The organism is Paraburkholderia sp. BCC1884 (assembly GCF_900996225.1).
Lineage (GTDB): Bacteria > Pseudomonadota > Gammaproteobacteria > Burkholderiales > Burkholderiaceae > Paraburkholderia.
This window is the reverse complement of the sequence record NZ_CAAJGL010000145.1, coordinates 170,417-228,087: the sequence shown is the minus strand read 5'-3', so window position 1 is coordinate 228,087 and position 57,671 is coordinate 170,417. Positions and strand designations below refer to the sequence as shown.

At 61.8% G+C, this 57,671-nt stretch carries 49 protein-coding genes (2 of these 49 running past the window's edge); 22 read left to right on the top strand and 27 right to left on the bottom strand.

Annotation, left to right across the window (positions count from 1 at the left end; all coding sequences use genetic code 11):
- Positions 1–3,367, top strand: the 3' portion of a protein-coding gene (locus tag FQ705_RS32010) for a cellulose synthase subunit BcsC-related outer membrane protein (protein WP_144148709.1). 1,346 nt of this gene lie to the left of the window's left edge; 3,367 of the gene's 4,713 nt are visible here — the last part of the coding sequence; its start codon lies off the left edge, out of view; its stop codon occupies positions 3,365–3,367.
- Between the two features lie 68 nt (positions 3,368–3,435).
- Here the strand turns inward: FQ705_RS32010 and FQ705_RS32005 are convergent, their stop codons facing one another.
- Entirely contained in the window at positions 3,436–4,668 is a 1,233-nt protein-coding gene (locus FQ705_RS32005) for a DUF2252 domain-containing protein (RefSeq protein WP_144148707.1), read from the bottom strand.
- 204 nt (positions 4,669–4,872) lie between these two features.
- On the opposite strand from FQ705_RS32005, the gene FQ705_RS32000 reads away from it, so the two are divergent.
- Entirely contained in the window at positions 4,873–5,793 is a 921-nt protein-coding gene (locus tag FQ705_RS32000) for a DUF72 domain-containing protein (protein ID WP_144148705.1), read from the top strand.
- A gap of 62 nt (positions 5,794–5,855) precedes the next feature.
- Complete coding sequence (locus tag FQ705_RS31995) at positions 5,856–6,257, top strand: hypothetical protein (RefSeq protein ID WP_144148703.1); 402 nt, start codon at positions 5,856–5,858, stop codon at positions 6,255–6,257.
- Positions 6,258–6,374: 117 nt separating this feature from the next.
- Here FQ705_RS31995 and FQ705_RS31990 read toward each other — a convergent pair whose 3' ends face one another.
- Complete coding sequence (locus FQ705_RS31990; protein ID WP_144148701.1) at positions 6,375–7,685, bottom strand: MFS transporter; 1,311 nt, start codon at positions 7,683–7,685, stop codon at positions 6,375–6,377.
- 329 nt (positions 7,686–8,014) lie between these two features.
- Here FQ705_RS31990 and FQ705_RS31985 point away from each other — a divergent pair, with 329 nt between their 5' ends.
- From FQ705_RS31985 to FQ705_RS31975, 3 genes are all read left to right on the top strand, one after another.
- Positions 8,015–8,395, top strand: a complete 381-nt coding sequence (locus FQ705_RS31985; protein WP_144148699.1) for a DUF1090 domain-containing protein — start codon at positions 8,015–8,017, stop codon at positions 8,393–8,395.
- Positions 8,392–8,919 (top strand): SRPBCC domain-containing protein, encoded by a 528-nt coding sequence (locus FQ705_RS31980; RefSeq protein WP_144148698.1) that lies wholly within the window; start codon positions 8,392–8,394, stop codon positions 8,917–8,919. Before FQ705_RS31985 ends, FQ705_RS31980 begins: the two co-directional genes overlap by 4 nt.
- Before the next feature lie 399 nt (positions 8,920–9,318).
- Complete coding sequence (locus tag FQ705_RS31975) at positions 9,319–10,860, top strand: FAD-dependent monooxygenase (protein WP_144148696.1); 1,542 nt, start codon at positions 9,319–9,321, stop codon at positions 10,858–10,860.
- A 533-nt stretch (positions 10,861–11,393) separates the two neighbouring features.
- Here the strand turns inward: FQ705_RS31975 and FQ705_RS31970 are convergent.
- Positions 11,394–12,128 (bottom strand): hypothetical protein, encoded by a 735-nt coding sequence (locus tag FQ705_RS31970; protein WP_144148695.1) that lies wholly within the window; start codon positions 12,126–12,128, stop codon positions 11,394–11,396.
- A gap of 691 nt (positions 12,129–12,819) precedes the next feature.
- On the opposite strand from FQ705_RS31970, the gene FQ705_RS31965 reads away from it, so the two are divergent.
- Together FQ705_RS31965 and FQ705_RS31960 are read left to right on the top strand one after the other, a co-directional pair.
- Positions 12,820–13,290, top strand: a complete 471-nt coding sequence (locus FQ705_RS31965; protein WP_144148693.1) for a hypothetical protein — start codon at positions 12,820–12,822, stop codon at positions 13,288–13,290.
- A gap of 437 nt (positions 13,291–13,727) precedes the next feature.
- Positions 13,728–15,221, top strand: a complete 1,494-nt coding sequence (locus FQ705_RS31960) for a DUF1254 domain-containing protein (protein WP_222105686.1) — start codon at positions 13,728–13,730, stop codon at positions 15,219–15,221.
- Between the two features lie 707 nt (positions 15,222–15,928).
- Here FQ705_RS31960 and FQ705_RS31955 read toward each other — a convergent pair.
- From FQ705_RS31955 to FQ705_RS31940, 4 genes are all read right to left on the bottom strand, one after another.
- The gene (locus tag FQ705_RS31955; RefSeq protein ID WP_144148691.1) at positions 15,929–17,023 is read right to left on the bottom strand and encodes a DUF3471 domain-containing protein; all 1,095 of its coding nucleotides are present in this window, start codon (positions 17,021–17,023) and stop codon (positions 15,929–15,931) included.
- Positions 17,024–17,028: 5 nt separating this feature from the next.
- On the bottom strand, positions 17,029–17,607 hold the full coding sequence (locus tag FQ705_RS31950) for a DUF308 domain-containing protein (protein ID WP_144148689.1): 579 nt from the start codon (positions 17,605–17,607) through the stop codon (positions 17,029–17,031).
- Between the two features lie 184 nt (positions 17,608–17,791).
- Positions 17,792–19,234, bottom strand: coding sequence for a cytochrome-c peroxidase (locus FQ705_RS31945; protein ID WP_144148687.1), 1,443 nt, complete (start codon positions 19,232–19,234; stop codon positions 17,792–17,794).
- A 168-nt stretch (positions 19,235–19,402) separates the two neighbouring features.
- Positions 19,403–21,244, bottom strand: coding sequence for a phospholipase C (locus tag FQ705_RS31940; RefSeq protein WP_144148685.1), 1,842 nt, complete (start codon positions 21,242–21,244; stop codon positions 19,403–19,405).
- A 439-nt stretch (positions 21,245–21,683) separates the two neighbouring features.
- On the opposite strand from FQ705_RS31940, the gene FQ705_RS31935 reads away from it, so the two are divergent.
- On the top strand, positions 21,684–22,106 hold the full coding sequence (locus FQ705_RS31935) for a VOC family protein (protein WP_260854682.1): 423 nt from the start codon (positions 21,684–21,686) through the stop codon (positions 22,104–22,106).
- Between the two features lie 116 nt (positions 22,107–22,222).
- Here the strand turns inward: FQ705_RS31935 and FQ705_RS31930 are convergent, their stop codons facing one another.
- Positions 22,223–24,031, bottom strand: a complete 1,809-nt coding sequence (locus tag FQ705_RS31930) for an NAD(P)/FAD-dependent oxidoreductase (protein ID WP_144148683.1) — start codon at positions 24,029–24,031, stop codon at positions 22,223–22,225.
- A gap of 85 nt (positions 24,032–24,116) precedes the next feature.
- A complete protein-coding gene (locus FQ705_RS31925) occupies positions 24,117–25,271 on the bottom strand; it encodes a sigma-54-dependent Fis family transcriptional regulator (RefSeq protein ID WP_144148682.1) in 1,155 nt (384 codons plus the stop codon).
- A 234-nt stretch (positions 25,272–25,505) separates the two neighbouring features.
- Here FQ705_RS31925 and FQ705_RS31920 point away from each other — a divergent pair, with 234 nt between their 5' ends.
- From FQ705_RS31920 to FQ705_RS31905, 4 genes are all read left to right on the top strand, one after another.
- Entirely contained in the window at positions 25,506–26,252 is a 747-nt protein-coding gene (locus FQ705_RS31920; RefSeq protein ID WP_144148680.1) for a GntR family transcriptional regulator, read from the top strand.
- 80 nt (positions 26,253–26,332) lie between these two features.
- Positions 26,333–27,163 (top strand): sulfite exporter TauE/SafE family protein, encoded by an 831-nt coding sequence (locus tag FQ705_RS31915; protein ID WP_409934755.1) that lies wholly within the window; start codon positions 26,333–26,335, stop codon positions 27,161–27,163.
- Entirely contained in the window at positions 27,160–27,504 is a 345-nt protein-coding gene (locus FQ705_RS31910; protein WP_260854680.1) for a DUF1634 domain-containing protein, read from the top strand. Before FQ705_RS31915 ends, FQ705_RS31910 begins: the two co-directional genes overlap by 4 nt.
- A gap of 108 nt (positions 27,505–27,612) precedes the next feature.
- A complete protein-coding gene (locus FQ705_RS31905; protein ID WP_144148674.1) occupies positions 27,613–27,879 on the top strand; it encodes a hypothetical protein in 267 nt (88 codons plus the stop codon).
- 52 nt (positions 27,880–27,931) lie between these two features.
- On the opposite strand, the gene FQ705_RS31900 is transcribed toward FQ705_RS31905, so the two are convergent.
- Together FQ705_RS31900 and FQ705_RS31895 are read right to left on the bottom strand one after the other, a co-directional pair.
- Positions 27,932–29,182, bottom strand: coding sequence for an arsenic transporter (locus FQ705_RS31900; protein WP_144148672.1), 1,251 nt, complete (start codon positions 29,180–29,182; stop codon positions 27,932–27,934).
- A gap of 34 nt (positions 29,183–29,216) precedes the next feature.
- On the bottom strand, positions 29,217–30,233 hold the full coding sequence (locus tag FQ705_RS31895; RefSeq protein WP_144148670.1) for a sensor domain-containing diguanylate cyclase: 1,017 nt from the start codon (positions 30,231–30,233) through the stop codon (positions 29,217–29,219).
- A gap of 210 nt (positions 30,234–30,443) precedes the next feature.
- Between FQ705_RS31895 and FQ705_RS31890 the strand changes: the two genes are divergently transcribed.
- The 3 genes from FQ705_RS31890 to FQ705_RS31880 all read left to right on the top strand — a co-directional run bounded on the left by FQ705_RS31890 (position 30,444) and on the right by FQ705_RS31880 (position 32,286).
- Positions 30,444–30,998, top strand: coding sequence for a cytochrome b (locus FQ705_RS31890; RefSeq protein WP_144148668.1), 555 nt, complete (start codon positions 30,444–30,446; stop codon positions 30,996–30,998).
- Between the two features lie 85 nt (positions 30,999–31,083).
- Positions 31,084–31,659, top strand: coding sequence for a YceI family protein (locus tag FQ705_RS31885; protein ID WP_144148666.1), 576 nt, complete (start codon positions 31,084–31,086; stop codon positions 31,657–31,659).
- Between the two features lie 48 nt (positions 31,660–31,707).
- Positions 31,708–32,286, top strand: coding sequence for a YceI family protein (locus tag FQ705_RS31880; protein ID WP_144148664.1), 579 nt, complete (start codon positions 31,708–31,710; stop codon positions 32,284–32,286).
- A gap of 128 nt (positions 32,287–32,414) precedes the next feature.
- Here FQ705_RS31880 and FQ705_RS31875 read toward each other — a convergent pair whose 3' ends face one another.
- The gene (locus FQ705_RS31875; RefSeq protein WP_144148663.1) at positions 32,415–33,398 is read right to left on the bottom strand and encodes a hypothetical protein; all 984 of its coding nucleotides are present in this window, start codon (positions 33,396–33,398) and stop codon (positions 32,415–32,417) included.
- A gap of 430 nt (positions 33,399–33,828) precedes the next feature.
- Here FQ705_RS31875 and FQ705_RS31870 point away from each other — a divergent pair, with 430 nt between their 5' ends.
- A complete protein-coding gene (locus FQ705_RS31870) occupies positions 33,829–34,443 on the top strand; it encodes a hypothetical protein (protein ID WP_260854693.1) in 615 nt (204 codons plus the stop codon).
- A 226-nt stretch (positions 34,444–34,669) separates the two neighbouring features.
- Here FQ705_RS31870 and FQ705_RS31865 read toward each other — a convergent pair whose 3' ends face one another.
- Complete coding sequence (locus tag FQ705_RS31865; RefSeq protein WP_144148659.1) at positions 34,670–35,548, bottom strand: alpha/beta fold hydrolase; 879 nt, start codon at positions 35,546–35,548, stop codon at positions 34,670–34,672.
- A gap of 48 nt (positions 35,549–35,596) precedes the next feature.
- On the bottom strand, positions 35,597–35,950 hold the full coding sequence (locus FQ705_RS31860; RefSeq protein WP_144148657.1) for a BON domain-containing protein: 354 nt from the start codon (positions 35,948–35,950) through the stop codon (positions 35,597–35,599).
- Between the two features lie 411 nt (positions 35,951–36,361).
- Between FQ705_RS31860 and dinB the strand changes: the two genes are divergently transcribed.
- Positions 36,362–37,528 (top strand): DNA polymerase IV, encoded by a 1,167-nt coding sequence (gene dinB / locus FQ705_RS31855; RefSeq protein WP_144148654.1) that lies wholly within the window; start codon positions 36,362–36,364, stop codon positions 37,526–37,528.
- Here dinB and FQ705_RS31850 read toward each other — a convergent pair.
- The 6 genes from FQ705_RS31850 to FQ705_RS31825 all read right to left on the bottom strand — a co-directional run bounded on the left by FQ705_RS31850 (position 37,495) and on the right by FQ705_RS31825 (position 46,502).
- The gene (locus FQ705_RS31850) at positions 37,495–38,952 is read right to left on the bottom strand and encodes a heavy metal sensor histidine kinase (protein ID WP_144148652.1); all 1,458 of its coding nucleotides are present in this window, start codon (positions 38,950–38,952) and stop codon (positions 37,495–37,497) included. The two genes, dinB and FQ705_RS31850, sit on opposite strands and share 34 nt — an antisense overlap.
- On the bottom strand, positions 38,949–39,635 hold the full coding sequence (locus FQ705_RS31845) for a heavy metal response regulator transcription factor (protein WP_144148650.1): 687 nt from the start codon (positions 39,633–39,635) through the stop codon (positions 38,949–38,951). The genes FQ705_RS31850 and FQ705_RS31845 overlap by 4 nt, the downstream gene beginning before the upstream one ends.
- 88 nt (positions 39,636–39,723) lie before the next feature.
- On the bottom strand, positions 39,724–41,229 hold the full coding sequence (locus tag FQ705_RS31840; RefSeq protein ID WP_144148648.1) for an efflux transporter outer membrane subunit: 1,506 nt from the start codon (positions 41,227–41,229) through the stop codon (positions 39,724–39,726).
- A complete protein-coding gene (locus FQ705_RS31835) occupies positions 41,226–42,449 on the bottom strand; it encodes an efflux RND transporter periplasmic adaptor subunit (RefSeq protein WP_144148646.1) in 1,224 nt (407 codons plus the stop codon). The genes FQ705_RS31840 and FQ705_RS31835 overlap by 4 nt, the downstream gene beginning before the upstream one ends.
- A gap of 23 nt (positions 42,450–42,472) precedes the next feature.
- Positions 42,473–45,721: an efflux RND transporter permease subunit gene (locus FQ705_RS31830; RefSeq protein WP_144148644.1), complete on the bottom strand. Its 3,249-nt coding sequence runs from the start codon at positions 45,719–45,721 to the stop codon at positions 42,473–42,475.
- Between the two features lie 346 nt (positions 45,722–46,067).
- A complete protein-coding gene (locus FQ705_RS31825) occupies positions 46,068–46,502 on the bottom strand; it encodes a VOC family protein (protein ID WP_144148642.1) in 435 nt (144 codons plus the stop codon).
- 169 nt (positions 46,503–46,671) lie between these two features.
- On the opposite strand from FQ705_RS31825, the gene FQ705_RS31820 reads away from it, so the two are divergent.
- From FQ705_RS31820 to FQ705_RS31810, 3 genes are all read left to right on the top strand, one after another.
- Positions 46,672–47,547, top strand: a complete 876-nt coding sequence (locus FQ705_RS31820) for a LysR family transcriptional regulator (RefSeq protein WP_144148640.1) — start codon at positions 46,672–46,674, stop codon at positions 47,545–47,547.
- Positions 47,548–47,729: 182 nt separating this feature from the next.
- The gene (locus FQ705_RS31815) at positions 47,730–48,368 is read left to right on the top strand and encodes a LysE family translocator (RefSeq protein WP_144148638.1); all 639 of its coding nucleotides are present in this window, start codon (positions 47,730–47,732) and stop codon (positions 48,366–48,368) included.
- A 67-nt stretch (positions 48,369–48,435) separates the two neighbouring features.
- Positions 48,436–48,795: a hypothetical protein gene (locus FQ705_RS31810; RefSeq protein WP_144148636.1), complete on the top strand. Its 360-nt coding sequence runs from the start codon at positions 48,436–48,438 to the stop codon at positions 48,793–48,795.
- Between the two features lie 31 nt (positions 48,796–48,826).
- Here the strand turns inward: FQ705_RS31810 and FQ705_RS31805 are convergent, their stop codons facing one another.
- Entirely contained in the window at positions 48,827–50,539 is a 1,713-nt protein-coding gene (locus tag FQ705_RS31805; protein WP_144148634.1) for a SulP family inorganic anion transporter, read from the bottom strand.
- A gap of 543 nt (positions 50,540–51,082) precedes the next feature.
- Between FQ705_RS31805 and FQ705_RS31800 the strand changes: the two genes are divergently transcribed.
- Positions 51,083–51,940: a PA4780 family RIO1-like protein kinase gene (locus FQ705_RS31800; RefSeq protein WP_144148632.1), complete on the top strand. Its 858-nt coding sequence runs from the start codon at positions 51,083–51,085 to the stop codon at positions 51,938–51,940.
- Here FQ705_RS31800 and FQ705_RS31795 read toward each other — a convergent pair.
- The 6 genes in view from FQ705_RS31795 to FQ705_RS31770 are tightly spaced (at most 56 nt apart) and all read right to left on the bottom strand, a layout consistent with a single transcriptional unit that may run on beyond the window.
- Positions 51,937–52,989 (bottom strand): substrate-binding domain-containing protein, encoded by a 1,053-nt coding sequence (locus FQ705_RS31795; RefSeq protein WP_144148630.1) that lies wholly within the window; start codon positions 52,987–52,989, stop codon positions 51,937–51,939. The two genes, FQ705_RS31800 and FQ705_RS31795, sit on opposite strands and share 4 nt — an antisense overlap.
- Positions 52,990–53,045: 56 nt before the next feature.
- Positions 53,046–54,230, bottom strand: a complete 1,185-nt coding sequence (locus tag FQ705_RS31790; RefSeq protein ID WP_186308094.1) for an ABC transporter ATP-binding protein — start codon at positions 54,228–54,230, stop codon at positions 53,046–53,048.
- A 4-nt stretch (positions 54,231–54,234) separates the two neighbouring features.
- Entirely contained in the window at positions 54,235–55,152 is a 918-nt protein-coding gene (locus FQ705_RS31785) for a carbohydrate ABC transporter permease (RefSeq protein WP_144148628.1), read from the bottom strand.
- Positions 55,152–56,093 carry a carbohydrate ABC transporter permease gene (locus FQ705_RS31780; RefSeq protein ID WP_144148626.1) on the bottom strand — a complete coding sequence of 314 codons (942 nt, stop codon included), beginning with the start codon at positions 56,091–56,093 and terminating at the stop codon, positions 55,152–55,154. The genes FQ705_RS31785 and FQ705_RS31780 overlap by 1 nt, the downstream gene beginning before the upstream one ends.
- Before the next feature lie 9 nt (positions 56,094–56,102).
- The gene (locus FQ705_RS31775; RefSeq protein ID WP_144148624.1) at positions 56,103–57,341 is read right to left on the bottom strand and encodes an ABC transporter substrate-binding protein; all 1,239 of its coding nucleotides are present in this window, start codon (positions 57,339–57,341) and stop codon (positions 56,103–56,105) included.
- Positions 57,342–57,385: 44 nt separating this feature from the next.
- Positions 57,386–57,671, bottom strand: partial view of a GH1 family beta-glucosidase gene (locus FQ705_RS31770; RefSeq protein ID WP_144148622.1) — the 3' portion only. The gene runs 1,118 nt beyond the window's last position; 286 of the gene's 1,404 nt are visible here — the last part of the coding sequence; its start codon lies off the right edge, out of view — the gene reads right to left on this strand; its stop codon occupies positions 57,386–57,388.

The window sequence follows — 57,671 nt, the reverse complement described above, 5'->3', positions numbered from 1 at the left end:
TGGCGACGAAGCCCTGCAGTTCGCCAATCAGCTGAACGCGGAACAGCAGTCGAAGGCCGGCGGCATCAACCGTCTGCGTGGCGAAGCACAAGCGGCCCAGGCACGCGCGGCGGAAGCGCGCGGCGACCTCGGCAGCGCGCGCAGCCTGTTCGAAGATGCGTTGCTCAACACACCTGACGATCCCTGGCTACGGCTCGACCTCGCGCGCATCTACGTGCGCCAAGGCGCGGTCGCCAACGCGCGCAGCATGATGGACGGCTTGCTCGCGGCACACCCCGACATGACCGACGCGTTGTATGCGAGCGCGCTGTTGTCGGCGGAAACGCAGGATTGGTCCGCGGGCCTCGCGCAACTCGAACGCATTCCCGTCGCGCAACGCACCGACGCGATGACCACGCTTCAGCATCGTTTGTGGGTGCATCAGCAGGCCGACCTTGCAGCACGCATGGCGCACAACGGCCAGTCGCAACAGGCCCTTGCCACGCTGCATGCCGCCGAACCGGTAGCCGGCAACAGCCCGGAACTGATCGGCGTGATCGCCGGCGCCTACCAGCAAGCAGGCGACCCGAATCGCGCGCTCAGTCTCGTGCGTGCCGCGATGAACGCGGCGCCCGGCAATACCGACCTGCTGCTCCAATACGCGGGCATTCTGTCCGCCACGCAGCAGGAAAACGAACTCGGCATGGTAATGCGCCGGCTCGCGTCGATGCAGTTGACGCCGCAGCAGCGCACGGACTTCGGCAACCTGAATCTTGGCATCGTGATCAAGCAGTGCGACGCGGTGCGTCAGCGCGGCGATCTCGCGAGCGCCTACGACGTGATCGCGCCGTGGCTCGCCGCAATGCCCGACAACCCCGACTTGCAAGCGGCGCTCGGCCGTCTCTATTCGACCGCCGGCGACGACCGCAGTGCGCTGACCAGTTACCGCGTCGCGCTGCAACGCCGGCCCGACGATCTGAATCTGGTGCAGGCGGCGATTCCCGCGGCCGTCGGCGCGAAACAGTTCAGCTATGCCGAAACGCTCGCGAATCAGGCCTTGAAAGCGGCGCCGGGCGACCCCGCCGTGCTGGCCACGGTAGGCCGCATGTATCGCGCCGAGGGCAAGCTCTCGCTCGCGTCCACTTATCTGCAACGCTCGCTGGTCGCCGCCAACACGCCGCTGATGGCCAACGGCCCACGCACCGGCACCGCGAGCAACGTGCCGCGCGGCTGGGAAGTGGCGATGCGCCGGATCGGCGCGACGCCGCTGCCGGGCACCAATCCTTTCGAGGGCAAAACCGCCACGGTCAGCGCGACCGATGCCGACAACGCCGCGTTGAACGGCGGCGCTTTCAACGCCGCACGCTCATCCCTTCCGTACACGCAGTCTTCCCTACCGACACAGACCGTGCCGAACTATCCGCCGCCCGCGCAGCCCGCGCCTTATGTCGCGCCGTATACGGCGCCCGCGCAGCCTTATACGCCTAACGCCGCGCCTGCCGCCATGCCGTACAACGCGCCGCGTCAGGGCGGCGACTCGGGTGGCTATGGCCAGGAAAGCTACGGGTCGAGCCAGTCGGGCGCGCCGTTGCAGCCTTATCCGGGCCAAGGCCAGTTACAGCAGCCGATGCAACCCATGCAACAGCAGCCGTATAACCCGGCGTACCAGCAACAGCCTGCGTATCCGCAGCAGCAACAGCAGCCCTACGGTGCGCAGGACGGCTACGCCGCCACGCCCTGGCCGATGTCGCCCGCCGCGCGCGAGGCGCAACAGCAGCCTTACGCGGCCTACCCCGCGCAGAACACGAAGCGGACCACCACGAAGAAGCCGGCTACCTCGAAGAGCACCCACACTGCGCCGCGCTATGCGCAGGCACCGTATGGACAGCAGCAAGGCTATGCGCAACAACAACAGCCTTACTACGGTCAGCCGGCCTATCCGCAGCAACAGCAGGGTTACGCGCAACAGCCGTATCAACCCTATCCGCCGCAGCAACAGCAGCCCTACCGGCCGTATCCGCCGCAACAGCAGGCATATCCGAATCAGGGTTACTACGCGCAACAGCAGCAGCCGTACATTCCGCAACCGCCGACCGGTTACGCGCAACCGTACTACCCGCAGAACGGGGACGGCAGCGGCACGCCCGCGAATACGGCCAATACGCAAACGCTCGGCGTGGCGGAAGAACTCGCCCAGGTCAATCGCGAGCAGTCCAGTACCGTGTCGGGTGGGATCGTGTTCCGCGACCGCGTGGGGGAAGACGGCCTGTCTTCGCTGACCGATATCGAAGCGCCGATTCAAGGCCGCATCAAGGCGGGCAACGGTCACATCGTCATCACCGCGACGCCCGTCACGCTCGATGCCGGCACCGCCGCCGGCAACGTGGCGACGCTCGCGCGCTTCGGCGCCGGCATCTCGAACACCCGATCGGAAACCGCAGCGGTCGCCGGCAACAATATCTATGGCAACCAGACTGCGAGCGGTGTGGGTCTGTCGCTCGGCTACGAAGGCCGCAGCCTCAGCGGCGATATCGGCGTGACGCCGCTCGGTTTTCGCGAGACCAACATCGTAGGCGGCGCGCAGTACAACGGCGGCATCACCGACAAGGTCTCGTATTCGCTCGCGGTCGCACGCCGCGCGGTGACCGACAGCCTGCTCTCCTATGCCGGTGCGCGCGATGCGGGCTCCGGCCTCGAATGGGGCGGCGTGACGTCGCTCGGCGGCGTTGGCAGCCTCGCGTGGGACGACGGCACGAGCGGCCTGTACGTGAACGCGGGCTACCAGTACTACGACGGGCACAACGTCGTCAGCAACAACGCCGTCAAGGGCGGCGGCGGCATCTATACGCGTCTGCTGAAAGACGCCGACCAGACGCTCACCGTCGGCGTGAATACGACCTTGATGCGCTACGACAAGAACCTGTCGTATTTCACGTACGGCCAAGGCGGCTATTTCAGCCCGCAACAGTATGTGATCCTGAATCTGCCAGTCGAGTGGACCGGGCGCAACGGTGCTTTCACGTATGACGTGAAGGGATCGATCGGGGTGCAGCATTACCGCGAGGACCAGTCGAATTACTTCCCGAATTCCCCCGGTATGCAACAAACCGCTCTGAACAACATCGGCGTGGTTGGCAGCGAGGTGAACAGCAATCAGGTTTATGCCGGCCAGAGCAAGACCGGTGTGTCGTATTCGCTCAGCGCAGTGGGCGAATATCAACTGGCGCCGCAACTCGCGTTCGGTGCAACCGCGTCGCTCGGCAATGCGTATGAATATCGCGAGTGGCTGGCGGCGGTGTATCTGCGGTATAGCTTCAGCAAACAGACGGGCCTGCAGCCGTTCCCGCCTACGCCGCTCAGTTCGCCTTACGTGTCGTTGTCGAACTAGTCGTGACATAACGGTGGCGAGGGAAGCGGCATGAACGCCGCTATGCTCGCCACCGACGGTTCAACGCTTCAACTCCCCTCGCGCTCGGTCGCATAGCGCCGGCAATGCTCCAGATAGCCGGCCGCATGACTGCTCACCAGTTCCACGATGCTCGTCCATAGCCAGCCCGGCGCGTTTAGCGTTTTCGAACGGTTGCGGCGCAGTTCGGTCAGCCACGCCTTGCGTTGGGCGCTGTCCATCTGACGCGCGTGAGCGTTGCCCACCACCAGCGCGAGAAAGCGCGCCGCCTTCATGGCTTCGTCGCGAGTCAGTTGCTCGATGGTCAGCTTCATGTCCTGCGGCAGCAATTCACGAATCACCACGCCCCGATCGGACAGACGCGCAGCGCGCATGCGCTCGCCTAGCGACGGCGACAGATGGCGCGCGCCCTCCACCACCCGCTCCGCGTTATCGCGCGGCATGCGTACGCCGCTATAACGCGGCGCGGCAGCCGGCGCGGCTTCCTTGATGTCCATCAGGCAGAGATCGTCGCCGTCGAGCGCGGCACCGTCGATGTCGAGCAGCACCGCATAACGCAAGCGCCCCAGCGAGCTGCAGCCCTTCACCCAGTAGGCGGCGTCGAGCACATCCACGTCGGCTTCGTCGCCGGCGCCACGCAGCATGGTTGCCAGCCGGGCAAGCGAGCCCTTCTCGAAGAGCGCCTCGATTTCGCGTCGCTCGGTCTTTGCAAGCGGCCAGAAACGCGGCCCGAGCGGGATCGTCGGTTCGAGATCCTCGATCCGCTCTTCCGCCAGATGACGCCACGAACGGCGTACTGCTTCCTTCATCACCACTCGCACGGCTTCGGGCTTTTCAGCGTGGATATCGGCGTCGCCGGCCGCTTCGTCGAAGGCGCGTTCGTAGCCGTCCGCCAGCGCTTCCATCATGCGCACGGTCGTCACGCCCGGCAGATCGGAGCCGCGCGCGGCGGTGGCAAGCGAGAGGCCGAGGCGGATCAGATCATGGGCCGGATTGCCGATCACGGTCTGGTCGAGATCGCGGATCTGAATTTCGACGCGCCCTTGCGCATCGGCGACCGGTCCGAGGTTGCCCGTGTGGCAGTCGCCACAAATCCAGATAGCCGGACCCTCGGGCAGCTTATGGCCTTCGATGCCGTCCAGCCACTCGTAGAACTTGCTGGTGTTGCCACGTACATAGGCATGGGCCGAGCGCGCCATCCTGGCATTGCGGCGCGTGTTAAGGAGCGCCTGGCGCGCTTCGGGCTTGGGCAGCTTGTTTCGTGTGAGGTTCTTCTTCGGCATTGTATGGTCCGCTTTTTTAGACGTTCGAATGCGGTGTGAGGCCGCCCCGCCGCCGTGCGCCAACTGGCGCATGGCGCGCACGGGACGACAGCACGAATCGCGCCTGAGTCATGGTCGCGACAGCTAAACCGTCACTGGCCTCACAAGGTATCCTACAACTTCTGCACCTGAGCAAACTCGTGCGCCAATCACACGCCATCGCCCATGGACATCCGATGCGGTACGGCCGGCTGGACCGATAAAACACTGATTGCCTGCAAGCGTTTCTACCCGCGCGGCAGCAGCAGCGCCGAAGCGCGTCTGCGCTTTTACGCTTCGCAATTCCCGCTGGTCGAAGTCGATTCCGCTTACTACGCGATGCCGTCGGCAAGCAACGCGCAGTTGTGGACCGAGCGCACGCCGGAGGGCTTTACGTTCAATTTCAAGGCTTTTCGCCTTTTCACGGGCCATCAGACTGCACCGGAAGTCCTGCCGCCGGACATTGCGCTGGCGCTGCCGCCGGGCATCACCGGCCCGCGCAAGAAGCACGTTTACTACAAGGACATGCCCGATGATATCCGCGACGAACTATGGCGGCGCTATCTGGACGCGCTCGAGCCGCTGCGCGCGACCGGGCGCCTCGGCGCGGTGCTGTTCCAGTTTGCGCCGTGGATCACGCGGGCAACCGACGGCCTCGCGCTAGTCGAAGAATGCCGGGCCCGCATGGCGGGCTATCTGATGGCCGCGGAGTTCCGCAATCAGACCTGGTTCGCCGAACAGCATGCGGCGTGGACGCTCGAATTTTTACGCGAACGTGGCCTCGTCCATGTGATCGTCGACGCGCCACCCGATGTGAGCAATCGCGTGCATACCGTGTGGGAAGCAACCCATCCCGACCTCGCCATGGTGCGACTGCATGGCCGCAACACGCAGACCTGGGGCGCGACGGGCGCGGCCAGTGCCGCGGATCGTTTCGACTACGACTACAACGAGATCGAACTGACTGAACTGGCCGCGCCGATCCGGGCCATCGCGACGCGAGCCGGGCGCACGCATGTCATTTTCAACAACTGCTTCGAAGATCAGGGGCAGCGGAATGCGCGGACCCTGATGGGGATTCTGGGTGGGGTTGCAACGGCGGTGTAATATCGCGCCATGTCCACTATTTGCTCGCCCCTGGCGGGGTATGGATGGACGGGAAACACATCATGGCAAGCGAGTGGAATCGTCGTCTGAAACTGTTTATCCAGCGCTTCTGGCAGCCGACCAGCGCGTGCATGACCTGCATGCCGGGAAGCTGGATCAACATCATGAGCCTCACGCACTGGGGGATCGCACTGCATACGGGTCTGCTCACCGGACTCCTCGCTGTGCTGCTGACCTTCACACCCGCGGCGAAGCTTTACACCAATCGATACGGTAACGCGGTGGTGGTCGGCATTCTGACTACGATCGGCGACGCGTATTCGCACGCGAGTCACTACCGCATCCCGTACATCGAGCATATCGTGACGGGCATCATCTCCGGCTTGTTGGCGCTGGCTGCATCGTATTTTCTCGAAGACCGCGGGCGGCGCATCCGCGCGGCGTGGTCGCGAGTCTTCGGATAGCGTGGCCGCTGCGCTGACCGTGGCGTATCGAGCGTGATGTGCTTGAAGAACGACATGGAGGCTCGCGATTAGAAGTCGATCGCGCCTTAGATCACGCGAACCACAGGAGTTAAAAATTCAGACTCGACCCTGTTCGCGCTGCTCTTTAAACAACGCCGCCGCAAAAAAACTCACTGCGCACGAAGGCGCGATATACCAGACCGCGGACATCGGGTCCCCCGTCCACTTGACCAGTCCCGTAACGACGGACTGTGCCGTGCCGCCAAAGAGTGCCACGCCGAACGCATAGGAAATGGCAAGGCCGCTCGCGCGCACTCGCACCGGCAGCGCCTCCAGCACGAGCAGCGTGTTGGCGCCCGTGCCCAGAGCGATCAATGCGGAAATCAGCCCAACGCCCAACAGGATTGGCCACACCGCATGCGATTGGGTGATGAGCAGAAAGACCGGATAGACGGCCAGCGCGGTCAGCCCCGATGTCGCCAGCACGAGCGGCTTGCGGCGCGGCAAGCGATCCGCGAGCAGGCCCGCGAAGGGCGACATGACGACCAGCAACAACGCCGACAGCGCGGAGCAACTGAAGCCGACCGCGCCCGGCAGGTGCAGCACGCGCGTCATATAACTCGGCATGAAGAAGACGATCGCGTAGACGGGCACAGTTCGCCACAACATCATGAGCATCGCCAGCACCGTCGTGCTGCCGTGCTCGCGGCATAGTTCGGCAAGCGTGCGCCGACTCGAACCGCCGGTGCGAGCGGCGGCATCTGGCGTGCTGATGCGCCGGCGAAAGTAGATACCTGCTGGCACGATCAGCAAGCCGACGAAAAAAGGAATGCGCCAGCCCCACGAAGCCAGCGCGGCGGGCGACATGATCTGCGTCAGCAGCATGCCCAGTGTTGCGCCCAGCAGCGCCGCCCCGCCCTGACCGGCAAGCTGCCAGCCCACCATGAAGCCACGGCGGGACGGGGGCGCGAATTCCATCGCGAGCGTGGTGGCCACGCCCACGTCGCCGCCCGCGGCGAATCCCTGCAACAAGCGACCCGCGACCAGAATCACCGGCGCGGCGACACCGATCGTCGCAAACGGCGGGCATAAAGCAATCGCAGCCGTGCCGAGCGAGGTGAGCCAGATGGTCGAGTTGAAGGCCGCGCGCCGGCCGCCACGATCCGCGTAGGCCCCGATCAGCACTGCGCCGAGCGGACGCATGAAGAAGCCGACGCCGAACGTGGCGACGGCCAGTAACAACGATGTCAGCGGATCCTTCGAGGGGAAAAACTGATCGCCGATCATCGCCGCGAAGAAGCCGAACACGGTGAAGTCGAAGAGTTCGAGACCGCCGATCAGCGACGTCGCGAAGACGATTTCGGCGGCTCTGCGGCGAGACAGGTCCGCGATCGGCTGCTCGCGTGCCGCGGCGGGAGGCGTGTACATGGGTCGGTTCCTGGCCGGGACGCTCATCAAGCGAGCGAACATACCACGAAGCGATTTTTTTCACTGCCGTTTGCGTGTTGTTACCGGACTATCGAACGTACACGCGCAACGTGTACGCGGTTTATTCCTCGAGACAATGCGTCGACGCGAAGATAAAACGATTAGTCGATTATCTGAAACAGCAGGTTGGGACGAAGCTTGCGGCTTACGCGCAGGCGCTTCACATCGAGGTGCGCGACCAGATGCCGAAAACGAATCGGATAAGATCGCTTTACGGCGCTCGATCATTCAGGGTTGAGCTCATTGCTCAACCTGACCGGAGCTTGCAGATGAACACCACGCTTAAGATTGTGTTGTTGTCCTCGATCGTCATGCCAACCCTCACCTGGGCGCAGGCCGGCGGATGTGATGCAAAACGTGCTTCGCTGGAGAGGGAGATTGCTTACGCCCAGGCGCATGGCAACGCCAATCGCGTCGACGGTCTGGAAACCGCACTTGCGCGAATGAACGCTAACTGCACGGATGCTTCTCTACGCAGCGACAGCGAGCGCAAAGTGGCCGAAGCACAAAAGCGTCTGGCGGAACGCGAAAAAGATCTGCGCGACGCTAAAGCTCAGGGTAAAAGCTCCAAGAAAATTGCTGATCGTCAACGGAAAGTGGATGAAGCACACGCCGATCTGGAGCGTGCACAAGCCGGCAGCGGGCAATGAATCGCTTTCTACTTGGTTTCGCCGGAGTGGCTTTGACTGGATTCGTGACACTGCTGGCGTTGCACCACGATGGATCGATTGAAACCGAGACCTTGATCGACGGCTCGCCCCAGCAAGTGTGGGCCGTTCTCACCGCGACCGACGACTACCCTCTGTGGAATCCGGAAATCACTCAGTTGCACGGGCAGCTTCGGCGAGGCAATGTGATCGAATTCGTCGAAGGTGCGGGCCCTGACGCAATGGTTTTTTACCCGGAGGTACTTGCGGTGCGACCTGGTCGGGAACTGCGATGGAAAGGACACGTGTGGTTTCCCGGTATTTTCGATGGAGAGCACCGCTTCACTCTCGAAGCCGTGGGCGAGAAGACGCGTTTTACTCAAGGTGAAACTTTCACTGGGATGCTCGCTGGTACGCTGACCGGGAGTGTGCTGACGGCCACGGCTGACAGCATGCGTGCGATGAATGATGCGTTGAAACAGCGAGTGGAATTGGAGGCTGACCGAGTGGTAAAGACCCATCCATAACGGATGGGCCGCGCTCGTAGAGAATGGCCTATGGGGTGAAACGTATCTTTCCACTCAATTGCAAAGAACGGATGGGATCATGAAGGTGAAGTCGGTCCCAAATACCACATGGTCTGTAACACGGTGAAGGCACAACAATACCCAGAGCTCCACTGGCAAGTCCAGATGGATTGGATATATCTTGCACTTGGGTTCGCACTCTTTCTCGTCGGTTGGTTCGTTTCGCAGAAAGATTGAAATGGTGGGAAGAAGCGATGACGGAAGGCTCGATCATGGGAGCGTCGTTCAACAGGTCTCCTCAAGCGCGAACGACGTGATTTCCTTCATGACGCCGCCGTCGGTTTTGGGGACAAACACGGCATTGATCACGCCCCATGATTTCAACGGGAGATTACATCGATGTCGGACATTCTGATCGTCGGTGCCGGCCCAACAGGGTTGACGCTGGCCTGCGAACTCGCCGTGCGCGGCGTGCCTTTTCAACTCGTCGACGCGGCCGAGGGCCCGTTTCCTGGCTCGCGGGCGAAGGGCATACAACCGCGCTCGCTCGAAGTGTTCGACCGCCTCGGCATCGTCGAGGAGATCGTGAACGCAGGCCAGGCCGACCTGCCTTTCCGTCAATATACTGGCGAAGGTGGATTTCGTGACGTGCCACGCGCCGTACCGGACGCGCGGCCGGACGTGCCTTGGCCAGCGTCGCTTCTGATCCCGCAGTGGCGTACCGAGGCGGTGCTCCGTGACCGCCTCAAGGCACTCGGTGCCAACGTGGAGTACGGTACGGCATTGGTCGGTGCGCAAGCTGACTCTGACGGTGTGCGCGCCACACTCCAGCGCCTCAGCGGCACCGAGCAGGTCGAGGTAGCCTGGCTGGTGGGCTGCGATGGGGGCCGCAGCACGGTGCGACACGTCGCCGGACTGCAGTTCCTCGGCGAGACGCACGAGGACATGCGCATGCTGGTCGGCGACCTGCACGTCGAGGGCCTGGACCGTGCCCATTGGCACATCTGGCGGCCGGCTGCCGGCGGTTTTCTTGCGATGGCGCCGCTCACTGGCATGGACACCTTCCAGATCCAGATCGCGATCGGTCCGAAGGCGGCCGAGTCGCCCACGCTCGAGAACTTTCAGAAACTGGTCGAGCGATACACAGGCCGTACCGACATTCGCCTGTCGGCGCCGACCTGGACTTCGCTATGGCGCGCCAACGTTCGCATGGTTGACCGTTATCGCGCGGGCCGCATCTTCGTGGCCGGCGACGCGGCGCATGTGCACACGCCCGCAGGCGGCCAGGGCATGAACACGGGTATTCAGGATGCCTTCAATCTGGGCTGGAAGCTGGCCGCCGTGCAGCTTGGCGCTCACAGCGCGCTGCTCGACACTTACGAGGCTGAACGGTTGCCGGTGGCCCGGCATGTCCTCGGTTTGTCATCGCGGCTGGCCGACACAGTGCTTTCGTCGAAAACCGAAGGCTTGATCGCACGCGACAAGGATACATCCCAGCTCAACATCCATTACCGTGAGTCATCGCTGTCGAGCGAACTGCGTTCTATACCGGGTCCCGTGCGCGCCGGCGACCGCGCGCCCGACGCGCCGGGGCTGCAAGATTGCAAAGGGACGACATGCCGAATGTTCGACGTTTTTCGCGGGCCACACGCCACGCTCCTGGCATTTGGCAACGGCTGGGAGCCGGTGCTCGAGGCCGCAGTTGCAACTGCGGGCGACGCGGTACGTGCGATCCGCGTGCTGCCGGCTGGCGCCTCGCTTTCAGGCAATGGCAGCGTGCGGACACTCGTGGATGCGCTCGGCCATGCGAGCGCCGCATGGGAACCGGGCGCAGGCGCGCTGTTCGCGGTGCGTCCCGACGGCGTAGTTGGCTTTGCGCACGACCAGCCGGACGTTAAAGCCTTGACTGACTGGTTGCGTCACGCCGGACTCACGCGCTAAATTGCCCGCGGCCAGTTTGGTTTCCGATGCGCTCTTCCTGCAAGCACCGGACTAATCTCAACGCGTTTTCGTAACCTGCATGAATGACTGTTATCGAGCACTTCGACTGACTCTTGTGGGTCGGCCACGGAAATTCGGCATGGCGGTACGCTAAGCAATCGCCGGGGCCAGCCGGATTTCCGGGTTCGGCCAGGAACGGTCAATCGACACGGCGCCGCGCATCATCGCGGACAATCGACCAGCCGAGCCCCACTATCTCGCAAAAGTCATGAAGCAGCGTGTACGGATAAAACTTGTTCAGAGACGACGAGCACAGTGTCGTGCGGCCCGCAAGCCTTCAGCTGGAACGAAGGGATATTTCGAAGATGACTATAGATCGCGACTTGCCGCTATCTAGTCTCAGCACAAAGAGTTGATCAAGCGATTAGAAGCCGCGTGAACTTTAGAACGGCCACATATGGGCCGCTTCCCGGCTCGTCGACGAGTGCCGGTCGCCGTACGACCGCGCGGAGGAGTGTTGAGCCAAAGGCAGCCTATTTCGAAGCTTCCTGCATCGGTAGGCGTTCGGCAAACACCTCCGAAGCGGTGTCGATAATGTTCTGGTAATACTCTTTGATCGGTCTTGGGGCGTGTTTATCCCACGCATCTGGGTGAAATGTCCTAAAACACTCGATGCCATTAGACCGAAAGCGCCAAAGAGCCTTCGGCTCAACCTTCACAGTCTCACGGTTCGGAAGCACAGCTTTCAAGGCGCGATCGTATCTGTGGCCGCTACCGAAGATTATTAGGTCTGGTTTCAGCAGTTCGATTTCGAACTGGAGGGCCGCCACCGAGAAATTAAACAAATGAGCGGAATGCCCGATCGAGGTCCGAGAGTACCCGCGTTTCGGGCGGTGCCAGTCCATCTTCATTAGATTGTTCCAGCAAACAGCTGCTCGATCGCCTCCGGCGAACGCATCAGCCAACCGCTTCCATTGCCGCAATAACTCACTATTGCCGGTACCTCGGGCGTGTTGATTCTCGTAGCGAGCTTTCGCGATATCGATCTTGTCCGGATTCTCGTAGAAGGCTCCCAGCTTGCCACACCAACCGTTGGTTTCCTTCCCGACGAACATTACGCGGACGGGCGCATCGAGGTAAGCCTGAGATACGCTAAGGAGAAACGGCGCCGACAGCTCGCGAAAATGTTGAATAAAGCCCGGTTTGGCCACGGCAAGCGCCTCTGCATAGTAAGAATCCAAGACAGCTTGAACGTCGTGTTTGAGCATGGTTCCACCGGATGCTATGCCTTGGCGGCAGCCCAGCTTGTCGCCTTCGCCTATAATTCGGCGGCAATTGTGACATAGGTGGATCAGATGTCGGCTGAACACACGGGTGTCCGTTGTAGTTTCCAGCGATGGCCTCTTCCGCCGGTTCAAGTGATCGCGTCGTCACAAGAACGGCTGACGCGTTTTCTTGCGACCGACAAGGTTTCGTCGATTGCAGGCGCGTAATCTCTCTCGCGAGCGACGTTGGCCCAACACATGTCCTCAGCGGTGGACTACCTTGCTGCCACTTGCCCGCTTGCCATTGGTCATCAACTGCGTTGACTAAAGCGTGTGAAGGACAGTTCGTACTTACATTGAAAACTCGCAACGTCTTATTCAAGAAATTTCCCTGTGTGCCGATAAAGCGCTATGCCCCGCGTTGGGCGAAAAATCCACGCGAGGTCGTCTATCGTATTTCAGCGGGAAATGAATGGGAAGTTACGTCGAACTTAATCTGATGCAAGGCGAGCACGTAGGGTACGCGGGGCTTAAGTCTTTGGCGTATTGCACCTGGAATCGCAGCGGCTATTTTGTCGGCGCCGCTTTTCTGGCTTAGCCTGCTCATTCTTCTGAGCGTGATTATTCTCTACAAATCAATGAGCTAGAGATTGCAAACAGAATCGCATTACCCAAAAAAAGAAGGAAAAATTACATGAAAAGCAGATATTCCAAATTCGTCTCCGTTAGCTGCGCCATGCTTCTGTGCAGTTGCGCGGCTTTACAGCAGCAAACTGGCGGTTCGCAGCAGCCATCCGCTGCGACGAATAACTCGCAGTCAAGTACCGCTACGGATGGTCGCTCAATTACAAAGGTGAAGGTTGGCGATCTTAATGGTGAAATCATTGGCACCCCAGCCAAGAACAGCAAATTTGCCAAAGTTCGGATTGGCATGGGACAGCGTGAAATTTCGGATCTGATCGGCCAACCGAACGATAGTCATACCTATCAGACTGGCAAAGCATTTATCCCGTTTTATTTCGGCAAAGATATGTATCGCTTTGAGCAGTTCTACAAAAAAGAAGGCTCGCTTACTTTTGAAGGCGGTGGCATTACGGGTACCAGCGGCAAGTTGATTCGCATCCAAGTCGATACGTCGGCAACAGGTTATGCGCACGACGAGTGATTAGACCGCGAAGCATCAGCTTGACATCAGGCCGAAATCCGGCCTGATGGTATTTCCTCCGGAGGTCTGTAAGACATCAATGTGGGGTTTTCACCCAGCTATGATCCGTGTCATAGAACAAAAAAAGCCTTCGAAATCAGATTCGCGGAGCGTATGCCGTTTGTATGAGACGCTCTTCGGCCATCAACGGTCCTACAGACGAACTCGTGCCCAGACATTCGAACGTCGGCTGTTGATTGAGTAAAAGCCGCTCCCTCAATTGCCCTTTGGGGAAATCGCGTTGCCCCAAGTACCTATGGTTTTCCGGCGACGGCTATGCGAGAACTGCTACGGTCGTGAGTCAGCCTGTTGCTAACCTAAGCGTTAGCGAACTGAAAACCGTGACGCGGCTCGAAGTCTTTGGCCGCAGGTCACTCGCCGCAAATAGGGAGAGGCTAATGAAAGCGAAGGCAATGACGAATCTAGGGGTCCTGGCTGTTGCAGTTGCTGCATTAACGGCGAGTGTCGCTAAGGCGGCGCCACCGGCGCTACAGAGCCCTGCACCGCGTTCGGCTGCTGACGTCCCTCCAGTGCCATCAGGAACGGTGATCACAAAGGAGTTTGCGGAGGTCGCTGCGCAAGACATTTATGTGTGGGGCTGGCCAATCGTCAACGCTTTCCACCGGCGTGATTCGTTCGCGACGGCACCGGAACCGGGGCTGCGCGGCGGCGTCTTGCCAGTTGCTCCCGTTGGCTATGTGTCCATGCTAAGTGGATATATCGCGCCCGAGGAACGCTGGGTTGCTCATCCGAATCAGGACGTGGTGTACGGATTTGGTTTCGGGGCTGTCGATACTGATCCAGTCGTATTGCAGGTTCCAGATTTCGGCAGTCGCTTCTGGGTCTACTCGATTTACGATGCCCGGTCCGATGAATTTTCCCAACTGGGCAAGCAATATGGCACCAAACCCGGCAATTATTTGGTGGTGGGACCAAACTGGAAGGGTAAGGTGCCCAAAGGAATAACCGGCGTCGTCCATGCGCCCACGGATCTGGTAGCGATGGGACCAAGAGTTTTCATGGATGACAGTGATACCGATCGGGCCGCAATCCAGTCTGTACTTGATCAGGTGGTGATCTATCCGTTGAGCAAATACACCGGGGCCAGAAAGACGGTTGATTGGAGCAAATCGCCTCATTTCCCGGTTCCACAGACATCTGATGCCAACGCGAGCGCGGAAATCAAATGGGTAGACCCGACAACGTTCTTTGATGAACTGCCCAAGATCATTGAACAGGTTCCTCCGCTGCCAGGCGAAGAGAGCCGTTATGCAATGATTCATGCCTTGCTCGATGCAGCCGCCAGAGACCCGGAAATCAAGGCGACTATCAAACAGGCGGCTATCGATACCGAGTCGAAAGTGATTGGCCCACTGTTTGAGTTCCGGACCAACGGAATTACGCTCCCTGGAGGCTGGAATACGCCGCGCGACGGAGCAGCTTTCGGCTACGACTACGTAACGCGTACTGCTACCGCCAAGTCGAACATGTACGTCAACAAGCCTACCGAAACTCGCTACTTTTTTGTAGAGGTGGATAGTGGAGGCCAGCGTCTGAGCGGCGCAAATCGTTACACCCTGACCTTTCCCAAAGGCAAGACGCCCCCAGTCAACGGGTTCTGGTCGCTTACCATGTACGGTCCAAAGCACTTCTTCGAGCCCAATGATCTAAAACGCTATTCGGTCGGCACGAAAAACCTGAAGAACATGACCTACAACTCCGATGGTTCGCTGACAATCTACGTCCAGCACGAGTCGCCGGGGAAAGACAAAGAGTCCAACTGGTTGCCTGCTCCGCAAACAGAGTTCGAGATGACGATCCGGACTTACTGGCCAAAACCAGAGGTCAACGCCGGTGCATGGACTCCGCCAACCGTAGAAAAATCAAAGTAGTGGGCGAACAGTAATTGCACGCGAGGGGCACCGGCTGCGAAGTATCAGGCCGGGCCCCAATGGCCGGTCAGGACTTTTTAAGCGTCGTTCGACCGCTTCTTTTCTGACCATCCGTTATGGGTCGCGAACAGCCGAACGATGCCACACGGAACCGCGCAGGCCTATGCTTATCGCCTGAGGCAATGCCCGGCCAGAATCGCTCACCCGACTCGGCCACTTGAATTGCTAGCGTTCACATGGCAACCCCGATCCCCTCGCATGCAACTGGATCGCGCTAACAGGGCGGATTTTGTCCCGCCCTATCCGAATCGCCTCGCGTCCCAGCAATGATTTCAGGATCACTGCATTCAAATCGCCCCTGGCGACGAGTCTCCCTTTCCTCCGGAGTCTCGCCCTTCAGGTAGCCAGCCAATAACGCGATTGCAATCAGACCAACCAGCGCGCTGGTCAACACTCCTTTCCCTCAAATTTCTAAAAACCAGTCAGAAGTTTTATCTTTAGTCGTTTCACTTCCACACGCGAGTCGTGTGGCAACAGCAAGCTGTCACTGAACCAGCGCCCTGAATTTGCCGACAACGCGGCATCAACTTTCGCAGGACAAATACAGCCTCCAATTCATCGATCGTCCGATCAACGTAGTAGTTGGAGTAACACCGACACATCGATTTCCAACGCCCCAAACTCGACCCACGAAACCACCAACACCCCTAACCCCTCCACAGCGCATCGTCCTCAAGCGCATCAGCAGGAACATCATCGGCGGTGCGCGGCCACACAAGCTCCACATGCGCATTCCAGTGGCGAAGCGCTGTCACGCACCCCTCCTCGACGACGAATTCAAACGTGATCTCAGGAAAATCGTTACTGCGAAATTGCAGCCCTCTGAACGGTTTGAGGACGTCCGCCGGCTGATCCGGAGCAGAAAGCAATAGATCGCCGTCCCGCCCCAATCTGATACCGATCTTCTCGCCAAAGGGCGCTTCGTATGTGCCCACCAGCGTCGCGAGCACGCTTGCATCAAGACGTATCGGCAGACGGACGAACACCGCTTCGACCTGATCGAGCTGCATGACAGCACGGTCGATGTCGCCTGGCGCGCTCGTCAGGAACGACACCGACCAAGCACCGTTCGCTTCGTCGTCAGGAGTGTCGAAGCGGTCGTAATGAAAGTGGTTCAGGGGCAGCCTGGTCTCGCGAAAATGAAACTGAAATTGCGTGCCATCCATTGCAATATGCATTTGCCCGTAGGCTGGATGCCCGAACGCGCCGGCATAATCCGCGAGTTCGTGTGACGGCCGCGTATTGGGCACGCCGCGCGGCACGGAACGCGCTCGCGCCTCCCGCATCGTAGCCTTCGCGCAAAATTCGCGCCGGCGCTCTGTCCAGTCGGTCGCTTCAAGTCCAAGCGCACGGCCATAGATGTCGAAGCCAATCGCATTACTCAACGGTGCGCAATGATCGCCAATCACGAACACCGAGACGCCGATCTTCTCTTTCAGCAAATACGACACCTGCGAATGAAACGCGCGCAGTGCCCCGCCGTGACTCGTCAACAGATGGCCGCGAAACGCCGCCGTCATACGTCCCATGCCGTAGATGCCATTGAGATCGGTGTCGAAGCCGAGTACGTCACGCATCGCGTTCGGCCAAGGCAGGCCGGGAGCGAGTGTCGCTTTTAGAACGCTCGCAGGAATCACCTGCCTGCCGTCGATCGCTCCGTCGTTCATCAGCATGATCGACCAGCGCGCAATATCGAATTTTCCCTTTGAAAGAAAGTGAATCGCCGGGAATCTGGAATCCATGTGATTCAAGGCACGCAGGCAGCCTTACGACGCAGTTGTCCGACTGATAGCCACACCGAAGAAACGAGAAAATAGACGGCACCTACAGCGGCATAACCGGCCACTTTAGTCATCGCGAAGTCCATTGGCGCGTGCGTTTGCATGAGAAAAAAAGCCCCCACCAACGCCGATTGTCCGCCGCTCAATATCATTGTCCATTGCGCGCCGATGAGCCTCCAACGGCGAACGGCAGTGGCAAGCTGAAGCAATCCGGACAGTATGGCCCAAACGCCAAATACTCCCAGCAGCCAGTTCGATCCTAACGCGACAATCACGGCAATCGTTATCGTAACGCTAATGACGACATTGATCGCCTGGGCATAATTTTTCGTCATCCCACCGCTACGCGACGCATCGACGTAATTGGCCAGAGCATCCCATGCGGGATACGCGACCAGCAGCGCAGCCGCGAAGAGTGGGAAATGCCGCCCGACAGAGAAAGCAAGGGCGACCCAGACAGCCGAAAAAGCAGTCCGGATAAAGTAGTAACGCGTGAGCCAGCGTTCTTCCTGAGCTCGATTAATTTCTACATGGCGATCAACCATTGCACCTCCCTAACGGATTCTAATGAACATGCCGATAGGTAGGATCACACTGGACCGGCCGTAGCGGTATCGGTCAAATGACCGACCACGGTCGGCGCGCACGCGAGGCGACCAGTCCAAGCGGATCTGGTCGCCTCGTCATGGGCCTGTCAGCCCGGGAACATCGACTGACTAGCGGTGCAAATTACGGCTTATACCCGTCGGTCAGCGTACCCATGAACGCGATGATGTCCTTGATCTCATCATCGGTCATAGCCGGCTTGTCACCCAGCTTGCGGTCGAACGGCGCGTCGGCGACGTCGACGTTGGCGTGATATTTGGCCGGAAGATCGTCGTACTTGTCGGTCTTGCCTGCCGCATCGTGCGGATAGATCTTCTCGGGGCTCGTATTGCGCAGGTTATAGAAGTCCATCACGTGCTGCAGATCGTGGTACACGCCGTTGTGGAAAAACACATGGCGCGTCGCGACGTTGCGCAGTGTCGGCGTCAGGAACATGCCGCAATACTGCGTGAGCGCAGCCGCGTCGGACCGGAACGGGCCACATACGCCCATGTCATAAAACTTCGGGTCCTTGTTGATCGACAAATCGCGATTGCGCGGCACGCCCAATGCTTCATATTGCGTGTCGGTAAAGAGCGGCGGCAGATGATCCGCGGTTGGCTTGCTCAGGTGGCAGCCGGCGCAATTCGCCTTGTCGGGATCGTTGAACAGACGCAAGCCGTGCAACTCCGCTTGCGTAAGACGCGCCTTGCCCTGCAGCCAGTAATCGTACTTGCTCGTGAAGCGATGGAACGACGGGTCTTCGAACTGGTAGCGTCCCACCGCGAACATGGCTTCGTCCACCAGCAGGTCGGGTTGCTTCACGATCCGATCGCCGAACAGCTCCTTGAACTGCTCGAAGTATTTCGTGGCCGCCAGTTTTTTTACCACCTCGTCCGTGTTCTTGTTAGCCATTTCGACGGGGTTCAGCAACGGCCCGATCGCCTGGTCCTGCAGCGTACTCGCGCGGCCGTCCCAGAACAGTCCGCCCTGCGGCACCATGGCCGGCGCGGCCGGCGCAACGCCGGCGGTCTTGACCGCACGCTGCGTGCCGCTTGCGGCGCTAGCCAGCTGGTCGAGCGTGACGGGTGCCGCGTCCATGTCGTTCGCGTCAGGACCGATCGAGAACGGCGCCTGACGATACAGGTACGCGAGCGACGGCGGCGGCCGATAGCCGGCGTCCGCCATATGCGGACCGCCGAGCTGCACCGACAGGTCGTTCGGCGGCCCATACGCGTGGTCGGGGCTGTGGCACGACGCACACGACTGCTTGCCCGACGCCGACAGCGACGGGTCGTTGAAAATCTGTTGACCGAGCAGAGCCACTGCGCTCAGCGGCTGGCTGGGCGGCACGTGCAAGGTGACCGGCTGCGGATTCGCGCCAGTCACGTCTTCGACGATGGTGCCGATTGCCGGGGGCATCCGCTCCGGATAGCTTGCCGCGTAGGCGGCGAAGGCGGCGCAGCCGGCCGCGATCACGGCGACGATCCAACCGAGCACGCGCAACAACTGGCGTTTGGCGCTGCCGGGGCGCGGAGCCTCGCCAGCGGGCAGCGAGGGCGGCAATGCAGAATTCGGAGAACTCATGGCGATAGTGACAAAGATAAAACCAGAAAAGACATTGAGCCAGCACGTTGCCGTGCCGGCTCGACCCACTGCGAGATGTGTTGCGTCCCGCCGCCTCGCGCGCAGTTAGCTACAACCGCGCGCGAAGCAGGACGGGACGGGTGATTCACGCAGACCCTGGACTGTCGATCAGTTGGTCGCCGGTGCTGCGGCGAGCTTCGTACCGACAACCGGATCGAGGAACACGGTCGGGTTGTTGCCCGCGCCGGTCAGGTTCAGCATGCTGCGGATATCGCCAGCCGTTGCATCGAACGAACCGCCGCCAAGACGCTTGCCGCCCATCCAGTTGTCTTCGATGAACTTGACGACCGACGCTTGCGTGATCTGCGTGTGGTCGACGTAGTTCGCCTTCGCCCACGGAGAGATCACGATAAACGGCGTCCGCGTACCCGGACCGCAGCGGCCGTTGACTGCTCCGCCGTTGATGCCCATCGGCTGCGTGGCGCCCGTGCCGGTACATTGACCTTGGCCCGACAACTGGTCGGCGCCCGTGAAGGTTGCCGTACCGACCTTCGTCACGAGCGACGTGTCGAACGACGAGCTCTTGATCGTCGGCACGACGTGGTCGTACCAACCGTCCGAGTCGTCGTAAGCCACGATCACGAGCGTGTTCTTCCAGTCAGGCTGTTGCTGCAGGAAGTTCGTGACCTTCACGACAAACGCCTGCTCGTCGAGCGGATCCGAATTGCCCGGGTGACCGTCACTGATCGCCGGCGCCTTCAGGAAGCTGACCGACGGGAAGTTGCCCGCTTGCACAGCCGCGAAGAAATCGTCGGTGTCGTACTGGTGGTGAACCGGCGTAGCCGTCGTGTCGAGGGTCGGCTCGGTGAAGCCGATCATCGCCGTCGAGGTCGGACGCTGGTGCGTCGGATTGGCCGTCGTCGGGTAGTACTGGAACCATGCGTGATGCTGGACATAGTCAGCCGGCGCCGTGCCGAGCACGTCCGACCACGTCGAGCGTGCGCAGCCCGTCGTGCCGTTCGCGTTGGTCGTCTGCAGGTTGAAGCCGCCCATGAAGCCGCCCCACGTGATGTTCGACCCGTTCAGCAGATCGCCGATGTTCTTGCCGTTCATCATGCCCGTCGGGCTGGTGTTGGAGCCGCTGTTTTCCGCAGCGATCGAGCAGGTGTCGGTGGTCGGGTCGAGGTCGCCGATCATCGTGAAGCTGCCTTGACCGTCAGGAAGCGCGTTGCCGCTCGTCGCGGTGCCGCTCTTGACGTTCGGCGTCACCGTCACACCCTGGTTCTGGCCGGAAATCACTTCGATCGCGCCCGGCGTCGACGGGCCGAACGTGTCGGTCCACGAGTTGTCGCTCATGGCGAAGTTCTGCGCGAGGTTCCAGTACGCCGTGACCGTGTTGCCGTCGAAGTAGCCCAGCACCTGCGCGGACGAACCGAACTGACCCGTGCTGCCGGCAACGATGCCGCTAGCCGACGTGAAGAGCGGGAACGCGTCCATCTTCAGGTTGTCGTCGGCGAGCTGCTCCGGCGAGTAGCTGTGGTTCTGACTCTTCGTGTTCGCTTGCGAACGGTCGAGGCGGAACGGCTGCGCGGTGGTCGTCGTGAGGGCACCGCCGAGGGTCGGCGGCGTGGTCGTCTGGCCGTTGACTGTCGTGGAAATGATGTTCGGCGACGTAGCCTGTGCGTTCGGGTTGGCGGCACCGGTCAAGCCCGCGGCGGCGAGCGTCTGGATGTCGGTTTGCGTGCCCGAGGCGGCGCTGAACGCCGGCTCGCCGGCCACGTTCTTCGCATTCGGATAGGTCGCGAAGTAGTGGTCGAACGAAACGTTTTCACCGAAGATCACGACGACGTGCTTGATCGGCGTCGCCGTCTGCAGAGCGTCCTGCGCCGACACGGTCGGCGTGGTCGCCGCGGCCGGGCTGGTGGTATGGACATCGTTGTTGCCGCAGGCGGCAATCGTCAGCAGCGCCGCGACGGCAATCGCGGTGGGCAGTATTGCTTTGGGAAACATGTTCAGGGGCTCCAGATTCGCTGTTCAGCGCTCCAACATCATTGCGCGTGGAGATGCCGGTTTTTATAGGTGGTATTGCGAGCAAGCTCACTTCAAGATGGGGCCTGAAGCAACGGCATTGGATCATCGCCACATTGCGCTATCGAGTAAGTTTCCTTTCTGGAACATTACTTTCATAGTCATTGGAATTGCTTTCAATTTCAGAACGAAGCCTCGAACGATCCTGGTGTCGAGCAACGATGCCGCCGGAAATGCCACGAATGTGAGCAACCGCAAACCCCAGGCAAGTCGTTCCCGCACGAAGCGCGACTCCGTATGGCTTTCACACCCCGCTAGCCGGCGCGCTCAATGCGAGTTGTCGAATGTGAGCTATCGCTTATATTCTGACGTCATCGGGCGGTAACGGCATTGGGCCACCGCCATTCACGAGAGATCGACGATGACTGCCTCTATCCACACTATGAAGCTCAATCACCTGAGTTTTCCTTCATCCGACACACCCGCGACGGCCGCTTTCTTCGAACGATATCTGGGCTTCACGATCGCAGGATCGTGGGACCAGTCGTACATTCTCAAACGACCCGGGTTTGACGTGGTGATCGATCACGCCAGCGGCGACAAGCCGGTATGGCCTACTGCGTTTCACGCCGGCTTCGAACTGCCTACCCTCGGTGACGTGCGCGAGTTATACGAGCGCTTCAAGACGGAAGGCGTCGACATGGAGACTGAGATTTTCAACAATGGCCGCGGTTCGCGTTTCTTTTGCCGGGCGCCAGGCGGCGTGATGTTCGAAATGAACACGCGCTCGGACGCCGCAGCGCAATATCGCAATACGTTTGACAGCCAGGCCTTGACTGCTTGAGAACGGCAACCAGTTGGGCGACCGAGGTGGCCTACGGCACGTTGCCGCGCCACCATCCGCCGATGAAACAGCCGCGCTGAAGGCGAACGCGATCAGCGCGGCATGTCCACGTGGCACTACGCCACGTGGTGGACCTCCTGCAATCCGAACACCGGCGTCGCGATACCTTCCATGCGCGCCTTGAGTTGCAGCGACAGATACTGCGAGTAGTGGCGCGACTGATGCAGATTCCCGCCATGAAACCAGAGCGCATCCTGCTGCGTGGGTTTCCACATGTTGCGCTGCTCGCCTTCCCACGGCCCAGGGTCCTTCGTCGTGCTGGAGCCGAGTCCCCAGACCTTGCCCACCTTGTCCGCCACTTCGCGCGAGATCAGATCGGCGGCCCAGCCATTCATCGAACCATAGCCGGTGGCGAACACCACCACGTCCGCGTCGAGTTCACTGCCGTCGCTCAATAGCACCGAGTGCTCTTTCAGCTCGACCACGTCCACGCCGCTCTTCAGCTTGATCTTGCCGTCGGCGACGAGTTCCGATGCGCCGACGTCGATGTAATAGCCCGAGCCGCGTCGCAGATACTTCATGAAGAGCCCGGATTCGTCGTCGCCGAAGTCGAGCATGAAGCCGCTCTTTTGCAGACGGTCGTAAAACGCGGCGTCGCGCTCACGGATCGCGTTGAAGACCGGAATCTGGAACTCGTGAAGAATCGCGTACGGAATCGAGGCGAAGGTCAGATCGGCTTTCGAGGTGGTCATGCCGGCCGCCACCGCGCGCTCCGAATAGAGATCGCCGAGCGCCAGGTCCATCAGCGAATCCGACTTGACGATATGAGTCGACGAACGCTGCACCATCGTCACGTCGACGCCGGCTTCCCACAGCGCGGCGCAAATGTCATGCGCCGAATTGTTCGCGCCGATCACGACCACCTTCTTGCCGCGATAGCCGTCCGGGCCGGGATGCTTCGACGAATGGTGCTGTTCGCCCTTGAACACGTCCATGCCCTTGAAAGCCGGCACATTCGGTTTGCCCGACATGCCGGTGGCCAGCACCAGTTGCTTCGGCCGCAAGGTGATCGTGCGTCCTTCGCGCTCGACTTCGACGACCCACTCGCCTTTTGCCTCGTCATAGCGCGCGGATTGACAGGTCGTGCCGCCCCAGTAATTCAGCTCCATCACCTTCGCATACATCTCGAGCCAGTCGCCGATCTTGTCCTTCGGCGTGAAGACCGGCCAGTTGTCCGGAAAGGGCAGATAAGGCATGTGGTCGTACCAGACCGGATCGTGCAGGCACAGCGTCTTGTAGCGTTTGCGCCAGGCGTCGCCAGGCCGCTCGTTCCTGTCGATGATGATGGTCGGCACACCGAGCTGGCGCAGCCGCGCGCCGAGTCCAATCCCGCCCTGGCCGCCGCCGACGACCAGGCAATACGGTTGCGCGGAGGTGCCCAGCGCGTCGAGTTCGGCCTCGCGATTTTCCTTCCAGCTGGTGCGATCGGGACGCGCGCCATGTTCCGCACCCATCGGCCGCTTGGCGCCTTTAGGTTCTTCGTGGCCCTTGAGCTCGGCCATCGTCGTCAGCAAGGTCCAGATGCGGCCGTCCTGCAAACGGATAAAGCCGCTGCCGCGCGCCACCTCGGTTTCGAACGTGATCCAGCCTTGGGTGATGCCGTTCGCGTCGGTGGCGGGCTCGGCCTCCTCGGCGAGCCGGAATGTCGACGGCTTGATGGCATCCAGTTGCGCCTTCAGCATCTCCGCGATCTGTTCGCGGCCTTCCAGCGTCTTGATGTTCCAGGTGAACGCGACCAGATCGCGCCAATAGCAAACGGGCTGGAACAGATCGACGGCGGCCTCGACATCGCCCCGTCGGAATGCGGCTTCCAGCGTTTCGAGCACACTGGATATCGTCGCGTGAGTCACATTGTTTTCAGGCATGGTTGCTCCTCCATACAGAACGGATAATCGAACGTCGATAGAAAACGCGGGTTCTATGCCCGCTAGAAAAACAGAAACTGCGCCGCTAACACTTATGCGGCGGTTTGATGCCGAACCGGGCAATCCGCCGGTATAACGTCGCGCGTGAAATGCCCAGCGCCTGCGCGGCCTGGTCGGTGCGCCATTTCGCGTCGCCGAGTGCCGCGACGATGCGGCTACGTTCGAGGGCGTCGTCGTCGGACAGAGGCGACGTCAACCGGGCTGCGACGGGCTCATTGGCCGGCGTCGTCGGCACGGGTCGTCTCGCACTGCGGGCGAGCGCTGGCGGCCGTACGCGTGCATGGAGCGGCGAGCCCGTGTCGTTCATCCTCAGCGACACGAGACCACGCGCCGCCTTGGCATCGAACAGACGGTCGGCCGGAATATCGAATAGCTCGCTCACATGACGCGGCATCTGATTGAGCGCCGGAATGCATTCGCGCGCACGACGGTTCGCGGCGATCGCGTTGCCGCACGCGTCGATGGCGATGAGGATTTCCGGCTGCGCTTCCACGTAGTGACGATTACGATGCGCCAGCAACACCCAGCAGTCACTCGCGGCATTGAGAAACCAGGCATCTTCGATCAGCAAGGCGCCTTGCCGCACCATGTGATTGACGAGCCGCTGGCTCTCGCGCTCGTCGGGCGAACGCACGGCGGACGCATCCAGCACGCCGAGCAACTCTCCGTGCAAGCCGAAAATCGGCGAGGCGCTGCAGGTCAGCGTGGTGAAGGCCGCGCGAAAGTGATCGGTTCGGTGCACGGTGATCGGCTCGGCGTCGAGCAGCACACTCGCCACGCCGCACGTGCCCTCCTCGCGTTCCGACCAGCACGAACCGAGATAGAGGCCCGCGCGCTTGAATTCGTGGCGTCGCTCGCGGTCGACGCGGTAGTCGATGGTCACGCCTTGCGCGTCGGTCAGCATCACGCAGTAGTCGGCTTCGCGCACCATTTCGTGCAGCCGCGACAGACACTGGCCGGAGGCACGCAGAAAACTTTCTTCGCGATGCTGAACATCGCGCAGTTCGGGGACGGTGAGAACGCGCGGACCGACGGTCGCGCCCGGGTCGAGATGGTACTGCTCGAGCGAGCGGCGATACGACGACGCCAGTCTCATGCCATCGGCACCGGGACGCAGCATCCGACCTTCGATCACATTGCGCACACGGTCGATATGTCTGATTGACGGCACATACGGCATGACGAGTCTCCGGGCGAATTCAGCACTTGACTGCTGCTGGAAACATTGTGCGCCACTGCGGGCGCAGCATGCTTCGGTAGCTGAAATCTCAGGGTGCATTTTTAGCACGATGAGACGGGCAGATCACACCGCAGTGCACCATGATGGCCCGTGAGACTTTTTTCTCACCGTACCCGGCAAAAGTGCAACCAGGCTGGCTTGACACCATCACATCATGACGTCATGATGTCTTACATGATGACCGATTCCGAAAGCCCGCTTCCGCTCTATGCGCAAGTCGAAGCGGCGCTCGCCGCCCAGATTGCCGACGGCACCTATCCGCCCGGCGCCCAGTTGCCCAACGAGGCCAGCCTCCTCGCCACTTACGGGATCAGCCGCACCACGCTGCAAAAAACGGTGCAGAACCTGATCGCGCGTGGCCTGATCGAAATTCGCCGTGGCAAAGGCACTTTCGTCGCGCAACCGCGGCTCACCCAGCCGCTCACCGAACTGAGCGGCTTTGTCGAAGACATGCGCGCACACGGTCGCCATCCGAGCGCGCGCCTGATCGCCAGACGCGTTCAGAAGGCCAGCGAGACGGTCGCCGCGAGGCTGTCGCTTGCCCCCGGCACAGCGGTCGTGCACATCCAGCGCGTGCGCATGGCCGACGGCACGCCGCTGTCGTTCGACGAAACCTGGCTGCCGCAAGACATCGGCGAAAAGATCATGGAAGACGATCTCGAAGCCGAGCCGATCTTTACCTTGCTCGAAGAAAAGTACGGCGTGCCGCTGATCGAAGCGGAGTATCGACTCGAAGCCATCCTCGCGGACCAGGCCGTTGCGCGGGCGCTCGATATTGCGCCGGGCAGCCCGATTTTCCTGATCGAGCGCACCTCGTTCGGCGAGGGCGAGCGTCCCGTCGATTATGAAAAGCTGTACTACCGTGGCGACCAGATCCAGTTCGTCACCCGTCTCGCCCGGCGCAAGCCATCCCGTCGATGAGCGGCGCGACAGCAGTCCTCCATTTGCACGACACGCTCTGGCTGTTCGCGGTCTCACTCGGCGCGAGCGCGTTGGGCGGCATGCTCGGCATGGCGAGCGGCATCTTCATCGTGCCGATCCTCACGAGCTTCGGGCACCTCGATATTCATGTCGCGATCGGTGCCAGCATCGTGTCGGTGATCGCGTGTTCGTGCGGCGGCGCTGCGCCCTTTCTGCGCGAGCGTTTGACCCATGTGCGGCTCGCCGTGGTGCTGGAGACGGCGACCACCCTGGGCGCGCTGTGCGGTGTGCTGCTAAGCGGGCTGATTCCGGTTGCCGTGCTGTATTTCATCTTCGCGGCGATCCTCGCGCTGTCGGCTCGGCAAATGCTCATCCGGCGTATCGATCCGATGGATGCCATGGGCGCAGCCACCAGCGATGCAACGAACGGTGGCGCGACACGCAGCCTTCCTTGGGGCGCGTCTTTACAACTCGATTCGAGCTATCCGGATCGCGCGCTCGGACGCGAGATCGCCTACCGTGTGCAGCGCATTCCACTGGGCCTGTCGCTGATGTACGGCGCGGGTCTGATCTCGGCGCTGCTCGGCATCGGCAGCGGCGTGCTGAAGATTCCCGCGATGGATAGCGCCCTGCGCCTGCCGATCAAGGTGTCCTCGGCCACGTCCAATTTCATGATCGGTGTGACGGCGACGGCGAGCGCCGGCGCGTATTTCCTGCGGGGAGAAATCGTGACGGCGATCGCGGGTCCCGTGGCCTTGGGCTCGGTGGCCGGCGCGGTGCTCGGCGGCCGGATTCTGATGCGCGTCCCGAACGACAGGCTGCGACTGCTATTCGTCGCCGCGCTGGTCGTGCTGGCGGTGCAAATGCTGCTCGAAGCATTCGGCGTTCATCTGTTCGGTGGCCCCGCATGAGCCGGATGAGCCGCGCCAGTCGCCGCGACGCAGCGACCGGCGCGCACCTCGAACGGTGGCTCGCGAACCTGCTTCACTACGGCACCTGGCTCGCCGCGAGCACGATTGCGATCGGTCTGGTCATGGCTTCGGCCGCCGCATGGGCGCCTCGGGGTTCGGCAGGCGCAGCCGTCGGCATGCGGATCATGAGCGCCGGGATTGCGCTTTTTATCCTGCTACCGATAATGCGGCTTATATTGATGTTAGGCGTGTTCGTGCGTCAACGCGATTATCGGTTCGGTGCGATTGCCGCACTCGTGCTGGCGATCGTGGCCACCGGATTGCTGATCGGCGCGGCGTGAAATGGTTGCCGCGAACGCGCCCTGGTATGATGCCGGTCGCACGTTCCGATCGGCGTCCGGTCGTGCACCGCGCCGCACACCGCATTTCCTCCAGCCACGAGAGTGATCATGCCTGCCCAACACGACGAAGTTCCCACTGCCAGCACCACGCCGGCCAAGCCGCGGCGCAAGAGGCTGCCCATTGTGGCGCGTAATCTCCTGATGGTAGCCGTCGGTGTCGTGGTCTTTGCAATCGTCGCGACGGTGGTGCTTTACGGTCCGATTACCTATGGCGACCAGATCCCGAACTTCGGCATCATCCTCATGCTGACGGTGCCGGTGATCGCGGGCGTGGCGTTCAGAGTCGGACTCGACGCCTGGATGGACCGCGAATGAGCGGCGGCGGCACGCGTTTACTCGCGGCGCGCGGGCGCTGACGGGCGCGCGTTCAGCCGATCAGGATTCGCGCGGCGAGCGCCAGCACCAAGGCCGGCAGCATCACCACCACGCCCACCTTCAGAAACTTCAGGAAGCTCACGTCTTCGCCCTCGCGGCGAATCGCGTTGAGCCAGAGGATCGTCGCGAGCGAGCCCGTGATCGACAGGTTCGGGCCGAGATCGACGCCGATCAGCAGCGCGTCGATCACACGCTCGGGGCTATGCGCCTGCATCACCGTGGAACTCGCGATCAGCCCCGCCGGCAAATTGTTCATCAGATTGCTGCCGATCCCAATGATGCCGCCCGCCCAGGCCGCCGTGCCCGGTTCGCTGTGTTGCGCGGCTTGCCGCGTCAGGTTCGCCAGTGTCGTGATGACGCCGGTGTGATCCAGCACTTCCACCAGCACGAACAGCGCGGCAACCAGCGGCAACACGCTCCATGAGATGTCGCGGATCAGCGGCAACGGCGATTTGCGCTCCTGGATCAGCACGACGAGCGCAGTGAGCGCGCCGAGTATCGCGGTAGGCAACCCGAGCGCGATGTCGAAGGCCGACACGGTCAACAGCACTGCGGCCGTCACCGCGATGCCCGCCAGCGCAACGCGCCCGCTGGAAGACAGTTCGAGTGGCTCGGGATTCGCCTCGCAGCGACCCGACAACGCACTACGCTGGGTCCAGCGCAACAGTGCATAGGTGGCGACGATCGACAGCAACGAAGGCAACGTGAAGCGCATCAGCCAGGTGCCGAGCGCAGGCGTGTGATTGCCGTACAGCACGATGTTGGCCGGATTCGAGATCGGCAGCACGAAGCTCGCTGCGTTGGCGATGAACGCGCACACGAACAGCAAGGGCAACGGTGGCGTCTTCGCTTTCCTGGCGGCGGCAAAGACAGCGGGAGTGAGGACGACCGCGGTGGCGTCGTTGGAAAGAAACGCCGTGATCACCACGCCCACCAGATAGACCAGCAGGAACAGCTTGCGCGGCGATCCTCGAGCATGATTGACCGCCAGCACCGCCACCCAGTCGAACAGTCCCTCGCGACGGCCCACTTCTGACAGCAGCATCATGCCGAACAGAAACAGATAGACGTCGGTGCCTTTGCCGACCGCCGCCATCGCCAGCTGAACCGGCAGAAGCCCGAGCAACACCAGCAACAGCGCGCCGGCGACGGCCCAGACCGCCTCGGGCCATTTGAACGGGCGGGCGATCACACCTGCCGTGGCGGCCGCCGCGATACCCCAGGACAAAAAAATGGAATTCACAACCTGGATCCAGGAAAGTTTGACAGGGGGCGGTTCAAGCCGTCCGGTTGACTGCGGCAATGCAGTCGCGCCCGTTGTCTTTCGCCAGATATAACTGCGTATCCACGAGATTGACGAAAGCGACGGGGTCGTCGGACTGCGCCGGAATGACGGTTCCCACACCGAAACTCGCCGTGACGGTCTGCCGGAACGGCGAGCGCTCGTGCGCGAGTTCTTCGGCGCACAGTTGGCTGCGGCATCGCTCGACAACCTGCCGGGCCGCCTCCGCGCCGGTATTGGGCAGGATCAGCACGAACTCTTCCCCGCCGAACCGGCCGACGAAGTCGCCTGGCCGCACCGCGTCGTTGAGCACGCCCGCGACGCGCTTGAGGCAAGCATCGCCCTGCACGTGTCCGTAGTAATCGTTGTAGGACTTGAAGAAATCGATATCGACCATCGCCAGCGAGAGCGGCGCGCCGTGACGCTGGGCTGCGCTCCATTCGCGCTGCAGCACCGCGTCGAATTCGCGGCGGTTGCCGACGCCGGTGAGGCCATCTTTGAACGAGAGCGCTTCGAGTTCGCGCTGCAACGCGGCCAGCCGCTCTTCGGTTTTCTTGCGCTCGCTGATATCGAACATGAAACCGACCAGTGCGTGCACCTCGCCCGCTTCGTTGCGCACGACGTGCACCACATCGCGCAACCAGACGTATTCGCCCGCGCTCGTCAACGCGCGATAGTCCGCTTCGTGGTCGGTGCCCGCCTGCGATTGAGCGACGCAGAAATTGACCACCTTGTCGCGGTCTTCAGGATGCATGCGCGCGGCCCAGTCCTGCACGGTCTTCCAGCTTGAGGGTGCCCATCCCAGCAGGGTTTCGATCTGCGGACCGATGTAGGCGAACTCCATGGTCGCCCAATCGATCTTCCACGGGATGGCCCGGGTCGATTCGAGCAGGGTGCGATAAACGGCGGCGTCGTGCTCCATATAGCCTTCCGTGTCGCTCGCGGCTGTCGCCGTCTCGTGGCGGAGAAAATCCGCGCCCAGGGCAATGCCGTTCCTGTCCGTGCTGTTCATCGATTGAGTTCCCCGTATTGGTCTAGCCGGCAAATTAACACAGTGCCGCCCCGATCTCACCATTCCCGCCGTCCTGTCGCTTCTATCGTGGCCGGATTACCTTCACGGCGACAACAATCTGTTCCTCTCCACCCGCCTATTCAGTTTTCATTGGCATCCCTACTATCCGCATTCACCTGCGACACCTTCATGACCCACGAGCCCGAACGAATGAATTCCCGTCCTTCCGATCCGCAGCGATACCACGGCGGCGCGATTGCGCTGCACTGGCTGATTGCCCTGTTGATTCTCTGCGGCTTCTATCTCGGCTGGACCATGACCGACATTCCCGGCTTCACGCCCACCAAGCTGAAGTATTTCTCGTGGCACAAGTGGATCGGCGTGACGGTTTTCGCGCTCGCCGTGGTCCGCGTGCTGTGGCGCGCGACGCACCGTGCACCCGCACTCGATAGCGCGACGCCCACATGGCAAAAGGCCGCCGCCCATCTCGTGCATGGCGTGCTGTACGTGCTGATGCTGGCCATTCCGCTGTCCGGCTACTTCTACAGCTCCGCTGCCGGCATTCAGGTGGTGTATCTGGGCATCGTGCCGCTGCCGACCTTCATCGGCCCGGATCAGGCGCTCAAGGCCAGCTTGCGCACCGTGCACGTGCTGCTCAATTACACCTTGCTCGTGCTGGTCGCCATGCATGTACTGGCGGCGCTCAAACACCAGTTCGTCGACCGCGACGGACTCCTTGCCCGAATGATCCCGTTCCTGAAGTAGCCGCCGATTGGCTACAGCTGGTTGGCAATCTAATTCCCAACAACGTGCAATCAAAGCACCTGGGTTCGATAGGATGCGTACCACCATGAAATCCACTCTCGCACACTCCGCCTCCCGCGCGACGCTCGCCGGTCTCGTCGCCCTCTCGTTGCTCGGCGCAGGCCTCGCGCACGCCGACGTCGACGCGAGCAAAAGCAGCGTCATTGCCACCACCAGACAGATGAACGTGCCGGTCGACGGCAAGTTCAGGAAGTTTTCCGCGCAACTGAATTTCGATCCCGCCAGGCCCACTGCCGGCAGCGCCAACGTGTCGATCGACACCGGCAGCTACGACCTCGGCGCGGACGACTACAACAGGCAGGCCCAGGGCAAGGAATGGTTCGATAGCGCGACCTATCCGGCAGCCACCTTCGTGTCGAGCGCGATCGCGCCGGCCGGCGGCAACCAGTACAGGATCACCGGCAAGCTCACTATCAAGGGCAAGTCGCAAACCGTTGTCGTGCCCGTCACGATCGCGAGCCAGGGCGCCACGCAAACCTTCGACGGCTCGTTGCCGATCAAGCGCTCGCAGTTCGACGTCGGCACGGGCGAATGGAAAGACACGTCGGTGGTTGCCGACGAGGTCGTCATCAAATTTCACATCGTCGCTTCGAAGAAGTAACTCGACACACGAAGCGTCGCAACACTTTCTGAAAACCTGGAGAACATCTTGAAGAAATCATTCCTGCTCGCCGCCGGCGCGCTGGCCGCCGCCTTGTCGTTCAACGCCATGGCAGCCGATACGTATCAGCTCGACCCGACCCACACCTACCCGAGCTTCGAGACCGATCACTTCGGCGGCATGTCGATCTGGCGCGGCAAGTTCAAGAAGAGCAGCGGCACCGTGGTGCTGGATCGCGCGGCGAAAACCGGCACGGTGGACGTGACGATCGACATGAGCTCGGTGGATATCGGCAACGACAAGCTCGACGCCGAACTGGTCACCGACAAGTTCTTCGACGTGACGAAGTACCCGACGGCAACCTACAAGGGCACGCAGATCCGCTTCGACGGCGACAAGCCCGTTGAAGTGATCGGCACGCTGACGATGCACGGCATCACCAAGCCGGTCAACCTGAAGATCGAATCGTTCAAGTGCTTCGTGAATCCGATGCTCAAGCGCGAAGTCTGCGGCACGGAATCGACCGCGACGTTCAATCGCGACGACTTCGGCATCGACTTCGGCAAGACCTACGGCTTCAAGATGCAAACCACGCTGCACATTCAGGCTGAAGGCATCAAGCAATAAGCGCTTCGCTTCACTCGCTTCGCTCCACACGTTTCGCTCAGACGGGGCGGCAACCGGTCGATCGCCCAGATCGCCACTGGGCTTGCCGCCTCGTCCACCCCTCTGCTGGCAGGTGGCCAGGCTTTGGTTCAGCCGCCCGTCAGCGAACGGAAATCGTCCACGGTTTCCGTGTAATTTCCCGTCTGCCCGTTCGATGTCACCGTGATACTGACGGTCGATGCATTCGCGGCCGTGATGGTCTCGACCGTATCGCTCGTCGACAGCTGGATCACGCCGGTCTGCACGTCACCGTTGCTGAGCGTGACCGGCGTCGGCGTCGCCACATTGAAGGCGATCGTCGCATCCGCCGCGCTCACGCTGATATTGCCGCTGGTGGCGAGCGTGTCCGTCACCGGATCGGTGCCATGCACGCGCGAATAAGTGAGCGAAGTGATCGTGATATTGCCGCTGATACTGCCGGAACCGGCGGTCTGCGTCCGGTTGAGCGTGACGCTCGGCGCGCTCGCGGTCGTGGTGGTAATGCCGGTTGTCGCGTCGTAACTCATCGTGTAGCTGACCGTGCCGTTCACCACCGTGGTGCCGTTCGTCGACGTGAGCGTCAACGCATTGGCCGTTTCGACAGCGCTGTACGACCAACTGCTCGCGGCATTGCCAACCAGGCCTTGCACGCTCGTCATCTGCACGCTGACCGAACCGCTGATCGCGGCATTGTCGGCCACACCCGGCGCCTTGACCTGGCCCACGCATTGATTGAAGCTGACCGTGGCGGTCTCGCCGTTTTGCAGCCCGCTCGCAGCCGCGCCTTGCGTGGCAATCCCGATCGAGCCGCTTGCCGCGCAGGCCGTCGTCGTATTTGCGCTGGCGGCAGTCACACCGCTTACCAACGACTGCACCACGGACGTATAGATCGCCGCGACACCCGGCCCCGACAACATACCGAAGGCGCCTGCATAGCGCGCCACATGCTCGCTCTGCACCGCCGATGACAGCTTCAGCACGCTGACACCACCGCTGCTACTACCCGAACCACCACCGCCACAGCCGCTCACCACCATGGTTGCGGCCATAGCCAATACGAAACCGAACGACTTCGGCGTTTGAGACACAAACATAACTACTCCAGATTCAGAAAGCCGGTCGTGCACACACACTCTGACGACACACGCGAAACGAAGCGCCACACGCTTCTTTATTCAGACGAATAGACTCGTTTTTCTGACCGCCGTGTGCGTGGCGAACGGGTCATCGGATGGCTAATTATCAAAGCACGCGACGACCGGCAATTTAACGATTAGCCCTTTAAAACAGGCTTATTCTGCTTGGTCGATGGATTTGAATCGCCTGTTTGGCAGGACTTACAGGTCATAACTTCCGGTTTCGTCGCGCACCAGAACTTGAGCGCGAAGAGCCCGTGTTTCCGGCCGCTATTCATCCATTTGAACCGCATGGTTAAACCGTAAAGTCAGCGCACGAAAATGACCCTTGTCGGGAGATGGTGCGGTGAAACAGGTAAAAAATGCGGCTCTGATCGCCGTGGTGGCGATGACGATGGCAGCAACAGTAGAGGCGCAGGAGGTGTATGTCCACGGCGGCACCTTGGGTGCCGGAGCCGGCGTAGCCTTGCCGCTCAATACGTGGTCCGGCGTGCACGCGGAATTCGAAGGGTTCGGTTTGTCGCATTCGGTCAACGTCAACGACAACGAATACGACGGTCATCTCAAGCTGCTGCAAGGCGGCCTGTATCTCGATCTGTTTCCCTTCAGTTCGAGCAGCTTTCGCGTGACGGCCGGCGCCCTCATCAACGACGACGAACTGACGGCCCACGCCGTGCCCAACGCACAAGGCAACTACAAGATCGGCGACGACTTCGTGCCGGCCGTGAGCACGGCGCCGTCGGCCACGGTCACACTGCCGCGCGTCATGCCCTACCTCGGTATCGGTTTCGGTCACAAGCCAGTGTCGAAAGGCTTCGGCCTGACACTCGATCTCGGCGTGGCATATGGCCGTCCGCGCACGAACTACAGTGTCCCGGCGATCTACTCGATGTTTACGACCCAATCGAACATCGACGACGAAGAGCGGAAAATCAGCGACAAGGTGGACCGCTACAAACTTTACCCAGTGGTACAGATCGGCGTGAGCTACCGGTTCAACTAAGTCTTCGCTGGGTGGTTACCGCAGCTTTCGCGGCGGGAGCGTTTACTCGCCACGCCACCCCGATTGCCCCAGCACGTCTGCACGAAATTCACGACCTCGACGATCTTTCTTCTCGACTATCTCCAGGGACGGGCGCGAACTCGCTACGCTAATAGCGCCAAAAGCCAACGGGGCCACCGGTCATCGACCCGGTGGCCCCGTCGACCCTCCGTTCAGCGTGGAACGATCAGCTTCCGTTCCAGCCGCGCAGAAAATCCACCAGCAACGCGTTGACGCGCTCGGGCTGCTCTTCTTGCGGTAAATGTCCGCACTGGGCAATCGGCTCCGCGCGCAAATGCGTGGCCATGCCTTCCCACACGGCCTTCATGTCGAACATGCCGCCCACGGCATAGAAGTCCTCGCCCCACAGCGCCATCGTCGGGCAGGCAATCTTGACGTCGGCGTCGACCAGGTCCTGTGCGACGTCCTCGGAGTTCGCCCGATAGTCGGACATCGCGCCGCGCACCGCGCCCGGCCGCTTGTAGGCCTTCACATAGGTTTCGAAATCGGCGCCTTCGATGGTGTGCGGGTTGTAGCACCAGTCCGCGAAGAAATGATGCAGCCACACCTCTTCCTTGCCCGCGATCAGCGTTTCCGGCAGATCCGGAACCAGATGGAACAGGAAGAACCAGTAAGCGCGCGCGGTCTGCGGATTCATGTTCTGCGCCACCACGCGCGTCGGCACGTTGTCCATCACGACCAGCCGGTCGACCCGTTCCGGATGATCCTTGGTCAGGCGCGTCGCTACGCGCGCGCCACGGTCGTGCCCAACTAGCGCGACCTTGCCGATACCGAGTTCATCCAGCAGTCGCACGATATCCAGTGCCATATTGCGCTTGTCGTAGCCCGAGCCCGGCTTGTCGGTCTCGCCATAACCGCGCAGGTCCGGCGCAATCACGCGATAGTGGCGCGCCAGCACGGGAATCTGATATCGCCACGCAAAGCTGGTCTCCGGGAAGCCATGCAGCAGCACGACAACCGGACCGCTGCCCGCGTCCAGATAATGTTGCCGGATGCCGTTTGCTCGAATCGTATGATGCCTGAGCGTGATCGCATCTGTTTCCATGGTGGGTTCCTTGAAGTGATCGAGGGCAATGAGCGCGAGAGGCGGCGCTTATTGCGCGCCTTCTTCTTCGACGATCAGACGATTGTCGACATCGCTCACTTGCGGAACGCGTTTAGCCACGTCGCCTGCCACGTCGATCTGCTTCGAGTCAGGTACGGTGCCGACCAGCGACACCGTGCCTCCCTTGACCAGCACCGCGATGTTGCTGGAGGTCAGGCCTTTGGTCGAATGCAGCGCGTGACGCACGGCTTTCGACAACTGGCGGTTGTGCTGGCGCGCATCCGCCTTGCTCGTGGCTGGTGCGGCTTGCGATGCGGCAGTGTCGGACGTGCTTTGAGCGATGGCGGCGTTCGAGAGTAGTGCGAGAACGGCGCAAGTGGCGGCGAGTGTGGAAATTCGCATGATGGACATCCTGAGAATGGATTTGATGACGACGGCGATGAGGACCATGTTGCAACGACAAAATGTTAGTCTGCGTTGCGCCGCGAAGCCGCTGAAATATTGTTAAAGCTCGCTAATCGACGCCCATTTAGCACAGGTACCGCAGCGTATTGGCCTGTGCAACGTGCGATCCGCCCGATCCCCGCGAGGTTGCCCGCCGAAGGCAGGTTCAGAATAATTAAGCCGCCGGCGAGCGCGTCGTTCCGATTCAGGCCTTAAGGATTGTTAAACCGGCCCTCACACGATCCGGGTGCTGAACGCTTCGGGAGTGCATGGCGCCGCGCGTGGCAAGGTACTATGACGGTTTGGCGGCAGAGCATCGCGTGCCGCATCCACCGCTGTCGTCGTTCCTGTCATTCGTTTTTGTCCAACATGAGTTCTGCCAGCCGCCGCATCGCGCACCTCGACATGGACGCGTTCTACGCGTCCGTCGAGTTATTGCGCTATCCGGAACTACGTGGTCAGGCCGTCGTGATCGGCGGCGGCCGCAACGGCGTGCCGCAAACGCTGGAAGACGGTAGTCGCCGTTTCGCGAAACTGCGCGACTATGCGGGTCGCGGCGTGGTGACCACCTCCACTTACGAGGCTCGCGCGCTCGGCGTCTTCTCGGCAATGGGTATGATGAAGGCGGCCGTCCTCGCACCCGACGCGATTCTGTTGCCCACCGATTTCGACTCGTATCGCCACTACTCGCGTCTCTTCAAAACAGCGGTCGCGAGTTTCACGGATCGCATCGAAGATCGTGGCATCGACGAAATCTATATCGATCTGACCGAGTTGCCGGGCGAGCCGAGCGAGATCGCCGCGCGCATCAAAGAGGCAGTCAATCAGGCCACCGGCCTCACCTGCTCCATTTGCGTGGCGCCCAACAAACTGCTGGCGAAGATCGGCTCCGAACTCGATAAGCCCGACGGCCTGACGATTCTCACGCCGGCCGACGTGCCGCTGCGCGTATGGCCGCTGCCGGTGCGCAAGGTGAATGGAATCGGCCCGAAGGCGGCCGAGAAACTGACGGCACTCGGCCTCGCCACGGTCGGCGACCTGGCGGCGGCGGATGCGGGACTGCTGCAGGATCACTTCGGGCGCAGCTATTCCGCGTGGCTCACGCAGGTTGCGCAGGGTTACGACGAGCGGCCGGTCGTGGTCGAATCGGAACCCAAATCGATGAGCCGTGAGACGACCTTCGAGCGCGATCTGCATCCGCGTCATGACCGGCCGGCACTGTCCAGTTCATTCACGGGCTTGTGCGTGCGGGTCGCGGAAGATCTCGTGCGCAAGGGCTATGTGGGGCGAACCGTGGGCATCAAACTGCGCTACGACGATTTCCGCACGGTCACGCGCGATCTGACGCTGGACACCCCGACGGCCGACGCCACCGAAATCCGCCGTGCGGCCACCGAGTGTTTGCGGCGAGTGGAGCTGAACCGCAAGCTGCGGCTTCTGGGTGTGCGAGTGAGCGCATTGACGCCGGCCAACGCGGTGACCCCGCCACGGCGTCTGCCGGTTCAGGCCGACTTGCCCTTCGCCAGCGACGAATAGGCACCGGCCTCAGCCGTCGATGCTCCGGCATTCTGGCGCGCGCTCGGGGCGCTGTTCTCCGCGCGCAAAACGCCGATCGAAAATGCAAAGCTATTGACGCCGTGCGCACTGTGGGCCGATACCGAGCCGCGATGCATCTCGGCGATTGCCTTGACGATGGCCAGACCCAGCCCATGATTTTCACGGCTATTCGTGCGCGAGACTTCCGCGCGATAGAACCGGTCGAACAGATGCTCGAGCACGCCGGGCTCGATCGGCTCGCCCGGATTGGCCACGACCACGCGCACCTGATCTTCGTCGCGCACGATCGTCACACTGATTGCCGCGCCGGGCGCGCAGTGCTGGATCGCGTTCATCAGCAGATTCGTGCAGGCCCGGCCGAATAGCGAGCGGTTCACACGCGCCATGGCGTCGCCGCGCAAGTTCGCATGAACGCGCGCCTCTTCGAGCGGAATCTCCAGAAACTCCAGGGTATGCGCGACTTCGGCCGCGAGCGATACCTCGATGAGTCCCGTCGCCCGTTCGCCCTGATCGGCGCGCGCCAGGAACAGCATGTCGTTGATGATTGCGCGCATGCGCTCGAACTCTTCGAGGTTCGATTGCAGCGTATGGCGCAGATCGTCGACCGAACGATTACGCGTCAATGCCACTTCGGTCTGGCCGATCAGAATCGTCACCGGCGTGCGCAGTTCATGCGCGACGTCGGCGTTGAACGATTCGAGCCGCCCATATGCGCCGTCGAGACGCTCCAGTGCGCCGTTGAAGGAATTGGCCAGATCGTTCAGTTCGAGCGGCAGGAAGGCCGTATTCAATCGCTGCGAGCGGTTGTTCGGACTCACCGCCGAGGCGTCGCGCGTGAGGCGCGTGAGCGGCGCGAGGCCGAGCCGGGTCACCGAATAGCTGAGCAGCAGCACGGCGAGACTGCCGAGCGCCGACAGCGCGGCGAGCGCCGAGCCGAATACGCGCATGGTGCGAATGTTGGGGGAATAGCTCGCGGCCACCTGCAATTGCACCGGCGGCCGTGCGCCGTTAGCCGGGATCGACACCGTGGCGGTCAGCATGTCCTGGCCGCCGCCCGCGGGCGTCACGCGCGTGTAGCCGCCGGACCAACTGGTCACCTCGGACCCGTCGACCGGTTGGCCGTAATGGAACGACGGATCGCTGCTCGTGATCGAGTACAGCGTACTGCGGTCGTGCGGCGTCATGTCGGTGAGCTTTTCGCGCGCCATGCGCCACTTCTCCGGCGTCACCGCGTGATAAACGATGATGCGCGCAATCTGCGCGCGATCGTCGAGCGACTCGCGCAGATGGTGTTCGAGCTGGGTACGCAACACCAGGAACAGCCCGGTGCCGACCAGCGTGAACACGGACAGTGCCACGAGCGCGAACATCAACGCGAGACGACGGGCAATCGAGCGGTTCATATCTGTTCTGCCTCTTCGCGCACTTCGAGCACGTAACCCATGCCGCGCACCGTGTGCAGCAGCTTCGAGGAGAACGGGCCGTCGAGCTTGGCGCGCAATCGTTTGATGGCAGTCTCGACCACGTTGGTATGACTGTCGAAATTGACGTCCCAGACGAGTTCGGTGATGGCCGTCTTCGAGAGAATATCGCCTTGCCGACGGGCCAGAACGCTAAGCAGCTGGAATTCCTTCGCGGTCAGATCGAGGCGCACGCCGTCGCGGGTAGCGCGGCGGCCGATCAGGTCGACGAACAGGTCGCCGACCGAGATCAGCGTGGATTCCTGCGAGCGGGTGCGGCGCGCGAGCGCATGCAGGCGCTCGACCAGTTCGAGGAATGAAAAAGGTTTGGTGAGGTAGTCGTCGGCGCCTTCGCGCAAACCGCGCACGCGGTCGTTCACGTGATCGCGCGCGGTCAGCATGATGACCGGCGTGGACTTGCGCATGCGCAGCGCCTTCAGCACGCTGAAGCCGTCGCGTTTGGGCAGCATCACATCCAGGACGATCACGTCGTAATCGAATTCGGTGGCCAGATGCATGCCTTCCTCGCCGTCGAGCGCGACGTCGACGACCCAACCCTGTTCAGTCAAGCCGGAGCGCAGGTAGTCCACCACCTTGTGCTCGTCTTCAACGATCAGCAATTTCATGCGCGTCCCCTTGTGTCTGCATTATACGAAACGCCTGGCATCCCTTGTGCGTGCTGGTAACTGGACGGTTGCATCATGATCTGGCGGCTCACCGGGCGGGCGCCATCGCCTCCTTCGTGGTGTCGGTCTGCGCGGGTTTCGACTGGTCCGACAGGTCCGTGCCGACGTCCCAGCCGCCGCCCAGCGCCTTCACCAGCGATACCGACAAGGTCATCTGCTGGCCGTGAATCTGCACGTCCTGGCGCTCGGCAGTCAGTAGCGACTGCTGTGCGGTAATCACATCGAGGTAGGCAACGAGGCCGCCCGAATAGCGGTCGTTCGCGAGCGAGAGAAGCCGCTGCGAATCGGACACCGCCTCATGCGACTGTTTCGCCGCGCCGTCCAGCACCGACAGCCCGGTGATGCCGTCCTGTACCTGCTGGAATGCGGTGAGCACGGTCTGGCGATAATTCGCCTCGGTGGCCTGGTAGCCCGCGCTCGCGTACTTCACGTTGGCCTCGCGGCGGCCGCCGTCGAACAGCACCTGCCCCACTGCCGCGCCGAGCGTCCACATCAAGGTGGGCGCGCTCAGCAGACCGGCGAATTGCGTGGCTTCCCAGCCGATGCTCGGCGCAAGCGTCAGGCTTGGAAAGAACGCCGCTTTGGCCACGCCGATCTGCGCGTTCGCCGCCGCCATCGCCCGCTCGGCCGAGGCCACGTCGGGGCGGCGTTGCAGCACGTCGCTCGGCACGCCGAGCGGGATCGCCGGTACCTGTGTGTCGAGCACCTTGGGCTCGATTGCGAACTGGGGCGCGGGCACGCCGACCAGCGCGGCAATCGCGTGTTCGAACTGCGCGCGCTGATTCAGTAAGAGTTGCGCCTGCACCCTGGTCGAGTCGAGCAGCGACTTCTGCTGCAACACGTCGAGGCCCGATACCGAGCCGAGATCGTGTTCGGAGGTAACGTAATCGAGCGCCTTCTGCTGCAGTTTCACCGATTCGTTCAGCACGTTGATCTCGGCGTCGAACTCGCGCAGTGAAAAATAGTCGGTGGCGAGGTCGGTGGTCAGCACGAGGCGCGCGTTGGCGAGGTCGTCTGCCGACTGCTGCGCGGAGGCCGCCGCGCCTTCCACTTCGCGGCGTATCCGGCCGAATAGATCGGTGTCATAGCTGATCGTCGGGCCGAGTTGCACGTTGTTCTGCACGGTCGACACAGTCGGTGTGCCGTAATTCGTCTGCGGGCGGCTCTGCGAAATCCTGAAGCGCGATCCTTGCGCTGCGAGGTCGACTTCGGGAATCTGCTGCGCGCGGTTGTTCGCAAGCGTCGCCTGGGCTTGCGCATAGTGCGCGCTGGCTGCGGCCAGCGTCTGATTCTGCGCCAGCGCCTGGCTTTCCAGCGTGGCCAGCGTCGGATCGCCGAAGGTGCCCCACCAGTCGGGCGACATCGGCGCATGCGAGGGTTCGGCGACCCGCCAGTACGAGTCGGTTTGCCAGGCGGGCGGTGCTTCTGCTTCGGGCCGATGATAATCGGGGCCGACGGTACAGGCGGCCAGCAAGGCCGCGCCCGTCGTCGCGGCAACGGTGGTAAGAGTCCGACGGGACCGCGTCAACTTCACGACGCCCCCTTGGCGTTCTTCTGCGGCTGCGCGATCTGCACGTGATCGCCGTCCGCAATCGAATCGCTCGGGTTGATGATCACCTTGTCGTTTGCCGCGATCCCACTTTCGATTTCCAGCGACTGCCCCAGGTCCTGCGCGATCACGACCTTGTGCAACTGCACGTTGCCTTGTGCATCGACCACGGCAATCCGCGGACCTTCCGCGCGAAACAGCAGCGCATTGCCCGGCACCATCAATTTTGCGTGAAGGGCCGCCGGCACCGCGACCTGCACATACGCGCCGGGCCGCAGCTTGTCGTCGGGGTTGGGCAGCGTCACTTCGACCTGCAACGAACGCGTGGCCACGTCGATCGCGCCGGAGATATGCGTGATCGTGCCGTGGAACTGCTGCCCCGGCAATTCGGCCTGTGTCACCACCACCTGCTGGTTGACGGACACATTCTGCGCATACGCCTGCGGCAATTGCACATAGACACGCAAGGGGTCCGACTGTGCCAGTGCGAACAGCGCGCGACTCGTGCCGCTGCCCGCATCGATCAGGTCGCCGACGTCGACGTTGCGCTGCGTCACCACGCCCGCGAACGGCGCGACGATCCGCTTGAACGATTCGAGTTGCTGCAGGCGCTTCACGTTGGCATCGGCGGCGGCGAGATTGGCGACATCCTGCGTATAAGTGCTCTGACGCTCGTCGAGTTCCTGCTGCGAAACCGCATCGCGTTGACGCAATTGCTGCCAGCGCTCCAGCGAGCTTTTGGCGAGGCCGAGGCTCGAACTGGTCTGCTGACGCTGTGCCAGGGCCTGCGCCAGTTCCTGGTCGACTTCCGGTGTATCGAGGTCGGCGAGCAATTGACCCTGCTTCACGCGCGCGCCGATATCCGCATACCAGTGCAGCAGATAGCCGGTCGAGCGCGCATAGATCGGCGACTCGACGTAGCCGCGCAGAGTGCCCGGCAACAGCGTATTGCCGCCGCCGTCGGTCTGCGTCGGGCTTACCACGTTGACGTACTGGGCGGCGTTCTGCCTGGTGGTCGCCTCGACGGTACGGTTCTGCAGCACGTTCGCGATCACCGTGCGTAATGCGCCGATGGCAAGCAGCGCCAGCACGATCCAGACGGCGATCTTGGCGCGCTTCCATTCACGGTGGCGCGACGGCAAGGCGTGGCCGCCTTCGGTGTCTCGCGAGGGAATCGCTAGCGATGCATGGGTCTTTTCGGTCATTTCAGTCAGCCGTCATTTAACTTTTACGCGGGCTTGCCAGCGCCGCCGTGATCCGGCGCGGGGCCGTCGTGGCCATCGCCATGTTGATTGCCGTCGCCGTGATTGTTCGCGTCATCGGCGCCGCCGTCACCGCCATGGCGGCGGGCGAGGCGGCTATGAATGCCCGCGAACACCAGCGGCACGAAAAACAGCGTGGACACCGTCGCGAACAGCAAGCCGCCGATCACCGCGCGGCCCAGCGGCGCGTTCTGTTCAGCGCCTTCGCCGAGACCGAGCGCCATCGGAATCATGCCGATGATCATCGCGAAGGCCGTCATCAGGACCGGCCTGATCCGGCTTGCACCGGCTTCGAGCGCGGCGGTCAAGGGCGGTGCGCCGGCCGACAGCCGCTGGCGCGCGAACGACACCATCAGGATACTGTTGGCGGTCGCCACGCCCATCGTCATGATCGCGCCGGTCAGGGCAGGCACGCTCAGATGCGTGCCCGTTAGAAACAGCATCCAGACAATCCCGGCCAGCGCCGCCGGCAACGCGCTAACGATGATCAGCGGATCCACCCACGACTGGAAATTCACCACGATCAGCAGATACACCAGCACGATCGCCATCGCCACGCCGACGCCCAGGCCAAAGAACGAACTACGCATGGTCTGCACCTGACCGCGCACGGTGATCTGACTGCCGCGCGGCAGCGAGGCGCGTGCCTGACTCACCAGCTTGTCGACCTGGTCCGCCACGCTGCCCAGGTCGCGTCCTTCGACGCTCACATACAGGTCGATCACCGGCTTGATGTTGTAGTGCGTGACTTCCGCGAACTGGTTCTGCGGTGAGACGCGCACCAGATTGCCGAGCAGTTGCGTCGGCCCAGTGCCCGACCCCGACACCGGCGTGCGCAGCAGTTCATCGATCGACGAAATCTGATACTGCGGTGTCTGCACCGCGACACTGTATTCAACACCGTTCTTGTTGTTGAACCAGAAACCCGGCGACGTTTGCGAGCTACCCGACAAGGAGATGAGCACGTTCTGCGCCACGTTGCTCGCACTGAGATTGAGTTGCTGCAGGCGCGTGCGATCCATCTGAAGATTGATGGCCGGTTCATCGAGTTTTTGCTGGATATGGGTATCGACGGTGCCGGGGATCATCCGCACCTGTTTCAGCAGCTTGCGCGCGACATCGAAATTGCCTTCCTGATTCGCGCCGGAAATCTGCACGTCCACGGCGGCGGGCAAGCCGAAGTTGAGAATCTGCGTGACGATGTCGGCCGGCTGGAAAAAGAACTCGGTGCCCGGAAAACGCTGCGGTAAAACCGCTCGCAGCTTGTCCATGTAGGTTTGCGAAGGCTCGTGATCTTCGTTCAGGGCGACCTGTATTTCTCCGTCGAGCGTGCCGATCGTGCCCGAGTTGCTGTACGAGAGATTGATACCGCTATACGGCAGCCCGAGGTTGTCGAGGATCGTGCCGAGTTCCTTCTCGGGCACCACCTCGCGAATCACGTTTTCCACCTGGTCGGCCAGACGCGCGGTTTCCTCGATACGGGTGCCGGTCGGCGCGCGCATGTGCAGACGAATGTCGCCCGCATCGACGCTTGGGAAAAAGTCCTCGCCGAGCACGAAAATCAAGCCCATCGAGACGACGCAAAAGCCGAGAAACAGACTGCCGAACAGACCACGGCGCACCAGCACGCTGCTCAGAATCATAATGTAGCCCGCGCGCATCCGCTCGAAGCCGCGATCGAAGCGGCGATACAGGCGCATGAACAGATTCGGCTTCGCGCCCTCTTTCGGCTTGTGCGCGTGGCCCATCAACAGCATCGCTAGAGTCGGCACCAGCGTGCGCGACAGAATGTAGGACGCGAGCATCGCGAACACCACCGCTTCGGCAAGCGGTACGAACAGGTAACGTGCCACGCCGGTCAGGAAGAACATCGGCACGAACACGATACAGATACACAAGGTGGACACCAGCGCGGGAATCGCGATTTCGCCCGCGCCGTCCAGAATGGCGTCGTGCAGATTCGTGCCCATATGCAGATGCCGTTCGATGTTCTCGATCGTCACCGTCGCGTCGTCCACCAGAATCCCGACCGCTAGCGCAAGGCCGCCAAGCGTCATGATGTTGATGGTCTGCCCAAGCGCGTGTAGCGCGATCAGCGAAGACAGGATCGACAACGGAATCGAGATCGCAATGATGCAGGTGCTGCGCCAGTTGCCGAGAAACAGCAGAATCATCGCGGCGGTCAGCGCGGCGGCCACCAGCGCCTCACGCACCACGCCCTGCACCGCCGCCTTGACGAACACGGACTGATCGAACAGCGGCGTGATCTTGAGGTCGGGCGGCAATGCCGATTGCGCATTCGGCAAGATACCCCGCAGCGTATTGACGATCGACAGCGTGGAAGCACTGCCGTTCTTGAGGATCGATATCAGTACGCCGCGATGACCGTCCTGCCGCACGATATTCGTCTGCGGAGAGAAGCCGTCGCGCACGTGCGCCACCTCTCGCAGATACGTGGTCGCACCGTTGAGCGTACGCACCGGAATGTCGTTGAGGCCCTCCACCGTGGCGGGCGAGCCGTTCATGTTGATCGTGTATTCCTTCGGACCGATCTTGGCCGTGCCGGTCGGCAGAATCAGGTTTTGCGCGTTGAAGGCGTTGACCACGTCGGACGGTGTCAGGCCTTTGGCGAGCAAGGCGCGTGTATCGAGGTCGACCGAAATCAAACGCGATTTGCCGCCGTAGGGATACGGCACGGCGGCGCCGGGAATCGTCACGAGCTGCGGGCGCAGGAAGTTCAGCGCCGTGTCGTTGAGCGCCTGCTCGGAGAGTTTCGGGCTCGACAGGCCAAGCTGGATCACCGGAATGCTCGAAGCCGAGTAGCTGATCACGAGCGGCGGTGTGGCGCCCGGCGGCATCTGCTTGAGCTGCGCCTGTTCGACCGCCACCGTCTGCGCGATCGCGGTCTGGATGTTCGCGCTGGGTTGCAGGAAGATCTTCAGGATCGCGATGCCCGCGAGCGACTGCGACTCGATGTGTTCGATGTCGTTGACCGTGGTGGTCAGGCTGCGCTCGTTGACCGACGTGATGCGGTTGGCCATGTCTTCGGCCGACAAGCCTGTGTAATTCCAGATGATGCTGACCACCGGAATATTGATTTCCGGCAACACGTCGACCGGCGTGGTCAACAGCACGAACGGCGTCGCCAGCAAGATCAGAATGGCCATCACGATGAACGTGTATGGCCGCTTAAGCGCAACGTTAACAATCCACATGAAACGCGCCCGAGAAGATGCTGGTAGGGATGGAAAAATTAGCGCTTATGCTAGATCGGTGGCACCAACACCTGCATGGCGCCAAAATGGCGGAATTGTCAGGAAGGCTAATGTAAGCGTACAGGCTGTTTCGAGCGCGACATGACCACCCGATGTGCAAACGTTTGATGCCCGAAGATGCGCGCCGTTGGCACCATGCTGGCGCGCATTGGTCGAGGCGGGGACGTGATCCATGCTCGTGGATTAAATTGCGCAAAGCAAATACTTAACGCGCGGTAATAAAAAAGCCGGTCGACCCGTTGGGCGACCGGCTTTTCATTTGCGCCGCGGATCGGCTTGGCGCGTCTTATTTGGCGAACAACGAGGACATATCGGCGAACGCCTTGAACTCCAGCGCATTGCCCGACGGATCGAGAAAGAACATGGTCGCCTGCTCGCCGACCTCGCCCTTGAAGCGCACGTGCGGTTCGATGATGAAGTCGATACCCGCTTTCTGCAGCTTGTCCGCGGCTGCTTGCCATTGCTCCATCGACAACACCGCGCCGAAGTGACGAACCGGTACGGCGTCGCCATCTACCTTGCTGGTCTGACGATGACCGGTTTCTTCCGGTGCCAGGTGAGCGACGATCTGATGGCCGTAAAAATTGAAATCGACCCACGCCTCCGAGCTGCGCCCTTCCGGGCAGCCCAGCAGTTCGCCGTAGAACTCGCGGGCGGCGGCAATGCTGTGAACGGGAAAGGCCAGATGAAACGGCGGCAGGACAGTGTCGGTAGCGCTCATGATGGAAAAGCTCGCTGTTTGATTAGGGGGGTTTCAACTGCGGTGGGTTTAACCGTGAATCCGGCGTGAATGCCGGGCCACACCGGAGAGCGTCAGTTTAACCATGACTAAAATTGGTTAAAAACGATATATATTTGACCTGACCAACACCAATTTCGATCAATCGACGATGCTGAGCGAACTCAAGACTTTCATTGCCGTCAGCCAGTACGGCACGTTTTCCGGCGCGGGCGCGCGCATCGGCCTGACGCAATCCGCCGTGAGCGCGCAAATGCAGCGGCTCGAAGAAGAACTCGGCTTTGCACTGTTCGACCGCACCGGCCGCTCGGCCACGTTGAACGACGCAGGTCGCGAAACACTCGCGCTTGCAGAAGAGATGATGACGCTCTACGCGCGGCTCTCCGAACGCGGGGCCGTCGGAGCCGAAAGCGGCATGCTGCGGATGGGCTCGATCGCGTCCGCGCAAGTCTCGTTTCTTGCCGACGCGCTCGCGCACTTTCGCGACGACCGTCCCGGCTGGCGGATTCGGGTCGTGCCGGGCGTGTCGCTGGGCTTGCTGGGGCAAGTCGATTCAGGCGAGCTCGATCTCGCCGTGATCATCAAGCCGCCCTTTGCGCTGCCCTCGGAACTCGAATGGCGCACGCTCGTCACGGAGGCGTTCGTGCTGCTCGCGCCGAAGGCGCTCGCGCGCGGCGGCCGTTCATGGCGTGAACTGCTCAGGAGCGAGCCGTTCATCCGCTACGACCGGACTTCGTTCGGCGGCAGACTGGTCGACCGATTCCTGCGGCGTTCGCGACTGAACGTGCACGACGTGATCGAACTCGATGAGTTGCAGGGCATCGTGCAACTCGTCGCGCGCGGTATCGGCGTGGCGTTGATTCCGAATACGGCGGGGCTTGGGAAGTGGCCCGCTGGCGTCAGCGCGCTCGATCTGGGCGACGTGACGTTTCACCGTGAGATCGGACTCGTGCAGCGTCCACGACATAGCCGGCAAGCGGTGGCGCAAGCCTTGGCCGATTGCATCGGCGCGGCGGCGGGCGTTTAAGCGGCGTTTGTACGATCGGCATCGGGCGTCGGGCATCGGCGCGATTGTGCTGTCACAGTGAGCAACAACTGTATCTGTGAGATTTTTCCGGCGACGCGCAAAATCAGTGCCCGTGCCTCGACGTCCATCGAAGCACACCGCGGCGAACCACGCCGTTCGCCACTCTGCCGCCGAGCTTGCCCATGACCGCCGCCTCCTTCCTCACCGCCGATGTCCTGATCGCCTATAGCGCCTACTTCGTCGGCACGGCGAGTCCGGGACCGAGCAACCTCGCGATCATGTCGCTCGCGATGAGCGCGGGGCGTCGCGCCGCGCTGACCTTCGCGCTCGGCGTCGTGTCAGGCTCGTTCTTCTGGGCGCTGCTCGCGTCGCTCGGATTGTCGGCGGTGCTCGCCACTTACTCGCAATGTCTGGTGGCGATCAAGATTGCCGGCGGACTCTATCTGCTATGGCTCAGCTTCAGGTCAGCGCGTTCGGCGCTGCGCTCCGCCTCGCTGCCCACCGGCACGACGCGCGCGGATGAGCCGCTCAAACGTCTTTATCTGCGCGGCCTGCTGCTGCATCTCACCAATCCGAAGGCGATTCTAGTGTGGCTATCGATTGTTTCGCTGGCCATCTCGCCCGCCGGCGGCATGTCGCACACCGCGCCCGTGGTGCTCGGTTGCATGTGCATCGGTGTGTCGGTGTTCAGCAGTTATGCCGTGCTGTTTTCGACCGATTCCGCACGGCGCATCTACGTGGCGATCCGGCGTTGGCTCGACGGCTCGCTCGCGATCATGTTCGGGATCGCCGGGCTCAAGATGCTGACGTCGAAAAACTGAGCACGCCTCGAACCGCGCCACGCCTCTGCGATACTGTCGCCATGACGAGTGAAGCGGATAAGCAAAGATGAGCGGCAGCCATGACCCGAACCAGGCAGCAAAGTACACACCCTTCCAAAAACGGCTTTATCTGACTGGCGCAGCAGGCCTGCTCGTGAGTCTGGTCGCGGCAGCTATCATCTATGCGCTCACGCCGCCGCCAGACAGCGCCGTGTCCACCTACAGCATTGCCGATCCGCGTTATCAGATCGAACTGCAGCGCATCGGCGGCAATGCGGCCGTGCTGATGGCGCAGCTTCATCAATGGTTCGACGGACTCTGGCACGGCACCGCGCTCGCCTGGACAGTGGCCGTGCTGGGCATTGCATTCGCGGGCGGCTGTTTTTTCATCGGCCATTTTTTCGCCGACGACCCCGCGCATCACTAATCGTCCCGCGTGCCGCGAACGTTAGAAAGCTTCAGGTTGCCGCTTTCACGTGCTGATCGGGCTTCTCCACGCCTGCGGTGGTCAGCGCCTCGTGCAGGGTGCTGAAAATGCAGCGTTCCTCGACAATCGCGGTGATGCCGTGCCGGTCCATATCCGAGCGTAAATAGCGGTTCACGCGCGCGAAGATCACTTCGATGCCCTCACGCTTGAGCGTCTCGCACAACTCGCCCACCGAGCGCGCGGCCGAATAGTCGAGATCGGTGATCGCGCTGGCATCGACCACGAACCAACGCACCGGGCTCGGCGCACGATCGACCAGGCGGCGAATATCGTCGACAAAAAAGTGGTCGTTTGCGTAAAACAGGTCGGCGCCAAAGCGATACACCATCAAACCCGGCGCAGTCTGAATGCCCGGCGCGGCCGGTACCGGCACCCACACGCCGTCTTCACCGGGGGCAAGAATCATCGTATGCGGACGGTAGCTGTGCCGCACATGGCGCAGCAACGACAAGGCGACGGCCACCAGAATGCCGTGCTCGACACCGATCAGCACTACGGCTGCGGCCGTGAACACGGCCAGCGTGAATTCGCCGGGACTTTCGCGGCGAATCGCAAACAGCGTCTGCAGATTGATCAGCCCGATCGCAATCGTAAACACGATGCCGGCAAGAATGCAGTGCGGCAGGTATTGCAGAAAGCGGCTAAAAAACAGCAGTACCACGACCACCACCACCGCGAAGATCAATTGCGCGAACTGGCTGCGAGTGCCGGCGCGATCGGCCATGGCCGTTTGCGTCGGACTGCCGTTGACCACGAAGGCGCCCGAGAACGCCGCCGCCGCGTTGGCCACCGCGATGCCGAGCAAGTCGGCGTTGGTATCGACGGACTCGTGGTATTTCTCGGCGAAGACGCGGCTCGCCGCAGCGCTCTGCGCGACGATCATCACGAAGCAGGAGGCCGCCACCGGCAGCAGGTCGAGCAGTTGTTGCCACGTCACCGACGGCATGCGCAGCGGCGGCAAGCCCCCCGCGACCGGACCGAGCACGGCGATACCGTGTGCTGCAAAACCGTAGATGTCGCTCGCGGCAATCCCCGCCACGACGGCGACCAGCGGCACCGGCGCACGCGGTGCGAAGCGCTTGCATAGCAGAATGGAAGTCACCACCAGCAATGAAATGCCGAGCGTGGGCAGATTGATCTGGGCCAACTCGCGCACCACCAGCGCAAGCTGGGCGACGCTGCTCGCGGCATGCCCCGGCACGCCGGTCATATCGCCGAGCATGGCGATTCCCACTTGCACGCCGACCCCGGCGAGAAAGCCGACCAGCACCGTGCGCGACAGGAAGTCGGCGAGAAAACCCAATTTGAAAATGCGCGCAATGAGCAGCAGCGCGGCGGTCAGGAGCGCGACCATGCCGGCAAGCGCGGCGTATTCGGCGCTCGAAGCCGGCGCCATGGTGGAGAGCCGGCTCGCGAAGATGGTGGCGGTGGCCGAGTCGGCGGCTACGATCAGATGCCGCGATGCGCCGAACAGCGCGAACGCGACAAGCGGCAGAAAAACGGTGTAAAGCCCTGTCACGGCAGGCATGCCGGCAATACGCGCGTAGCCGAGCACTTGCGGAATATCCATCGACGCCAGCTGGACGCCCGCCAGCGCATCGCGCGCTGCCCCGGCGCGGCTCAACGGAAGCACACCCTTCAGCATGCCGATGCGTGCCGTGATCCTGCCCAGAAAATCTGCCATACGCGATGCTGCCCCAAACTTAGGTTATCGCGCATCGTGCCGTGACTCGGCACTCGAAGGCAAGCGCTGCAGCGAGACCGGCTCGAGAACGACACCCGCCACGTTCCGCCTCAACCTTCGCCTCAACGTTTGATATGCCCCGTCAGCGGATCGACATGCCGCGCGAAACCGAACAACGCGACGATACAGATCGGACAGGCAACAGCGAACACCGCCAACATCACACACCCCGCAACGCATTAATTGCTGCGGAGTTTAAGCGCTCGGCCCAATAATTGGAGGCGCCAAAACCGCAAATGATTGTTGCAGACATTTACAATAAATTTACGGTCGGCCGTCAGGCGAACGTCCTACACCTCTCGATGACGCCGGACGCAACGAGCATCACGTGATTTTTAAAGCCAAACCCGGGCTCGTCACCCTCGCACTCCGGCCAACGCCCGCCTAACCCTTATAATCCCGCATGACCCGAATCCCGCACCTCCCCGCCTCGCACCCGGCCCCACATGGCCGCCGCGCCGCCCATCACGCTCCGGTGGCCGCATGAAGACGCCCAAACGCCTGCTCCCGCTGGTCGAAGAAGGCCTGATCGACGAAGTTATCTCCCAGCTGATGAGCGGCAAGGAAGCCACCGTCTACGTGGTGCGTAGCGGCGATGCCACGCGCTGCGCCAAGGTCTATAAGGACGCCAAGCAGCGCAGCTTCCGCCAGGCCGCGTCGTATCGCGAAGGCCGCAAGGTCAAGAACAGCCGTCAGCAACGCGCCATGGAAAAAGGCAGCCGCTACGGCCGCGAAGTCCAGGAGCAAGCCTGGCAGAACGCCGAGGTCGACGCGCTGTTCCAGCTCGCCAACGCCGGCGTGCGCGTGCCGCAGCCGTTCATCTGCACCGACGGCGTCCTGCTGATGGAACTCGTCACCGACGCCGACGGCAACGTCGCGCCGCGTCTGAACGATGTCGAGATGAGCGAGGAGCGCGCGCTCGAATTGCACGCGCGGCTCGTCAATGAAGTGGTGCGCATGCTGTGCGCCGGCATGATCCACGGCGATCTGTCCGAATACAACATCCTGCTGGCGGCCGACGGCCCGGTGATCATCGACCTGCCGCAAGCCGTGGACGCCGCGGGCAATCTCGAAGCGCCGGCCATGCTCGAGCGCGACGTCAACAATCTCGCGACGTATTTCGGCCGCTTCGCGCCGGCCTTGCTCGAGACGAACTACGGCAAGGAAATCTGGGCCCTCTACGAAGCGGGCGCGCTGCATGTGGAGGCCAAACTGACCGGCCGCGTCGAAGCCGACACCACGCCAATCGATCTGGACGCGGTGCTGCAGGAACTCGAAGACACGCGCCTCGACGAAGAAGCGCGCCTGCGCTACGAGCAGGAACTGCGCAGCGGCACTTAAGCGCTTTCCACGCCCGCGGCCTTGCGGGCCGACACCGTCGCGCCGGGCGCCTGCGCCACCGATTCGCGCATCGTCACGCTCACCGGAAACTCGCGGAAGATCTCCCACTCGGTCCGATAGCACTGGTTGACGAGCCAACGCACGGCGTTCTGCGTGAGTTCGGCGGTGGGAATGTGCACCGAGGTGAGACCGGGCGCGGCATACGCCGCTGAATAATCGTCGTCGTAGCCGATCACGGAGATCTCGTGCGGCACCGAAATGCCGGCCTGGTGAAAACGCGCCAGCGCGCTCACCGCCATCGTATCGTTCGCGCAGAAAAGCCCGGTAAAACGACGCTTTTGTTCGAGCAGGTGCTGCGTGGCAGCGTAGCCGCCTTCCGGCGAGAAGTCCGATTCGATCAGCACGACGTCGTCGCGCGCAATGCCTTCAGTCGCCAGGGCCGCGAAGAAACCTTCGAGCCGCATGCGGTTATCCGACGAGGTGAACGGCCCCGAAATCACCGCGATGTCGCGATGCCCATGATCGAGCAGCGTGCGCGCCGCGAGCTCGCCGCCGCGCCGATGGTCGGCGCAAAACGACGCGTCGGGCAACTGGTCGAACGCGCGGTTCAGGAACACCATTTTCGGATGCATGGCGTGCAGCATGATCAGGTCTTCGTCGAGCAGATCGTGGCTGATCACTACCACGCCGTCGCAATCGCGGCCGATCAGATAACGCACGGCGTCGATCGCCTGCTCGCGCGGCGAGAGTTCGCCACTGCCGGTCGCCACCACGACGTGCCGGCGCACCGCGCGCAATTCGGTATCGGTCTGTTTCAGAATGGTGCCGTAGTACGAGCCGAAGAAGGTCGGCACGAACAGACCGACCATGCCGAGCGACTGCGTCGCCATGGCTCGCCCGATCGACGACGGACGGAAATTCAATGCTTCGATCGCCGCTTTGACGCGGGCTGCGGCATCGGCCGAAATCGGTCCTTTGCCGGAAATTGCCCGCGATGCGGTCGACATGCCCACGCCGGCCAATGCCGCGACATCCTTGAGTGTAGCCACGCGGTTCTCCGTCAAGCCATGTTCTATCCAACGACGCCGCAAGCCGGCGCTGCGCGCTATAAACGCGCGCCGCTTGCTTCGTCGAACAGCGAGGCATGCGCGCTATCGAACGAAAACGCCACGGTGTCTCCCACCGCCACTGGCGTTCTGGTCTGATCAATCGACGCCACCTGCACGTCATGATAGTCGAGCCAGATGACGCGGTGGTTGCCCATCGGCTCCACCAGCGAAACTTTTGCCTGCTCGCTCTGGCCTTCGCCCAGCTTGACGTCTTCGGCGCGCACGCCGAGCACGCAGGACAACGACGCGGCGGGTGGTTTCTTGAAGGCGTACGCCGAGACGTCGAGGCGCCAGCGGTCAGTACGAAAATACACCGAGCCGTCGCGTGATTCGAGCGTGCCCTTGAGCAGATTCATCGCGGGCGAGCCGAGGAAAGTCGCGACAAACAGATTGTCGGGACGCGCGTAGACTTCCGCGGGCGTGCCGAACTGCTGGATCACGCCGCCGCGCATCACCGCCATGCGGGTGGCGAGCGTCATTGCTTCGACCTGATCGTGCGTTACGTAGATCATCGTCGCGCCCAGACGCTGGTGCAGTTGCTTCAATTCACGGCGCAATTCGGTGCGCAATTTGGCGTCGAGATTCGAAAGCGGTTCGTCGAACAAAAACACATCGGCTTCGCGCACGATCGCGCGGCCGATCGCCACGCGTTGCCGCTGGCCGCCGGAGAGTTGCGCCGGTTTGCGCTTGAGCAGAGGCCCGAGTTGCAGCATGTCGGCGGCACGTGTCACGCGTCGTGCGATTTCCGCCTTGGGCGTGCCGTTGATGCGCAACGCGAACGACAGGTTGCGCTCCACGCTCATGGTCGGATACAAGGCGTACGACTGAAACACCAGCGCGATGCGGCGGTCTTTTGGATCGGCCCAGGTCATGTCTTCACCGGCGATCTCGATGCTGCCGTCGCTCACGTCGATCAATCCGGCGATGCTGTGCAGCAAGGTGGATTTGCCGCAACCCGACGGCCCGAGCAACACGACGAACTCCCCCGCCTGCACGTCGAGATCGAGATTTTCGATCACGGTGTTGGCGCCGAGGCGAATCGTCAGATTGCGCACCGATACATTGGCCGGATTCGTGAGGCCCGCCGCGTCGGGAATACTCGCCGTACCGGTTGTTCCGGCGGCTTGCGCCCTATCCGCTTCATTCGCCAGCGCATTTTTCAGACTAGCCACGTGTGTCATCGCTCTATCCCTTGACGGCGCCGGACGCAATGCCGCGCACAAACCAGCGGCCCGAAATGAAGTAGACCGCGAGCGGCACCATGGAGGTCAGAATCGTCGCCGCCATGTTGACGTTGTAAAGCCGCTCGCCGGTAGTGGTGTTGATGATGTTGTTCAGTTGCACGGTCATCGGCAGGTTCTTCGTGCCGGCGAACACGAGGCCGAGAATGAAGTCGTTCCAGATACCCGTGACCTGCATGATGACCGCCACCACGATGATCGGCGTGGACATCGGCAGCATCAGTTGCATGAAGATACGCCAGAAGCCGCCGCCGTCGATGCGCGCGGCCTTGAACAGTTCCTGTGGAATCGACGCATAGTAGTTGCGAAACAGCAGCGTCATCACCGGCATGCCGAAGATCGTGTGAATCACCACGATGCCCGGCAGCGAGCTGAACAGATGCACGCTGGCCAGCACGCGTACGAGCGGATAAACCATCACCTGCACGGGAATGAAGGCGCCCATCAGCAGCACGCCGAACAGCAGGCCCGCGCCGCGCGGCCGCCAGAACGACAATGCATAGCCGTTCACGGCGCCGATCGCAATCGAGAGAACCGTGCTGGGCACCACGATGCGCACCGAGTTCCAGAAGCCCACCTGAATACCGTTGCAGTCGAGTCCGGTGCAAGCCGATTGCCAGGCCGCGCTCCACGCATCGAGCGTGAAATGCATCGGCAGAGCGAGCATGTTGCCCAGGCGAATCTCGCTCATCGGCTTCACCGACGTCACGAGCATCACGTAGAGAGGCAGGAGAAAAAACACAGCGGCGGTGAGCAGAAACGCGTAGACACCCAGACGCGCCGGCGTGAATGCCACACGACGGCGACGCCCTTGTGCACGACCCGGCGTGCCGCCTTTCAGCGGAGAACTGAGCGTGTTCATCATGCCTCCTTGCGCAACGCCGCGCGGCTGCGGGCGTAGAAGAACGGCGCGAGAATCGCCAGCACGGTGGCCAGCAATACGATCGAGGCCGCCGACGCGAGACCGATATTGGCGCGTCCGAACAGATAGTCCATGATGAACTTGGCCGGCACCTCGCTGGCCGTGCCAGGACCGCCCTGCGTCATCGCGACCACGGCATCGTAGAGTTTCACGACCATCACGAACAGCAGCACGAAGGCGGTGGAGATCGAAGGCCCGAGCATCGGCACGACGATGCTCGCATACACCCGCCAGCGTGGAATACCGTCGATGCGCGCCGCTTTCCACAGTTCTTCGTCGATTCCGCGCAAGCCCGCCAGCAACAAAGCCATCACCAGACCCGAGGCTTGCCACACCGTTGCGATCACGATGGTATAGATCACCCAGTCCTGATCGACGATCCAGTCGAAGCGTGCGTGCACGAAACCGAGCTTGTGCAACACCGACTGTGCGCCGAGTTCCGGATTCAGAATCCATTGCCAGACCAGCCCGGTCGCGACGAACGACATCGCATACGGATAAAGAAACACCGTGCGCAACGCGCCTTCCGCGACTACGCGCTGGTCGATGAAAATCGCCAGCAGCAAACCGATCACCATGCACGCCACGATGAAACACGCGCCGTAGATCACGATATTCTGCAGCGACAGCAACCAGCGATCGTTATTGAAAAGCCGCGTGTATTGCGTGAGGCCCGCGAAGTCGCCGGAAGGAAACGTGCGCGAATTGCTGAGCGACACGCGCGCGGTCCAGACCATCGTGCCGAGATACGCGAACACGACGGTCAGGACCATCGGCAGAAGCGCTAGCCACGCCGCGAACGGAAAGCGCTTCCTGAGCGGCTTGTTGGGCCGCGCGTTGCGTGCTTTCGATCCGGCGGCCGGCAACTTGAGCACGTGCATGGTGCGCCCCTAGCTCTTCAACGCATTGGCAAAGGCCTTCTGCGCGTCGTCGACCGACTGGTTCTTGTTCCAGAAGTTGGTGATGACGTCGATCAACGCGCCCTGCGTATCGGGCGAGAGCAACATTTCCGGATTCGGCAACTGACGCGACTTGTCCTTCATGATCGCCATGCCCTCCTTCGCGCAGATGTCGAGACTGCTGGCGTCCACGTCGGGACGAATCGGAATCGAGCCTTTCTTCGCGCTGAATGCGACTTGCGCGGACGGCGAGGTCATCACCGTGGCCAGTAGATTCTGCGCCTTGATCGCCGTGGGATTATCCGTCTTCGGGAACACGAATACATCGCCCGCGACCAGATACGGCGAGTGCGGACCAAAGCCCGGGAAGCAGCCGAAGTCCTTGCCCGCAGTCTGATTGGCCGCCGAGAACTCGCCCTTGGCCCAATCGCCCATGATCTGCACACCGGCCTTGCCGGAAATCACGAGCGCGGTCGCGTCGTTCCAGTTGCGGCCAGGCGAGCCGGGATCGACGAAATCATGCAGACGTTTGAAGGAAGCGAGCACCTTCTTGAAGGCATCCGACTTCACCGCGTTCACGTCGCCGTCGCGATACACCTTTAGATAGAGATCGGGGCCGCCCACATCGGCGAATACCGCGTCGAAGGTGATCTTTTCCTGCCACGGCTGGCCGCCGAGCGCGAGCGGAATCACGCCTGCGGCTTTCAGCTTGCCGAGATCGGCGATGAACTCGTCATAGCTCTTCGGCTCGGCGGCAATGCCGGCTTTCTGAAACACCGGCTTCGAGTAGAAGAACCAGGCCGGCATATGAATATCGACCGGCGCGGCATAGTAGTGTCCCTTGACCTTGATGCTGTCGAGGATCGACTGCGGGAACACGCCGCTCCAGTTTTCTTTCGTGGCGACCGCATCGACGTTATTCAGCAGGCCTTGATCGATGAGATCGTGAAACTGTTTGGACGTATTGAACTGCGCAGCCGTGGGTGGATCGCCGCCGACGATCCGGTTGATCGCGGTGGAGCGCGCCTGATCGGCACCCGCCACCGCATTGTCGACCCACTGGCCACCGGCCTTGTTATACGCATCGGCAAACTGGCGAATCGCGGCCGACTCGCCGCCCGAGGTCCACCAGTGAATCACATTGGCCTTCAACGGGTCCGCGTGTGCGACGACGCCATATAACGCCAGTGCTGCCACGACGCCTCGCAAGGCCATTTTCTTGCTGTTCATTCCGTCTCCTGTCAAGTCGACATACCAACCAGCTTCACCTGCTGTTATACCTGCGCTTTGCGCTCCTTCAGGAATCTGGACACCAGCTCCGCACTGCGTTTGACCGTGCGCTTTTGCGTCGAATAATCGACGTGCACGACACCGAAGCGCCGTTCATAGCCGAAGGCCCACTCGAAGTTATCCATCAGCGACCACAGGAAATAGCCGCGCACCTCGACTCCCGCCTTGATCGCCTGATCGACGGCGGCAAGATGGCGCTTGAGGAACGAGATACGCTGGGCGTCGTCTACGCGGCCATCGCTGACCTTGTCATCCGAGGCCATGCCGTTC

Bases quoted from the DNA above. Each gene is read 5' to 3' on its own strand.
- FQ705_RS32005 (WP_144148707.1), bottom strand. From the start codon at position 4,668: ATGCCGAAGAAGAACCTCACACGAAACAAGCTGCCCAAGCCCGAAGCG.
- FQ705_RS32000 (WP_144148705.1), top strand. From the start codon at position 4,873: ATGGACATCCGATGCGGTACGGCCGGCTGGACCGATAAAACACTGATT.
- FQ705_RS31995 (WP_144148703.1), top strand. From the start codon at position 5,856: ATGGCAAGCGAGTGGAATCGTCGTCTGAAACTGTTTATCCAGCGCTTC.
- FQ705_RS31990 (WP_144148701.1), bottom strand. From the start codon at position 7,685: ATGTACACGCCTCCCGCCGCGGCACGCGAGCAGCCGATCGCGGACCTG.
- FQ705_RS31985 (WP_144148699.1), top strand. From the start codon at position 8,015: ATGAACACCACGCTTAAGATTGTGTTGTTGTCCTCGATCGTCATGCCA.
- FQ705_RS31980 (WP_144148698.1), top strand. From the start codon at position 8,392: ATGAATCGCTTTCTACTTGGTTTCGCCGGAGTGGCTTTGACTGGATTC.
- FQ705_RS31975 (WP_144148696.1), top strand. From the start codon at position 9,319: ATGTCGGACATTCTGATCGTCGGTGCCGGCCCAACAGGGTTGACGCTG.
- FQ705_RS31970 (WP_144148695.1), bottom strand. From the start codon at position 12,128: ATGCTCAAACACGACGTTCAAGCTGTCTTGGATTCTTACTATGCAGAG.
- FQ705_RS31965 (WP_144148693.1), top strand. From the start codon at position 12,820: ATGAAAAGCAGATATTCCAAATTCGTCTCCGTTAGCTGCGCCATGCTT.
- FQ705_RS31960 (WP_222105686.1), top strand. From the start codon at position 13,728: ATGAAAGCGAAGGCAATGACGAATCTAGGGGTCCTGGCTGTTGCAGTT.
- FQ705_RS31955 (WP_144148691.1), bottom strand. From the start codon at position 17,023: ATGGATTCCAGATTCCCGGCGATTCACTTTCTTTCAAAGGGAAAATTC.
- FQ705_RS31950 (WP_144148689.1), bottom strand. From the start codon at position 17,607: ATGGTTGATCGCCATGTAGAAATTAATCGAGCTCAGGAAGAACGCTGG.
- FQ705_RS31945 (WP_144148687.1), bottom strand. From the start codon at position 19,234: ATGAGTTCTCCGAATTCTGCATTGCCGCCCTCGCTGCCCGCTGGCGAG.
- FQ705_RS31940 (WP_144148685.1), bottom strand. From the start codon at position 21,244: ATGTTTCCCAAAGCAATACTGCCCACCGCGATTGCCGTCGCGGCGCTG.
- FQ705_RS31935 (WP_260854682.1), top strand. From the start codon at position 21,684: ATGACTGCCTCTATCCACACTATGAAGCTCAATCACCTGAGTTTTCCT.
- FQ705_RS31930 (WP_144148683.1), bottom strand. From the start codon at position 24,031: ATGCCTGAAAACAATGTGACTCACGCGACGATATCCAGTGTGCTCGAA.
- FQ705_RS31925 (WP_144148682.1), bottom strand. From the start codon at position 25,271: ATGCCGTATGTGCCGTCAATCAGACATATCGACCGTGTGCGCAATGTG.
- FQ705_RS31920 (WP_144148680.1), top strand. From the start codon at position 25,506: ATGATGACCGATTCCGAAAGCCCGCTTCCGCTCTATGCGCAAGTCGAA.
- FQ705_RS31915 (WP_409934755.1), top strand. From the start codon at position 26,333: ATGCTCGGCATGGCGAGCGGCATCTTCATCGTGCCGATCCTCACGAGC.
- FQ705_RS31910 (WP_260854680.1), top strand. From the start codon at position 27,160: ATGAGCCGGATGAGCCGCGCCAGTCGCCGCGACGCAGCGACCGGCGCG.
- FQ705_RS31905 (WP_144148674.1), top strand. From the start codon at position 27,613: ATGCCTGCCCAACACGACGAAGTTCCCACTGCCAGCACCACGCCGGCC.
- FQ705_RS31895 (WP_144148670.1), bottom strand. From the start codon at position 30,233: ATGAACAGCACGGACAGGAACGGCATTGCCCTGGGCGCGGATTTTCTC.
- FQ705_RS31890 (WP_144148668.1), top strand. From the start codon at position 30,444: ATGAATTCCCGTCCTTCCGATCCGCAGCGATACCACGGCGGCGCGATT.
- FQ705_RS31885 (WP_144148666.1), top strand. From the start codon at position 31,084: ATGAAATCCACTCTCGCACACTCCGCCTCCCGCGCGACGCTCGCCGGT.
- FQ705_RS31875 (WP_144148663.1), bottom strand. From the start codon at position 33,398: ATGTTTGTGTCTCAAACGCCGAAGTCGTTCGGTTTCGTATTGGCTATG.
- FQ705_RS31870 (WP_260854693.1), top strand. From the start codon at position 33,829: ATGACGATGGCAGCAACAGTAGAGGCGCAGGAGGTGTATGTCCACGGC.
- FQ705_RS31865 (WP_144148659.1), bottom strand. From the start codon at position 35,548: ATGGAAACAGATGCGATCACGCTCAGGCATCATACGATTCGAGCAAAC.
- FQ705_RS31860 (WP_144148657.1), bottom strand. From the start codon at position 35,950: ATGCGAATTTCCACACTCGCCGCCACTTGCGCCGTTCTCGCACTACTC.
- dinB (WP_144148654.1), top strand. From the start codon at position 36,362: ATGAGTTCTGCCAGCCGCCGCATCGCGCACCTCGACATGGACGCGTTC.
- FQ705_RS31850 (WP_144148652.1), bottom strand. From the start codon at position 38,952: ATGAACCGCTCGATTGCCCGTCGTCTCGCGTTGATGTTCGCGCTCGTG.
- FQ705_RS31845 (WP_144148650.1), bottom strand. From the start codon at position 39,635: ATGAAATTGCTGATCGTTGAAGACGAGCACAAGGTGGTGGACTACCTG.
- FQ705_RS31835 (WP_144148646.1), bottom strand. From the start codon at position 42,449: ATGACCGAAAAGACCCATGCATCGCTAGCGATTCCCTCGCGAGACACC.
- FQ705_RS31830 (WP_144148644.1), bottom strand. From the start codon at position 45,721: ATGTGGATTGTTAACGTTGCGCTTAAGCGGCCATACACGTTCATCGTG.
- FQ705_RS31825 (WP_144148642.1), bottom strand. From the start codon at position 46,502: ATGAGCGCTACCGACACTGTCCTGCCGCCGTTTCATCTGGCCTTTCCC.
- FQ705_RS31820 (WP_144148640.1), top strand. From the start codon at position 46,672: ATGCTGAGCGAACTCAAGACTTTCATTGCCGTCAGCCAGTACGGCACG.
- FQ705_RS31815 (WP_144148638.1), top strand. From the start codon at position 47,730: ATGACCGCCGCCTCCTTCCTCACCGCCGATGTCCTGATCGCCTATAGC.
- FQ705_RS31810 (WP_144148636.1), top strand. From the start codon at position 48,436: ATGAGCGGCAGCCATGACCCGAACCAGGCAGCAAAGTACACACCCTTC.
- FQ705_RS31805 (WP_144148634.1), bottom strand. From the start codon at position 50,539: ATGGCAGATTTTCTGGGCAGGATCACGGCACGCATCGGCATGCTGAAG.
- FQ705_RS31800 (WP_144148632.1), top strand. From the start codon at position 51,083: ATGAAGACGCCCAAACGCCTGCTCCCGCTGGTCGAAGAAGGCCTGATC.
- FQ705_RS31790 (WP_186308094.1), bottom strand. From the start codon at position 54,230: ATGACACACGTGGCTAGTCTGAAAAATGCGCTGGCGAATGAAGCGGAT.
- FQ705_RS31785 (WP_144148628.1), bottom strand. From the start codon at position 55,152: ATGAACACGCTCAGTTCTCCGCTGAAAGGCGGCACGCCGGGTCGTGCA.
- FQ705_RS31780 (WP_144148626.1), bottom strand. From the start codon at position 56,093: ATGCACGTGCTCAAGTTGCCGGCCGCCGGATCGAAAGCACGCAACGCG.
- FQ705_RS31775 (WP_144148624.1), bottom strand. From the start codon at position 57,341: ATGAACAGCAAGAAAATGGCCTTGCGAGGCGTCGTGGCAGCACTGGCG.